Source organism: Bosea sp. 685 (genome assembly GCF_031884435.1).
Taxonomy (GTDB): Bacteria; Pseudomonadota; Alphaproteobacteria; order Rhizobiales; family Beijerinckiaceae; genus Allobosea.
Genome location: NZ_CP134779.1, coordinates 6,420,001 through 6,476,202 on the forward strand (window position 1 = coordinate 6,420,001; position 56,202 = coordinate 6,476,202).

At 65.8% G+C, this 56,202-nt stretch carries 54 protein-coding genes (2 of these 54 cut by a window edge); 28 read left to right on the forward strand and 26 right to left on the reverse strand.

The features are described from left to right. Both RMR04_RS31255 and RMR04_RS31260 read left to right on the forward strand, forming a co-directional pair. Positions 1-869 carry the 3' portion of an FCSD flavin-binding domain-containing protein gene (locus tag RMR04_RS31255; protein ID WP_311912364.1) on the forward strand. The gene continues 409 nt to the left of window position 1, outside the view, so the window shows 869 of its 1,278 coding nt (coding positions 410-1,278); its start codon lies off the left edge, out of view; it ends in the stop codon at positions 867-869. Between the two features lie 95 nt (positions 870-964). Continuing rightward, complete coding sequence (locus RMR04_RS31260) at positions 965-1,357, forward strand: c-type cytochrome (RefSeq protein WP_311916001.1); 393 nt, start codon at positions 965-967, stop codon at positions 1,355-1,357. 201 nt (positions 1,358-1,558) lie between these two features. Here the strand turns inward: RMR04_RS31260 and soxA are convergent, their stop codons facing one another. From soxA to RMR04_RS31290, 6 genes are all read right to left on the reverse strand, one after another. Then, complete coding sequence (soxA, locus tag RMR04_RS31265; protein ID WP_311912365.1) at positions 1,559-2,293, reverse strand: sulfur oxidation c-type cytochrome SoxA; 735 nt, start codon at positions 2,291-2,293, stop codon at positions 1,559-1,561. Positions 2,294-2,328: 35 nt separating this feature from the next. Further along, the gene (locus tag RMR04_RS31270; RefSeq protein WP_311912366.1) at positions 2,329-2,652 is read right to left on the reverse strand and encodes a thiosulfate oxidation carrier complex protein SoxZ; all 324 of its coding nucleotides are present in this window, start codon (positions 2,650-2,652) and stop codon (positions 2,329-2,331) included. A 10-nt stretch (positions 2,653-2,662) separates the two neighbouring features. Continuing rightward, the gene (locus RMR04_RS31275) at positions 2,663-3,178 is read right to left on the reverse strand and encodes a thiosulfate oxidation carrier protein SoxY (protein WP_311912367.1); all 516 of its coding nucleotides are present in this window, start codon (positions 3,176-3,178) and stop codon (positions 2,663-2,665) included. After that, positions 3,141-3,605: a sulfur oxidation c-type cytochrome SoxX gene (soxX, locus tag RMR04_RS31280; protein ID WP_311912368.1), complete on the reverse strand. Its 465-nt coding sequence runs from the start codon at positions 3,603-3,605 to the stop codon at positions 3,141-3,143. The genes RMR04_RS31275 and soxX overlap by 38 nt, the downstream gene beginning before the upstream one ends. Further along, entirely contained in the window at positions 3,602-5,806 is a 2,205-nt protein-coding gene (locus tag RMR04_RS31285) for a xanthine dehydrogenase family protein molybdopterin-binding subunit (protein ID WP_311912369.1), read from the reverse strand. Before RMR04_RS31285 ends, soxX begins: the two co-directional genes overlap by 4 nt. Before the next feature lie 95 nt (positions 5,807-5,901). Beyond that, positions 5,902-6,369 carry a (2Fe-2S)-binding protein gene (locus RMR04_RS31290; RefSeq protein ID WP_311912370.1) on the reverse strand — a complete coding sequence of 156 codons (468 nt, stop codon included), beginning with the start codon at positions 6,367-6,369 and terminating at the stop codon, positions 5,902-5,904. 300 nt (positions 6,370-6,669) lie between these two features. Between RMR04_RS31290 and RMR04_RS31295 the strand changes: the two genes are divergently transcribed. Continuing rightward, positions 6,670-6,921, forward strand: coding sequence for a hypothetical protein (locus tag RMR04_RS31295; protein ID WP_311912371.1), 252 nt, complete (start codon positions 6,670-6,672; stop codon positions 6,919-6,921). Positions 6,922-7,088: 167 nt separating this feature from the next. Further along, positions 7,089-7,283 (forward strand): hypothetical protein, encoded by a 195-nt coding sequence (locus tag RMR04_RS31300; protein ID WP_311912372.1) that lies wholly within the window; start codon positions 7,089-7,091, stop codon positions 7,281-7,283. Between the two features lie 65 nt (positions 7,284-7,348). Here the strand turns inward: RMR04_RS31300 and RMR04_RS31305 are convergent, their stop codons facing one another. Further along, a complete protein-coding gene (locus tag RMR04_RS31305; protein WP_311912373.1) occupies positions 7,349-8,896 on the reverse strand; it encodes a S10 family peptidase in 1,548 nt (515 codons plus the stop codon). Between the two features lie 386 nt (positions 8,897-9,282). Beyond that, a complete protein-coding gene (locus RMR04_RS31310) occupies positions 9,283-10,176 on the reverse strand; it encodes a LysR family transcriptional regulator (RefSeq protein ID WP_311912374.1) in 894 nt (297 codons plus the stop codon). Between the two features lie 547 nt (positions 10,177-10,723). Between RMR04_RS31310 and RMR04_RS31315 the strand changes: the two genes are divergently transcribed. The 6 genes from RMR04_RS31315 to RMR04_RS31340 all read left to right on the forward strand — a co-directional run bounded on the left by RMR04_RS31315 (position 10,724) and on the right by RMR04_RS31340 (position 17,578). Next, entirely contained in the window at positions 10,724-11,194 is a 471-nt protein-coding gene (locus RMR04_RS31315) for a (2Fe-2S)-binding protein (RefSeq protein WP_311912375.1), read from the forward strand. Between the two features lie 11 nt (positions 11,195-11,205). Next, positions 11,206-13,443, forward strand: coding sequence for a xanthine dehydrogenase family protein molybdopterin-binding subunit (locus tag RMR04_RS31320; RefSeq protein ID WP_311912376.1), 2,238 nt, complete (start codon positions 11,206-11,208; stop codon positions 13,441-13,443). Between the two features lie 331 nt (positions 13,444-13,774). Further along, the gene (locus RMR04_RS31325) at positions 13,775-14,359 is read left to right on the forward strand and encodes a hypothetical protein (RefSeq protein WP_311912377.1); all 585 of its coding nucleotides are present in this window, start codon (positions 13,775-13,777) and stop codon (positions 14,357-14,359) included. A gap of 504 nt (positions 14,360-14,863) precedes the next feature. Beyond that, a complete protein-coding gene (locus RMR04_RS31330; RefSeq protein ID WP_311912378.1) occupies positions 14,864-15,850 on the forward strand; it encodes an aldo/keto reductase in 987 nt (328 codons plus the stop codon). 213 nt (positions 15,851-16,063) lie between these two features. Then, positions 16,064-16,471: a (R)-mandelonitrile lyase gene (locus tag RMR04_RS31335; protein WP_311912379.1), complete on the forward strand. Its 408-nt coding sequence runs from the start codon at positions 16,064-16,066 to the stop codon at positions 16,469-16,471. A 258-nt stretch (positions 16,472-16,729) separates the two neighbouring features. After that, positions 16,730-17,578, forward strand: a complete 849-nt coding sequence (locus RMR04_RS31340; protein ID WP_410492176.1) for a DUF72 domain-containing protein — start codon at positions 16,730-16,732, stop codon at positions 17,576-17,578. Positions 17,579-17,837: 259 nt separating this feature from the next. Here the strand turns inward: RMR04_RS31340 and RMR04_RS31345 are convergent, their stop codons facing one another. From RMR04_RS31345 to htpX, 7 genes are all read right to left on the reverse strand, one after another. Next, a complete protein-coding gene (locus RMR04_RS31345) occupies positions 17,838-18,305 on the reverse strand; it encodes a YbaK/EbsC family protein (RefSeq protein ID WP_311912380.1) in 468 nt (155 codons plus the stop codon). Beyond that, positions 18,302-18,580: a hypothetical protein gene (locus tag RMR04_RS31350; protein WP_311912381.1), complete on the reverse strand. Its 279-nt coding sequence runs from the start codon at positions 18,578-18,580 to the stop codon at positions 18,302-18,304. Before RMR04_RS31350 ends, RMR04_RS31345 begins: the two co-directional genes overlap by 4 nt. Positions 18,581-18,584: 4 nt before the next feature. Next, the gene (locus tag RMR04_RS31355) at positions 18,585-19,763 is read right to left on the reverse strand and encodes a low temperature requirement protein A (protein ID WP_311912382.1); all 1,179 of its coding nucleotides are present in this window, start codon (positions 19,761-19,763) and stop codon (positions 18,585-18,587) included. A gap of 136 nt (positions 19,764-19,899) precedes the next feature. Further along, on the reverse strand, positions 19,900-21,492 hold the full coding sequence (gene purH, locus RMR04_RS31360; RefSeq protein WP_311912383.1) for a bifunctional phosphoribosylaminoimidazolecarboxamide formyltransferase/IMP cyclohydrolase: 1,593 nt from the start codon (positions 21,490-21,492) through the stop codon (positions 19,900-19,902). A gap of 88 nt (positions 21,493-21,580) precedes the next feature. After that, entirely contained in the window at positions 21,581-23,194 is a 1,614-nt protein-coding gene (locus RMR04_RS31365; RefSeq protein ID WP_311912384.1) for a heparinase II/III family protein, read from the reverse strand. A gap of 296 nt (positions 23,195-23,490) precedes the next feature. Then, positions 23,491-24,870, reverse strand: coding sequence for an RsmB/NOP family class I SAM-dependent RNA methyltransferase (locus RMR04_RS31370; RefSeq protein ID WP_311912385.1), 1,380 nt, complete (start codon positions 24,868-24,870; stop codon positions 23,491-23,493). 1 nt (position 24,871) lies between these two features. Then, positions 24,872-25,804, reverse strand: coding sequence for a zinc metalloprotease HtpX (gene htpX / locus RMR04_RS31375; protein WP_311912386.1), 933 nt, complete (start codon positions 25,802-25,804; stop codon positions 24,872-24,874). A gap of 127 nt (positions 25,805-25,931) precedes the next feature. On the opposite strand from htpX, the gene RMR04_RS31380 reads away from it, so the two are divergent. Both RMR04_RS31380 and RMR04_RS31385 read left to right on the forward strand, forming a co-directional pair. After that, positions 25,932-26,162, forward strand: coding sequence for a DUF1674 domain-containing protein (locus RMR04_RS31380; RefSeq protein WP_311912387.1), 231 nt, complete (start codon positions 25,932-25,934; stop codon positions 26,160-26,162). A gap of 90 nt (positions 26,163-26,252) precedes the next feature. Beyond that, a complete protein-coding gene (locus tag RMR04_RS31385) occupies positions 26,253-27,557 on the forward strand; it encodes a class I SAM-dependent methyltransferase (protein WP_311912388.1) in 1,305 nt (434 codons plus the stop codon). A gap of 63 nt (positions 27,558-27,620) precedes the next feature. On the opposite strand, the gene RMR04_RS31390 is transcribed toward RMR04_RS31385, so the two are convergent. After that, entirely contained in the window at positions 27,621-27,938 is a 318-nt protein-coding gene (locus RMR04_RS31390) for a DUF2853 family protein (protein ID WP_092172385.1), read from the reverse strand. A 251-nt stretch (positions 27,939-28,189) separates the two neighbouring features. Between RMR04_RS31390 and RMR04_RS31395 the strand changes: the two genes are divergently transcribed. Next, positions 28,190-29,137, forward strand: coding sequence for a 2-hydroxyacid dehydrogenase (locus tag RMR04_RS31395; protein WP_311912389.1), 948 nt, complete (start codon positions 28,190-28,192; stop codon positions 29,135-29,137). A 115-nt stretch (positions 29,138-29,252) separates the two neighbouring features. On the opposite strand, the gene RMR04_RS31400 is transcribed toward RMR04_RS31395, so the two are convergent. The 3 genes from RMR04_RS31400 to RMR04_RS31410 all read right to left on the reverse strand — a co-directional run bounded on the left by RMR04_RS31400 (position 29,253) and on the right by RMR04_RS31410 (position 32,332). After that, complete coding sequence (locus tag RMR04_RS31400) at positions 29,253-29,738, reverse strand: L,D-transpeptidase (protein ID WP_311916003.1); 486 nt, start codon at positions 29,736-29,738, stop codon at positions 29,253-29,255. Positions 29,739-30,071: 333 nt separating this feature from the next. Continuing rightward, positions 30,072-31,256, reverse strand: a complete 1,185-nt coding sequence (locus tag RMR04_RS31405) for a PLP-dependent aminotransferase family protein (protein ID WP_311912390.1) — start codon at positions 31,254-31,256, stop codon at positions 30,072-30,074. After that, positions 31,256-32,332, reverse strand: a complete 1,077-nt coding sequence (locus RMR04_RS31410; protein WP_311912391.1) for a tryptophan 2,3-dioxygenase family protein — start codon at positions 32,330-32,332, stop codon at positions 31,256-31,258. The genes RMR04_RS31405 and RMR04_RS31410 overlap by 1 nt, the downstream gene beginning before the upstream one ends. A 284-nt stretch (positions 32,333-32,616) precedes the next feature. Between RMR04_RS31410 and RMR04_RS31415 the strand changes: the two genes are divergently transcribed. Both RMR04_RS31415 and RMR04_RS31420 read left to right on the forward strand, forming a co-directional pair. Continuing rightward, complete coding sequence (locus RMR04_RS31415; RefSeq protein ID WP_311912392.1) at positions 32,617-33,282, forward strand: DUF1684 domain-containing protein; 666 nt, start codon at positions 32,617-32,619, stop codon at positions 33,280-33,282. A 419-nt stretch (positions 33,283-33,701) separates the two neighbouring features. After that, on the forward strand, positions 33,702-35,051 hold the full coding sequence (locus RMR04_RS31420; RefSeq protein ID WP_311912393.1) for a hypothetical protein: 1,350 nt from the start codon (positions 33,702-33,704) through the stop codon (positions 35,049-35,051). 77 nt (positions 35,052-35,128) lie between these two features. On the opposite strand, the gene RMR04_RS31425 is transcribed toward RMR04_RS31420, so the two are convergent. Beyond that, positions 35,129-35,851, reverse strand: coding sequence for a fused DSP-PTPase phosphatase/NAD kinase-like protein (locus RMR04_RS31425; RefSeq protein WP_311912395.1), 723 nt, complete (start codon positions 35,849-35,851; stop codon positions 35,129-35,131). Positions 35,852-36,123: 272 nt separating this feature from the next. Here RMR04_RS31425 and RMR04_RS31430 point away from each other — a divergent pair, with 272 nt between their 5' ends. Next, complete coding sequence (locus RMR04_RS31430) at positions 36,124-36,813, forward strand: pentapeptide repeat-containing protein (protein WP_311912396.1); 690 nt, start codon at positions 36,124-36,126, stop codon at positions 36,811-36,813. Positions 36,814-36,901: 88 nt separating this feature from the next. Then, positions 36,902-37,441 carry an inorganic diphosphatase gene (gene ppa / locus RMR04_RS31435; protein ID WP_311912397.1) on the forward strand — a complete coding sequence of 180 codons (540 nt, stop codon included), beginning with the start codon at positions 36,902-36,904 and terminating at the stop codon, positions 37,439-37,441. A gap of 107 nt (positions 37,442-37,548) precedes the next feature. Here ppa and RMR04_RS31440 read toward each other — a convergent pair whose 3' ends face one another. Further along, complete coding sequence (locus RMR04_RS31440; RefSeq protein ID WP_311912398.1) at positions 37,549-38,424, reverse strand: HpcH/HpaI aldolase/citrate lyase family protein; 876 nt, start codon at positions 38,422-38,424, stop codon at positions 37,549-37,551. A 163-nt stretch (positions 38,425-38,587) separates the two neighbouring features. Between RMR04_RS31440 and RMR04_RS31445 the strand changes: the two genes are divergently transcribed. From RMR04_RS31445 to RMR04_RS31480, 8 genes are all read left to right on the forward strand, one after another. Beyond that, complete coding sequence (locus RMR04_RS31445; protein WP_311912399.1) at positions 38,588-39,337, forward strand: DUF429 domain-containing protein; 750 nt, start codon at positions 38,588-38,590, stop codon at positions 39,335-39,337. 9 nt (positions 39,338-39,346) lie between these two features. Continuing rightward, positions 39,347-40,300 carry a threonine/serine dehydratase gene (locus tag RMR04_RS31450; protein WP_311912401.1) on the forward strand — a complete coding sequence of 318 codons (954 nt, stop codon included), beginning with the start codon at positions 39,347-39,349 and terminating at the stop codon, positions 40,298-40,300. Between the two features lie 381 nt (positions 40,301-40,681). After that, positions 40,682-41,743: a MaoC family dehydratase gene (locus RMR04_RS31455; protein WP_311912402.1), complete on the forward strand. Its 1,062-nt coding sequence runs from the start codon at positions 40,682-40,684 to the stop codon at positions 41,741-41,743. Positions 41,744-41,941: 198 nt separating this feature from the next. Next, entirely contained in the window at positions 41,942-42,373 is a 432-nt protein-coding gene (sdhC, locus tag RMR04_RS31460; protein WP_410492177.1) for a succinate dehydrogenase, cytochrome b556 subunit, read from the forward strand. An 11-nt stretch (positions 42,374-42,384) separates the two neighbouring features. Further along, complete coding sequence (sdhD, locus tag RMR04_RS31465; protein ID WP_311912404.1) at positions 42,385-42,777, forward strand: succinate dehydrogenase, hydrophobic membrane anchor protein; 393 nt, start codon at positions 42,385-42,387, stop codon at positions 42,775-42,777. A gap of 4 nt (positions 42,778-42,781) precedes the next feature. Next, positions 42,782-44,614, forward strand: coding sequence for a succinate dehydrogenase flavoprotein subunit (gene sdhA / locus RMR04_RS31470; RefSeq protein ID WP_069688984.1), 1,833 nt, complete (start codon positions 42,782-42,784; stop codon positions 44,612-44,614). A 535-nt stretch (positions 44,615-45,149) separates the two neighbouring features. Next, complete coding sequence (locus RMR04_RS31475; RefSeq protein WP_311912405.1) at positions 45,150-45,515, forward strand: hypothetical protein; 366 nt, start codon at positions 45,150-45,152, stop codon at positions 45,513-45,515. Beyond that, entirely contained in the window at positions 45,508-46,305 is a 798-nt protein-coding gene (locus RMR04_RS31480; RefSeq protein WP_311912406.1) for a succinate dehydrogenase iron-sulfur subunit, read from the forward strand. Before RMR04_RS31475 ends, RMR04_RS31480 begins: the two co-directional genes overlap by 8 nt. 289 nt (positions 46,306-46,594) lie before the next feature. Here the strand turns inward: RMR04_RS31480 and RMR04_RS31485 are convergent, their stop codons facing one another. Genes RMR04_RS31485 through RMR04_RS31495 form a run of 3 tightly spaced genes read right to left on the reverse strand, consistent with a single transcriptional unit; the run spans position 46,595 to position 48,936 of the window. Next, complete coding sequence (locus tag RMR04_RS31485; RefSeq protein WP_311912407.1) at positions 46,595-46,906, reverse strand: DUF6968 family protein; 312 nt, start codon at positions 46,904-46,906, stop codon at positions 46,595-46,597. Continuing rightward, positions 46,907-48,145, reverse strand: coding sequence for an NAD(P)/FAD-dependent oxidoreductase (locus tag RMR04_RS31490; protein ID WP_311912408.1), 1,239 nt, complete (start codon positions 48,143-48,145; stop codon positions 46,907-46,909). Beyond that, complete coding sequence (locus RMR04_RS31495) at positions 48,142-48,936, reverse strand: glutamine amidotransferase (RefSeq protein WP_311912409.1); 795 nt, start codon at positions 48,934-48,936, stop codon at positions 48,142-48,144. Before RMR04_RS31495 ends, RMR04_RS31490 begins: the two co-directional genes overlap by 4 nt. A 357-nt stretch (positions 48,937-49,293) precedes the next feature. On the opposite strand from RMR04_RS31495, the gene RMR04_RS31500 reads away from it, so the two are divergent. Genes RMR04_RS31500 through RMR04_RS31510 form a run of 3 tightly spaced genes read left to right on the forward strand, consistent with a single transcriptional unit; the run spans position 49,294 to position 54,394 of the window. After that, positions 49,294-49,932, forward strand: coding sequence for a TetR/AcrR family transcriptional regulator (locus RMR04_RS31500; protein WP_311912410.1), 639 nt, complete (start codon positions 49,294-49,296; stop codon positions 49,930-49,932). Positions 49,933-49,982: 50 nt separating this feature from the next. Beyond that, a complete protein-coding gene (locus RMR04_RS31505) occupies positions 49,983-51,158 on the forward strand; it encodes an efflux RND transporter periplasmic adaptor subunit (RefSeq protein ID WP_311912411.1) in 1,176 nt (391 codons plus the stop codon). Positions 51,159-51,172: 14 nt separating this feature from the next. Further along, positions 51,173-54,394, forward strand: coding sequence for an efflux RND transporter permease subunit (locus tag RMR04_RS31510; protein ID WP_311912412.1), 3,222 nt, complete (start codon positions 51,173-51,175; stop codon positions 54,392-54,394). 126 nt (positions 54,395-54,520) lie between these two features. On the opposite strand, the gene RMR04_RS31515 is transcribed toward RMR04_RS31510, so the two are convergent. Both RMR04_RS31515 and RMR04_RS31520 read right to left on the reverse strand, forming a co-directional pair. After that, a complete protein-coding gene (locus RMR04_RS31515) occupies positions 54,521-55,447 on the reverse strand; it encodes a transposase (protein WP_311909944.1) in 927 nt (308 codons plus the stop codon). A gap of 271 nt (positions 55,448-55,718) precedes the next feature. Next, positions 55,719-56,202, reverse strand: the 3' portion of a protein-coding gene (locus RMR04_RS31520; protein WP_311912413.1) for a hypothetical protein. 440 nt of this gene lie beyond the right edge of the window; the window shows 484 of its 924 coding nt (coding positions 441-924); its start codon lies off the right edge, out of view — the gene reads right to left on this strand; it ends in the stop codon at positions 55,719-55,721.

Consider the following 56,202-nt stretch of genomic DNA (forward strand, 5'->3'; position numbering starts at 1 on the left):
TCGACCTCAAATACGACAGCGTGCCCGGCTGGTCGCAGGAGGCCGAGGAGGCCATGCCGCATGGCTGGAAGCCCGGCCGGCAGACGCAGTTGATCCGCGAGAGGCTCGACGCGGTGCCAGATGGCGGCACCATCGTGATGATCGCCCCGCCCAACCCCTATCGCTGCCCACCCGGCCCCTATGAGCGCGCCTCGATGTTCGCGCATGTGCTGACGCGGACGGGCCGCAGCAAGGCCCGTATCGTCATCCTCGACCCCAAGGAGAGCTTTTCCAAGCAGGGCGTCTTCATGCCCGACTGGGAGAAGCGCTATGGCGCGATGATCGAATGGCTCGGCCCGAAGGTGCATGACGGCATCAGATCGGTCGATCCGAAGACCAGCACCGTGGTGACCGGCTTCGAGACCTACGCGAACTGCGCCTTCGTCAACGTCATCCCGGCCCAGATGGCGGGCGCGATCGCGCGCGATGCGGGGCTGGCGCCGACTGGGGGCTATTGCGCCATCGACCCGGCGACGATGAAGTCCGTCGTCGACGCAAACATCGTCGTGCTCGGCGATGCCTGCAATGCCGGCGACATGCCGAAATCGGCCTTCTCCGCCAACAACCAGGCCAAGGTCGCGGCGATGATCCTGCGCGGCGAACTGGCCGGCGGGCAAACCTTCCCGGCGCGCTACCTCAACACCTGCTGGAGCCTGGTCGATACCGACGACGCCATCAAGGTCGGCGGCCGCTATGAGCCCAAGGACGGCCGCATCGCCGCAGTGGAGAGCTTCATCTCGCAGCCGGGCGAGAGCGCCGATATCCGCCGGCAGACGCAGGCCGAGAATATCGCCTGGTACGACGCCATCTGCGCCGACATGTTCGCCTGATGGATGTCACGCGACGCCGGAACCGTTCATTCAAAAGCGGATCGACTGCCACGCGGTATTTTACGGCTCAACCCACCGACAAGGAAAAGATGATGATGAAAGCCCTCTATGCCAGCGCCTCGATCTTGACCGCAGCGATGCTGCTCGGGACGTCCGCCCATGCCCAGGACATCGCCGCCGGCGAACGCTCCTTCGCCAAGTGCCGTGCCTGTCACCAGCTTGGCGAGACGGCGAAGAACACGATCGGGCCGGTGCTCAATGGCCTGTTCGGTCGGCAGTCGGGCTCCGTCGAGGGCTACAGCTATTCAGCCGCCAACAAGGCGGCCGGCCTGACCTGGGATGACGCGGTCTTCGCCGACTACATCAAGGACCCGAAGGCCAAGATTCCCGGCACCAAGATGATCTTCGCCGGCATCAAGAACGAGGAGGAGGTCAAGAACCTAACCGCCTATCTCAAGCAGTTCGACAAGGACGGCAAGAAGCTCTGAGGCCGGCAGGTCTTACGGCCCCACAGGCACCTAGACTTGCACAGAGCCTGAATCGTGACGCGGGTCGTCCCGGACAAGCCACATAGCGGCGCCGATCCGGGATGCATGCCGGAACTTTTGCCTGATAGGCTCAGGCATCGGCCCCGGATCTCCGCTGCGCTCCGTCCCGGACGACACCGTGGCAGGCCTCAACCTGGCAACCTAACGCCGCATGCCCGGCGTCTCCACGGGCAGGCCCTTGGCCCGTCCGGCGAGGTAAAGCTCCAGCGCAAGATATTCCGGCGAACCGTAATCGAACTGCGTCGCGCGCACGCCGAGCGAGCAGGCCCGCAGGCGCCGGTGCAGCGAGCCGACATCGTTCCATTCCAGCCGATAGGCTGGATAGCCCGTGCCAGCCCCGTGGCTGATCGTATCGCCGCGCAGCTTCTGCCCGACCATGCCGTCATGGCATTGCTGGCAGGAGAGATTGAGCTGGCCCTGCCGGCGCTCGAAGAAGGCCTTGCCCGCCTCGAAATAAGGCTTGGCCGCGCCATCGGTTTTCACCTCGACCGGCACGCCGCGCGATAGTGAGGCGACATAGGCCGTCATCGCTAGCAACTCGGGGCTCTCATAGCCGAAGGCCGGCTGCCCTTGCCGCTCACCCCTGCATTGCTCGATGCGGCCTTCCAGGTTGAGCAGCTTGCCGGACGCGGCATCGACCTGCGGATAATGCGCAGCAGTGCCGCGCAGGCTCTGCTGCGGATCGGCATGGCAGCCGCTGCACGCCTGCCCGTCCGGGGCGGGCTTGCGGCTGAACAGCTCGCGGCCCTGCTCGACCCAGAAGAAGGCGGGGTTGCGGTTCTCGTCCGCCTGCTGGCGACGCATGTCGGGAGAGAGGAAATCTGTGCCGGATTTGATCTCAGACAGAGCCGGAGCGGCGGCCAACGTCGCCAGCACGAGCACAACGGTTCCTGGGCTCAGTCGCCGCCCACTCACGTCACGGTCAGCCTTGCCGTGCGGGTATAGGTCGCGCCGCCGTCCTCGCGCCATTCGAAGACGATATCTCCGGTCGCCACCGCCCTGGTTGTGAACGAGACGAAAGGGTTTGCGGCGACACCGGTGTGCATGTCGATCCGGAAGATCGGCTCGCCGGCATAGATCGCGGTCAGACGGTTCAGGATCTTGCGCGGTACGGTACCGCCCTTGCCGTCGGACTGGCCGCCCCGGTCCATCGGATGGCGCGTCAGCACGCGGATTTCGACGATGTCGCCAGTGCGCGCCTCGGCCGGCATGGTGATACGGGCATTGAAGGTCATGACGCTCTCCTCAGCCGCCGTCGATGCAGGCGCTCAGCGTCACGACGATGTCCGCATCGGTCATGACGAAGCGGCCACTACTGAGTGCGGCCACCACGGTGACCTTTTGCGACTGCGCAAATCTGAGCGTAGTCGAGACCTCGGCGCGCCCGGCCCGTGGGCCGAGATGGAAACGCGCCATGTCAGGAAACGGGTTTTTCTCGGCGATCAGGTGAATCCAGCGGACATGCTCTGCATCGGTCATCGCGCTCTCGACGCTGATACGGGTGTCGACGGAATTGCCGTTCTCGACCAGGGCCGGAATGTCGAGCGTGATGCGCGCCCGCTCGGGCACCGCGCCTTCCGTGACGCGCGCGATCAATTGGGCGAGCTCGGGCGACGGCTCCGCCGCGGCAAGCCCTGTTTGCGCTGCCGCAGCTCCTGGGAAGGCGGCGATCGCAAGACCGGCCGCTGCGCCGGTGACGACGCTGCGGCGGTCGAGACCGGCCTCAGGGCGTCCTGAGCGAGGCGAGATAGCTGACGACATCCTCGATCTCCTGGGCCGACAGGGCCGGCTTGCCCCGATAGGACGGGGCGACATCATGCAGATCTTCCGTCCGGAAATAGGGCGGCATCACCGTCTGCGGGTTGAGCGTCGAGGCATCGACCAGCCTGAGGCGGATCTGGCCTGCGTCGAGGCGGCTCCCGACACCGGCTAGCGACGGGCCGATCGTGCCCTGGAAGGGCTCCGACGGATCCGCCCCCTGGTGGCAGATGAGGCAGTTGCCACGCTCGCGATCGCGCAGGACGGCGTTGCCGCGCGCGGGGTTGCCGGCGAGCCCGCCGATCGGACGCGGGATGGCGTCGCCGACGATCGCATAGGGCTCCAGCGCCGAAGCGGTCAAAGCGCCGCCGCTCGCCAGTACGGCCCCGGCGAGCGCCAAGCGCGCCATCACTCCGACTGCCGTGCTCACGCCTTCTTGAGATCGGCGTTCTTCAGCGGCAGATTGCGGATACGCTTGCCGGTCGCGGCGAAGATTGCGTTCAGCACGGCTGGCGCCGCGACCGCGATCGTCGGCTCGCCGACACCGCCCCAGAAGCCGCCCGAAGGCACGATGACGGTTTCGACCGCCGGCATGGCCTCCAGCCGCATCACCTCGTAAGTGTCGAAGTTCTCCTGCTCGACGCGGCCGTCCTTGATGGTGATCTCGCCATAGAGCGAGGCCGAGAGGCCATAGACGAAGGAGCCCTCGACCTGGCGCTCGATCTGCGCCGGATTGACCGCGTAGCCCGGATCGGTCGCAGCCACGATGCGGTGGATCTTGAGCTTGCCCTCAGCGCTGACCGAAACCTCGGCCACGGCCGCGACATAAGAGCCAAAGCCCATGGTCTGGCAGATGCCGCGGAAGACGCCCTCAGGCAGCGGTTTGCCCCAACCGGCCTTCTCGGCGACGGCATTGAGCACCGCGAGGTGCTTGGGATGGTTCTTCATCAGGGCGCGGCGGAATTCGAGCGGATCCTTGCCCACGGAATGGGCCAGCTCGTCCATGAAGGATTCAAGATAGATCGTGTTCTGGTTCAGGTTGACGCCGCGCCAGAAGCCCGGCGGCACATGCGGGTTGCGCATGGCGTGGTCGACCAGCAGATTGGGCACGCCATAGCCGATCGAGGCCTCTGGGCCGGGTGCGTTGAGACCCTGGAAGACGGCGGGATCACGCCCGTTCTGGATCGTCTGCGGAAACAGGCCCGCAACGATCGACTGGCCGGAGATGCGGATGTGCAGCCCGGTCAGGTTGTTGTCCTTGTCGAAGGCTCCGACCATCTTGCACTGCGTGACCGGGTGGTAGCGGCCATGCGTCATGTCCTCTTCGCGCGACCAGATCAGCTTCACCGGCGTGCCGGGAATCTGCTTGGCGATGGCAACGACCTGACGGACCCAATCCTGCGAAGCTCCGCGCCGGCCAAAGCCGCCGCCCAGGTCAATCTTGTAGGCCTCGCATTTCGCCAATGGCAGGCCGGCTGCCTCGGCAGTCGCCGCCAGTGCGGCCTCGCCGTTCTGCGTCGGCGTCCAGACCTCACATTTCTCCGGCGTCCAGAGCGCCGTCGCGTTCATCGTCTCCATCGTGGCGTGGTTCTGGTAGGGGTAGCTGTAGACCGCCTCGACGGTTTTGGCGGCGGCTGCGATCGCCGCCTTCACGTCGCCGTTCTGGTTGCCGACGACAGCGCTGGGCGCATCAAGCCCCTCCTTCAGCCAGGCCGCGATGCTTTCGCTCGAGACCTTGGCATGCTCGCCCTCGTCCCAGACGATCGGCAGCGCGTCGAGCGCCGACTTGGCCTGCCACCAAGTCTCAGCGACGACGGCGACGGCACTGTCGCCGACGGCCAAGACATGCTTGACGCCCGCCATGCCCTTGATCGGGGCGGCCTCAAAACTCTTCACCTTGCCCCCAAAAACAGGGCAGTCCTTGATCGCGGCGTTGAGCATGCCCGGCATCTTCAGATCCATCCCGTAGATCTTCTTGCCGTTGGTCTTGTCGACGGTGTCGAGGCGCGGCAGCGGCTTGCCGGCGATGATCCAGTCCTTGGGATCCTTGAGCGCGACGTCCTTTGGCGCTTCGAGCTTGGCAGCCGTTGCCGCCACCTGGCCGTAGCGGATCGACTTGCCCGAGGCCTTGTGCGTGATCACGCTCTTTTCGGCGCTGCATTCGCCGGCCGGCACCTTCCACTCATTGGCGGCGGCCTGGATCAGCATCATGCGCGCCGCCGCGCCGCCCTTGCGGACATATTCGTTGGATTCGCGGATGCCGCGGCTGCCGCCGGTCGAGAAATTGCCCCAGACCCGGTTGCGGGCGACACTCTGGCCAGGCGTCGGATACTCGGTCGTGACTTTGGACCAGTCGCAGTTCAGCTCTTCTGCGACGAGCTGGGCGAGGCCGGTCAGCGTGCCCTGGCCCATCTCGGACCGGACGATGCGGATCACCACCTTGTCGTCGGGATGAACCACGACCCATGCGTTGATCTCGGGGATAGTACCTTGCGCCTGTGCCTGCGCCTCGCTCCCGAACGGGATCGCGAAGCCGAAGCTGAAAGCGCCGGCCGCGGCGGCCGAGCCGGCGAGCAGGCTCCGGCGGGAAAGGCGGGTCTTGTCGGCAATCACGGTCGAGGCGGATGTCATGTCGTCCTCCGGATATCGGGATGGACGCGAGGGAGGCGCAAGTCCTTCGACCTGCCGCGCTCGACCTCGCGCTGGGAATGGCCAGGCATGTCGGTTCAGCCGCGGCCCAGCGTGCCGCTGGCGACAACGTCGAGGATCGCCGTCTTGACGCGCGCATAGGTGCCGCAGCGGCAGATATTGGTGATCTCGCTGGCGATGTCGGCTTCCGTCGCCTTGGGATTGGCCTGGAGCAGCGCCGCGGTCGCCATGATCATGCCGCTTTGGCAGAAGCCGCATTGCGGCACGTCGTGCTTGATCCAGGCCTGCTGCACCGGATGCGTGCCGTCGGGCGAGAGGCCCTCGATCGTGACGATCTTCTGCTCCGCCGTTACGGCGCTGATCGGCATCGAGCAGCTGCGCGTCGCAACTCCGTCGATATGCACGGTGCAGGCGCCGCATTGGGCGACGCCGCAGCCATATTTCGTTCCCGTCAGTCCGATCTGCTCGCGTATGACCCAGAGCAGCGGCGTATCGTCCGCCGCCGCCACATCCAGCATCTTGCCATTCACATTAAGCTTCGCCACCGTAAACCTCCCGGTTTTCGATCGAAAAAGACGGCGAGAGAGCCAACGCGCCTCGCCGCAAGGCCGGCACGCCGCGCGGCATGCCAGTCAGAGTTGAATTGGAACCAATTGAAACTCAGTTGTGCCGATGAGCCAATGCCCGATGATCGGCTGATCACGCGGCGTGATGGGCCACAGGGGACGAGGTTTCCTGGACCGGAACGGCTGATTTGGCCGGGAAGCAGCCATGTTCGAGCCCAACTCTTCCCGATCTTGGCGAGATGAGACGTCGGAAAGGCATCACGGCAACGTGATAAGACCTTGGCCATAACGACCCCTCTCGGTTGTTTTTTCGATGGCCAGCGTTTCCGCTTTTTGGGACTAAACATCGAGATCGGCGGCAAGCGATCTCTCAGTCGGCGCGAGAAAACGCAGCCGCCGCAAAAGAACCTTGATGCGCTCCCCGTAGAGGTGACGCCGGACGACGTCGCGGAGATCGAGGGCACTTCGTCCGACTTCGAGGTCCAGGGCGCTCGCTATTCCGACTTCCAGATGAAGCTCGCAGGGCTCTGAGGGCATTTCGGAACGCGACCGAAGCGCCGCGCATCGTGCGGCGCCATGGTGTTCATGAGCCCGTCTCATAAGCTCTATCGAGCGACAGCGGCTAATGGCCCGGGCTGAACCTCCGTATCGTCGAGAGGCCATGCCTTTCATGGTTCAACAAGGTGAGGATACAGATCATGAAGATCGCTATCGTGCTTTGCGCCGCTCTCGCCCTCTCCGCCACTTCCGCAATGGCCTGCTCACTCAGCAAGACCGATACGCAGGCTTCGTTTCGCAGCGACCGCGAGCAGACGGCCGCTGCTTCCCAGGCCGATCAGGCGACCGTTGTCGCCCGGAATGCCGCCGATACCGCTGCGACCGCGACGGAGTAGACGCTATCGCTGCCTGAGAGGAGGGGCCGCCTGGTCGGCGGCCCCTTTTCAACGACCGCGTCGCCTCAAAGGCCTCGCCGCGCTTCGATCATCATGCGGACGGCTTCGCGCAGGTTCTGGCGCGAGGCTTCGCGTGAGTAGAACATGTGGCCGCCGCCGAAGAGTTCCAGCTTGACCCGCGCCTCGTTGCCGAGAGGCGGCAGCTGATCGAGCAGAAGCTTGCTTTCGAAATAGGGCGTGACGAGATCGGTCATGCCGTGCGCCACGATGACCTGCAGATGCGGATCGAGCGCCAGCGCGCTGCGCAGGTCCCGCATCGACTCCCGGTCACCCCGGCCTTGCCCGTAGCTCCAGCGCCGGGAGGTGTCTTCGTTGAGTAGGAAATAGCGGCCTTCAGGCCGCCATTTCAGATCGTCGGCGTAGAGGCGAAGCATTGCGCCGGTGAGCGGGGCGGTGATCGCCTCCAGCACGGCGTCGGGCGCCTGGGTTCGGGCCGCGTCGGGATCGGGGTCGAGAGCAAACACCGCCCCGTCATAGGGGCTGCCGACGACCTGTCGATCGCGGCCGATCTCCCGGAGAAACGTGCCCGTGTCGATTTTTCCGCCGAGCCGCTCAACAAGCATCCGATCGAGCCCAGTCAGCGCCGTAACTTTCTCGACGATCCGCTGCACGGCCGCCTTGTCGCGCGGTCCCTTCAACAGATCCGTGAGATAATCGCCGGCGGCATAGACTTCGGCCTCCTGAAGCGCCTGGCGCGACAGGCGGCCTTCGCGTTCGAGCCGGGTCGCGGCCAGCGACGGGAGCTGAACTGCCCAGCGCAGCGGCGATCCGCGGGCGTCGCGCTGATAGGTGAAGTCCAGTACGGGCGACAGCAGCAGCATGCCCGACAGCCCGACTCCGTCGGATGTCTGCAGCTCGCTGACGATCTTGGGCGTGCGGAAGCCGCCATAGCTTTCACCGACGATGAACTTGGGCGAGCCGAGGCGATCGTTCAGCCGCAGCCAGTTCGCGATGAATCGGGCGAGCGACTTGTAGTCGCCCTCGACCGACCAGAGCAGGCCGCGCGCATCATCATTGCCAGACGCGAAGCGGCTGAAGCCCGTCCCGACAGGATCGATGAAGACGAGATCGGTGAAATCCAGCCAGGTCTCGGCATTAGCGACGAGGTCGGTCGGAGAGGAGGGCGTGTCGCCCTGCCGGCCGAACGGCAGGCGCCTGGGACCCATGAGACCGAGATGGAGATATGCCGACGCCGCTCCCGGTCCACCGTTGACGGCAAAGGTGACGGGACGATCGGCCGTGACACCTGCGCCTTCACGGTCGAGCGCGTAGGCAACATAGGCGATCTCCGCCAGGAGACGGCCCGACTGGTCGCGCACCGGCAGAGCGCCGGCCGTCGCTGTATAGCGAAGGCTGCGGCCAGGCAGGTCAATTGTGTGACGGGTCACGGAGGGGGGCGGCAAGGTCGAGCCCACAACACCTGACGACGCCTGCGATTGGCCGCCGCTTCCGCGAGCAGGCGCGCCCTCTTGCGCGGAGGGGCAGCTCGGCGGCGCCCAGGCGAGAACGGCGATCAGGGCGGTCAATGCGAGACGACGGAGAAAAACTGTCATGCTGGACCTCGATGAGGAGTCACAATCGTAACGGATGAATCCGAAGGTCGGGCGAGGATGTGATTCACGAAGCCGTCAGCTGGCGATGGGCCGTCACTCGCGGAGATCTCGCAGAGATGCCCGATGGGGTGCCGCGTGCACATTTCCGTTTAGACGATTTGACGTAGGCGCTTGGGCTGACGCGCCGTGCGGTTGAGCCGACGAGTTGCCGGTTGCTGCCCGCAAATTGGCATTGCCCGGAGTCTGGCCTTGAAAGCCTACGCGATAAGGCTCAGCGCCGAGGTTTCAAGCATAGCAGCGTAAACGCAGCCGATATCATTCATGATCGCAGTCGCCAGACCTTATGTATGAGCGCCTGCTAGGGTTAGCGCTCATCGCGGACCCGTTCATGTGCGGTAGCGCAATGCGTCCACGAGCGCAGCCAGCGCTGGCGGCGTCTGCCTGCGGGTCGGATAATACAGGAAGTATCCGGGGAAGGGCTGGCACCAATCGTCGAGAACGCTGATCAGGCGCCCGGCGGCGACATGCTCCGAGACCTGGGTAGCGAAGACCGGCGCAAGGCCTCGACCGTCGATGGCAGCCTGTACGACGAGATCGGAGTCGTTGAACACCAGGGAACCTTCCACGCGAACAGTCAGTTCCTGCCCGTCCTTCTCGAACTCGCACGCATACAAGCCTCCCGAAGTTTTCTGGCGATAGTTGATGCAGTCATGCTTGCTCAATTCATGAGGGGTATTCGGTACAGGATGACGGGCGAAGTATGCCGGCGAGCCCACGACGGCTAATCGTATGTCCGGACTTATCCGAACAGCGATCATGTCGTTATCCACGCGCTCCCCAAGACGGACCCCAGCATCGAAATTTCCCGCGACGATGTCGATCAGCCCCTCATCGACGGAAAGTTCGACTTTGACGTCGACATACTCGCCCATGAATGTGCGCAATTTCGGCCATAGCACAGCGATCGCAGCATGCTTGGCGGCAGTAATGCGAAGCGTTCCTGCCGGCTTGTCCCTGAACTCGCTCAGCCTGGAGATTTCCGTGGTGATGTCGGCGAGCGCCGGCCGCAACGTCCCCAGTAAGCGTCGTCCCGCTTCCGTGGGCGAGACGCTGCGGGTGGTCCGCGCCAGAAGGCGAATGCCGAGCCTTTCCTCGAGCTGCCGGATGGCGTGGCTGAGGGCAGACTGCGACATGTGGAGCTGAGCTGCCGCCCGCGTGAAGCTTCCGGCGTCCGCGACCGCGACGAAGGCGGCCAGATCGTTAAGTTCGTTTCGTTTCATTGATGCACAGAATCGATAGAACTGCCCCGTTGGCAAGTCACGTCAATTGGGCCGGTGAAAACGATGTCGTGATTACGCTAGGCGCCAATCTCCCGTTGTGGGTGGGTCCACCGGGACGTGCATGCCGGCGGGCGCTCGGGGGCATCCAATCCATACTCGCCTCTGAATCGTGGCGTCTTTTTGCCGGCAGCGCGAAACTTGCGGCGAGGCAGGGTGTGTCCTGCTCGGCAAGATCCGGATATGGAGACAATTAAGGCGTCACCGCTTCCCCGGCCTTCGTTCGTGGGATCGCCCCGAGCCGAGTTTCTGTGCCTAGAAACTGCCAGGCCCCGGCCGGAGCGCGGATAGCGGCGCGAGCGGATTAATTAATGCAGCGCATAAGCCTCATCACGAAACCCTAGCTAGTCGCCAGATTGAGCCGGTTCTAAACAGGAGGATAGCAAATCGGGATAGATGCGGATCGTGTTCCGCCGCTCGGTGCCGGGTTCGTTTTTGGACGATCGCGGTTCATCAGCGCCGATGCGAGCAACCATTGAGGATCAAGACGATGCAGCTTGTTGTAAATGGCCGCGAACACACGATCGACGTCGATCCAGCCACCCCGATCCTCTGGGCGTTGCGCGACACGCTCGGCATGACCGGCACCAAGTTCGGCTGTGGCGCGGCGCTCTGCGGTGCTTGCACGGTGCATCTCGACGGCGAGGCGGTCCGCTCCTGCAGCACGCCTGTCTCTGAAGCCGTCGGCAAGAAGATCGCCACGATCGAGGCCATAACAGCCGGAGGCGATAGGATCGGCGCTGCCGTCCACGCGGCCTGGGTCAAGCATGACGTCGCCCAGTGCGGCTATTGCCAGAGCGGCCAGATCATGAGCGCGACAGCCTTCATCAAGTCGCTGCCGCGCGGCAAGCAGCCTACCCCCGAAGAGATCGACACCGCCATGGCGGGCAACATCTGCCGCTGCGGCACCTATGCCCGTATCCGCGCCGCGGTGGCGGACGCCTCGCGCAGCCTCGTTTGAAGGACGCCGTCATGTTGCACAACATCGACCCCGCCGATCTGCCGCGCGCGCTTCAGCGCCTTGTTGCACAAGCCAAGGGCAAGCCCGCCACGCTGCCGCGCCGCAGCTTCCTCAAGCTCGCGGGCGCGAGCGGGCTGGCGCTCGGGGCGTTCCCGCATGTCGCGCTCGGCCAAGCGGCCGGCGCAGCCGCAACGGCGCTCAAGCCGGCGCAGCAGCCCTCGGCCTTCGTGCAGATCGCCCGCAACGGCGAGGTCACGGTGACCATCAACCGGTTGGAGTTCGGCCAGGGCGTGAACACCGGCCTGCCGATGATCCTGGCCGAGGAGCTCGACGCCGACTGGAAACTGGTCCGCAGCAAACACGGCACCAACGACATGGCCTATGCCGATCCGGTGTTCGGCATCCATCTCACCGGCGGCTCAAACACGATCAAGAACAGCTACACGCAGTACCGTGAGCTCGGCGCACGCGCTCGGGCGATGCTGCTGAACGCGGCCGCAGCGAAATGGAAGGTCGATGTCGCGACCCTGCGCACGCAGGCCGGCACGGTGCTTGGACCGCGCGGCCTCAAGGCAAGCTATGGCGAGCTGGCGGATGCCGCGATGGCGCTGCCCGTGCCGGAAAAGGTCACGCTGAAGGATCCCAAGGATTTCCGCATCATCGGTCGTCCGACGCAGCGGCTCGACGCGCAGGCCAAGACGAGCGGCAAGCAGGATTTCGGCATCGACATGCGACTGGCGGGTCAGTTGACCGCCGTGGTGGCCCGTCCGCCGGTGTTCGGCGGCCGGCTGACGTCGGTTGACGACAGCGCGGCGCGCGCCGTCAAAGGCGTCAAGGCCGTGCTGCGGGTGCCGCTCGACGGTGGTGCAGAGGGCATCGCGGTGGTGGCCGACGGCTACTGGCAGGCGACGCAGGGCCGCGATGCCCTGAAGCTGGAATGGGACAGCTCCAAGGTCGAGAAGGTCGATAGCGAAAAGCAGCTCGCGCAGTATCGCGAGTTGGCCAGCCAGCCTGGGCCGCGCAAGCACGACGCCGACATGGCCCCGCTCGCGACCGCACCTCGGCAACTCGAAGCCGAATTCGTCTTTCCCTATCTCGCTCATGCTGCGATGGAGCCGCTGAACTGCACCGTCCAACTGACGGATGATCGGGCCGTGATCTGGATGGGCAGCCAAAGCGCCGGGCTCGATGCAGCCGCGGCGGCGACCGCGCTTGGCCTCAAGCCTGAGCAAGTCGTGGTCAATGTGCTGATGGCGGGTGGTGGCTTTGGCCGACGCTTCTCCAGCACCAGCGACATCGCCGTCGAGGCCTGCGTGATCGCCAAGGCGGCCCGCGCTGCGGGGCTCGACGTGCCGGTACGGACGGTGTGGAGCCGCGAGGACGATATGAAGGGCGGTTACTACCGCCCCATGCATCTGCACCGTGCCAAGATCGGCTTCGACGATCAGGGCAAGGTGCTGGCTTGGGATCATGTCATCGTTGGCCAGTCCATCCTGACCGGGACTGTGTTCGCCGCTTTCCAGATCAAGGACGGCATTGACGGCACGGCAACGGAAGGCATGCGCGACCCGTACCCGCTGCCGATGCGCCTGACCGTGCACCATCCCAAGCTCAACGTGCCCGTGCTCTGGTGGCGCAGCGTCGGCTCGACCCACACCGCCTTCGTGATGGAGACGCTGCTCGACGAGATCGCCCGTGCGACGAAGCAGGATCCGGTCGCCTACCGGATGGCGCTCTTCGGCGACAAGCACCCGCGCCATCGCGCCGCGCTGCAGCTCGCGGTCGACAAGAGCGGCTATGGCAAGACGAAACTCGCGACCGGACGGGCCTGGGGCGTCGCGGTGCATGAATCGTTCGAGACCGTCGTCGCCTATGTGGTCGAAGCCTCGGTCAAGGACGGCCAACCCGTCCTGCACAAGGTCACGTCCGGCGTTCACTGCAATCTCGCCATCAACCCGCGCAGCATCGAGGCGCAGGTCCAGGGCGCGGCCGTGATGGGCTTGTCGACGTGCCTGCCTGGCTCGGCGATCACGCTCAAGGACGGCATCGTCGAGCAGAGCAATTTCGGCGACTTCACCGTGGCGCGGATTACCGACATGCCGGAGTTCGCCGTCCACATCGTGCCCAGCGCCGATCCGCCGACCGGCATGGGCGAGCCCGGTCTGCCGCCACTCGCTCCAGCCTTCGCCAATGCGATCGCACAGCTAACCGGCAAGCCGATGCGCCAGATGCCCTTCGCCCTCGCCTGAGACACATCTGCATCGCAGACCGGGCGGCCCGGTCTGCGATGCAGCAATTGGCAATGAGTAGAGTCCAAGTCGTCACTGCTGGCCGGCATCGGTCGCCGCTCGATGACTGCCAGAACAGCGTCCAGCTCAGTGGCTGCGTCCTTGCCTAGGGTTCGATGTCGGCAAAGCGCCGCGCCGGCTATCGGCATGGGGCGGAACCGTCCGACCAAGACGACCCTTTTGCGCAATTGCCCCAGCCTCTTCGATCGGTGGGCAGCATTTAGCATTCTGTCTCTCTTGCAGTCCGGAGCGTGGCCGCGTCATGCTGTGGAGTCGACGGAGCACGGAGCAGATGACGAGCTATGTCTCGATCTTGATGCTGACTGCGGCTGCAGCGACCATTGCAGCCAGCTCCGGAACCGGTCGGCCGCAGCCTCGCGCGCAGATCGGCAGCCCGCCCGAAGCCAATCTCTTCATGGCGATAGCGCCGGTCTTCGAGCATCGCAGGTGCATGAACTGTCACGTCCTTTCCCCATTTCCGCGACAAGGCGAAAACGGACGACGGCATATCATGGGCATTGTGGCCGGTGAGGGGGGGCGCGGATCGCCCGGACTGCCCTGCGCCGCATGCCATCGCAGCAGCAATTCGGGTTCTGGCGTCCCAGGAGCGGAAGGCTGGCATCTGGCCCCGTTGAAAATGGGCTGGGAGGGGATGAGCGCCGGAGAGATCTGCCGCGCGCTGCGCGATCCCGCCAAGAGTGGCATGACGCCGGACCAACTCGTCCAGCATCTCACCAACGACAAACTGGTCTTGTGGGCCTGGCAGAGCGGCCGCGATGTTGCGGGAAATGCGCGCTCGACACCGCCCCTGTCACACGCAGCCTTTCTGGATGGCGTCAAGCGCTGGCTGGCAGCGGGCGGCGAGTGTCCGCACTAGCGATGTCCTTCTGCGCCACAATCGAAATGGCAACTGTTTGAAGGGCCAAGTCAGAGCCCAGACGTGCCTCTGGCGCCTTTCGGGCCTTTCAGAAGGTCGCCTTCAAAGTGCTCCCCGCTGAGTCATGCGGAAGTCGAAACTGAGCAAGAGACTTCGCAAGCGGGATACCGCTCTCGCCCAAGGTACGTCCGAGCCGAGCCCCCACCGGATGCAAATCCGCTCCTCGCCCTACCGGATAGCATCCCTCCATTGATGCACCAGATCGATGGAGCCAACCCAAATAACCAGCCTAATCGCAGAACGGACCAGCGACTATCTGATGGCTATCAGAAATGGCGGCCATGGCCGCCTCGTCAGCCGGAGCCGGGAGGACGTTCCATGGCCGTTCACGAAACTTCATGCCTCAGCCGCCGCACGTTCCTCTCTGCGACGGCCGCTATCGTGCCGCTCGCCTCCTCGTCGGGCGCCTATGCCCAGACCGCGCAACCTGCAAGGACCACCTCGATGAAAACCCGCAAGCTCGGCAACCTCGACGTTTCGGAACTCGGCGCCGGTTGTATGAGCCTTAGCGCCAACTATGGCCCCGCTGCCGACAAGGACCGGGCGATCAAGGTTCTCCGCACCGCCCATGAGCGCGGTGTTACCTTCTTCGATACAGCCGAGGTCTACGGGCCCTACGTCAACGAGGAGCTCGTCGGCGAGGCGCTGGCGCCCATCCGTAACCAGGTCAAGATCGCGACCAAATTCGGCTTCGCCATCGACGGCACGATCGCCCGCGACAGTCGCCCGGAACGCATCAAGCGCGTGGTCGAGGAATCTCTGAAGCGCCTGCGGACCGACCGCATCGACCTGTATTATCAGCACCGGATCGATCCCACTGTGGCGATCGAGGATGTCGCCGGCGCGGTCAAGGATCTGATCAAGGAAGGTAAGGTGCTGCATTTCGGGCTTTCCGAGGCGAGCGCGAAGACCATCCGCCGCGCCCACGCCATCCAACCGGTCGCAGCCGTTCAGACCGAATATTCCCTGATCACCCGCGACGTTGAAACCGACGGTGTGCTGAAGGCCTGCGAAGAACTCGGCATCGGGTTCGTGCCGTGGGGCCCCGTCGGCATGGGCTATCTCACAGGCAAGATCGATGCGCGGACGACGTTCGATCCGAAGTCCGACCTGCGGGCCGACTTCGATCGGTTCAAGCCGGAGGCGGTCGCGGCCAACATGCCCCTCGTCGCCTTCCTCAAGGAGTTCGCGGTAAAGAAGAATGCCACGCCTGCCCAGCTATCCCTAGCCTGGCTCCTGGCGCAGAAGCCCTTCATCGTCCCGATCCCTGGCACCCGCAACCTGGATCACCTCATCGAGAACCACGGCGCCGTCAACATGCGCCTGACCGCCGAGGACGTGAGCGAAATCGACGCGGCGGTCTCCAGGATCAAGGTGCAGGGCGGCCGCATGAACGCGATGCAGATGACCGCGGTCGACCAGTCAGTCTGATTGCCATGAGGTAGGCGGCCATGAGGTTGCCTGCCTCTTCTCTCACCGAGCAGGGAAGCAGAAAGTGCTGACATTCGAAGGGGTGGTGCGGTCTCGCCAGTCGTACCGCGATCCATCCGACCGCTGTGCCTGATGCCTTGCTGCGCGAGCACGGGCAAGGATCAGATGCTGGCAATAATGTTCAGCCAGACCGTACCCCCAAAGGACAAAACCATGGAAATTTCCCGCGCAGGATCGCAACCGTCTGCCAAGGGCCCGTCCGACTGGTTCTCGGGCATCGTCCGTATCGATCCGCTTTTTGCAGTGTTGGAGCCGTCTAAAGCTGCAGCGAACGCTGTCACCTTCGAGCCTGGTGCGCGCACCGCATGGCACACGCATCCCCTCGGGCAAATGCTGATCGTGACTGCGGGGTGCGGCCGCGTGCAGCGCGAGGGCGGGCCGGTTGAGGAAATCCGCCCGGGAGATGTCGTGCGCTTTGCTCCCGGGGAGAAGCACTGGCACGGCGCGGCGCCGACGACCGCCATGACCCACATCGCGATCCAAGAGTCGTTTGAGGGCAAGCCTGTCGACTGGTTGGAACATGTCAGCGACGCTGATTACGGCTCGCCTCTGGGCACATAGACCGCCGAGATAACGCCAAGACCGACCGGCCGCCCCGAAAGGGCGGCTTTTCGCGTTCAGGGCTCGCGTCCATGATTGCTTGCCTGCATCCATCCCGGTCGCGCTCCTGACACAACCGGGCGCTCTCCTCCGCCATTGAAAGAACGCGCCCCGTGCGGCGTGGAAACGGGTGGCTCCGACCGCCCCAAGCGGGAATAATCCACGCCGACGAGCCCGTTTGAAACCCAGGCGCGCCGCTCGTAACCGCGAGGACAAGACATGCCTACCAATCAAGACATGGCTCCCAATCAAGACATGGCTCCCAATTCTGGCAAGATCCATATCGGCACGGGCGGCTGGGTGTTCGAGCCCTGGCGCGGCGCGTTCTATCCCGATGGCTTGTCGCAGAAGCGCGAGCTCGAATATGCCGGCAGCAAGCTGACCTCGATCGAGATCAACGGCACCTATTACGGCTCGCAGAAGCCTGAAAGCTTTGCCAAATGGCGTGCGGAGACGCCCGACGGCTTCGTCTTCTCGCTCAAGGGCTCGCGCTATATTACGAACCGGCGCATCCTCGCGGAAGCGGCGCCCTCGATCGAGAAATTCATCACCGGCGGCGTGCTCGAGCTGAAGGAGAAGCTCGGGCCGATCAACTGGCAGTTCATGCCGACGAAGCGTTTCGATCCAGCCGATTTCGAGGCTTTCCTGAAGCTTTTGCCGCATCAGGTCGATGGCCAGGCGATCCGGCATGCGGTCGAGGTCCGGCATGACAGCTTCCGCTCGCCCGATTTCATCGCCCTTCTCAGGGAATACAAGGTCGCCGTCGTGGTGGCGGGCGATTCCGATTACACCCAGATCGCGGATGTGACCGCGCCCTTCGTCTATGCCCGGATCATGGGTACGAAAGAGGCGCAGCCGAAGGGCTATTCCGAAAGCGATCTCGACGCCTGGACGAAACGGGCGCGCGACTGGGCCGGAGGCGGGGCGCCGACGGATCTGCAGGCGGTCGCCTCAGTGAGGCCGACTGCTGCGCCACGCGACGTCTTTCTCTATGTCATCAGCGGCGACAAGGTCCGCAATCCCGCCGCTGCCATGGCGCTGATCGAGCGCGTCGACGCGAAGGGCTGACGCCTGGCCTCAGGACGCATAGCGTCGGAACGCTCGGCCTTCTGCGCCGACCGATGGCGTTGCCCTCCGCCGTCATTCCGGGGCAGGCCGCAGGCCTGAGCCCGGAACCCAGAACCGCTGAGTGTCCTCGCGAAGCGACCCGGCTGCCCGTGCCTTCTCAAGCAGCGGCATCGGTTCTGGGTTCCGGGCTCGATCCTGCGGATCGCCCCGGAATGACGGCGCAGCCTCAGCCATAAGTCGGCGTCAAAGGCCGTCAGTATCAGACGATGTCCTGACAGACATCGACCCATTGCGCCTGGGTCAGGGCCGCCATCCGCTCCGGATTGATCCGCAGGGCGCTCTGGGGCGAGCCTGCCGCCGGCACGACCTCGTCGAAGGCCTTGAGCGAGAGGTCGCAATAGACCGGCAGCGGCGTTGCCAGGCCGAAGGGGCAGACGCCGCCGACGGGATGGCCGGTGATCGCCGCGACCTCCTCGGCCTCGAGCATGCGCGGCTTGCCGCCGAGCGCTGCCTTGACCTTCTTGTTGTCGAGCCTGGCGTCGCCGCGCGCGACGACGAGCACGACGCGCTCGCCGATGCGCAGCGACAAGGTCTTGGCGATACGGGCAGGCTCGACGCCATGCGCCGCCGCCGCGAGCGCGACCGTTGCACTGCTCTGCGGCGTCTCGATGATGGTGATGTCGGGGGCGTGTTCGGAAAAGAAGGCGCGTACGGAAGCGAGGCTCATCCCATCATCCTACCGAACATCCAGGCGATGACCAGAGCCGCCAGCGCCGGCACGCCGAAGACGACGAGCCCGATCGGCAACTCCTCCATCACGCTGTAGCCGGCGCGACTGACGCCGATCCAGAGATTGACCAGCGCGGCGACGAGCCAGAGCGGGATGAACAGCTTGACCGCGAAGGCGATCGGATTGCCCCCGGAGATGCCGAGCCGCGGCGCCAGGACAAGCAGGAAGCCGAGCAAGGCGAAGCCGCCGGCAATGACCTTGATGGTATGCATGGGCTCAGGCCTCCTTCGGTCGCAGGGACAGTGCTTCCCAGGCCGCGACGAGCACGAGAATGGCGGTCGCCGTCAGGCTGAAGGCCAGCGGCGGCAGAAAACCCGGGAACAGCGCCAGCAAGGCGAGCAGGCCGAGCCCGACCAGATGCGAGAGCGGATACCAGCCGGCCGTGACCTTCTTGAACAGCAGATTGCCGAGCAAATAGAAGCCGGGCCCGGCAATGACGGCAATAGTGACCTTCGCCTCGGTGTGCCCGCCGGGATGGGCCAGCACGAACTCGTCGCCGACGGCGACCAGGATGATGCCGGCGACCAGCAGCAGATGGATATAGGTGTAGGCGATGCGGGCGATCGCGCCTGGGTCGTCGGAATGGGCGATCCGCTCGCTGCCGCGCTCGGCGCCGATATGGAAATAGATCCACCACATCGCGATCGAGCTCAGAAAGGCGTTGGCGAAGGCCAGCATGTTGGCCGGGGTCGCGGCGAGCTTCGCTGCGGTTGCGCCGGTCACCAGGATGGATTCCCCGAGCGCGATGATGATGAACAGGGCGCAGCGCTCGGCCAGATGGGCCCCCTCGACATCCCAGTCGCGGGTCGTCGAACGGCCGAGGCCGGGAACGCGGAAGCCGAGCGCGGGGCCGGCATATTCGATGGCCAGGGCCAGCGCCCAGAGCCCGAAGCGCATCTCGCTATGCGCCAATCCGCCTGTGACCCAGAACAGCCCGGACAGGCTAAGCCAGAGCGTGATGCGCTGAAAATTGCGGAAATTCGCCGGGCTATGGGCTCTCAGGCTCAGCATGGTGAAGATGCTGCGCCCGAGCTGCATCGCCACATAGGCGCAGGCGAAGATCAGGCCGCGTCCCTCGAAGGCTTCCGGCAGGGAGGTCGAGAGAATGAGGCCAGCGAACATCAATGCGAACAGCATCAACCGCACCGGCGTCGTCTCGGGGTCGAGCCAGTTGGTCACCCAGCTCGTATAGACCCAGACCCACCAGACCGCGCCGAGCAGCAGCATCGCCTGGGCGAGGCCGAGCGGTGAAAAATGCTCCAGCAGCGTGTGCGAGATCTGGGTGATCGCGAAGACGAAGACGAGATCGAAGAACAGCTCGACGAACGAGACCTTGTTGTGCTGCTGCGCGACGCGTTCGCGCAGCAGCGTCCGTCCCCCATGGTCCTGTGTCATGCCGCCCTCATCCCCTCGGGGTAGAGTAAGGCCCTGTTGGGGAAAACGTCGACCCCCTCGTCAAGAACGCACCGTCATTCCGAGACGACCGTAGGTCGTCCCGGGATGACGTGGAGGGAGAAGCAGGTGTGCTGCCTCAGTGCCGGAAGTGGCGGTGTCCGGTGAAGACCATGGCGAGGCCGGCCTCATCAGCGGCCTTGATGACCTCGTCATCGCGCAGCGAGCCGCCGGGCTGGATCACCGCCGTCGCGCCGGCCTCAGCTGCCGCCAGCAGGCCGTCGGCGAAGGGGAAGAAGGCGTCGGAGGCGACGACCGAGCCCTTGGCCAGGCTCTCGGTCGAACCCAGCGCCTTGGCGGCCTCGCCCGCTTTCCACGCCGCGATGCGCGAGGAATCGACCCGGCTCATCTGGCCGGCGCCGATGCCGACGGTCGCGCCATCCTTGACGTAGACGATGGCGTTCGACTTGACATGCTTGGCGACGCGGAAGGCGAAGCGCAGATCGGCGAGTTCGGCCTCGCTCGGCTGGCGCTTGGTGACGACCTTGAGTTCCATGTCGTCGACGACGGCGTTGTCGCGGGCCTGGGCGAGGAAGCCGCCCGAGACGGTGCGCAGGGACAGGCCGGTGGCCCGCGGGTTCGACAAGCCGTCCGTCAGCAGCAAGCGTAGGTTCTTCTTCCCGGCGATGACCGCGATCGCCTCCGCATCGGCGTCGGGCGCGATGATCACTTCGGTGAGGATCTTGACGATCTCGCGGGCGGTCGCCCCGTCCAGCGTGCGATTGAAGGCGATGATCCCGCCAAAGGCCGAGACGGGGTCGCAGGCCAGAGCGCGGGCATAGGCCTCACCGAGCGTGGCGCCGGTCGCGACGCCGCAAGGATTGGCGTGCTTGATGATGGCGCAGGCGGCCGAGATCGCCGGGTCGAATTCCGAGACGCATTCGAAGGCGGCGTCGGTGTCGTTGATGTTGTTGTAGGAGAGCTGCTTGCCCTGGAGCTGGCGTGCGGTCGCGACGCCGGGACGATGTTCGGGGGTGCGGTAGAACGCCGCCCATTGATGCGGGTTCTCGCCATAGCGCATGGTCTCGGCAAGCACGCCGCCGAGTGCGCGATAGGCCGGCGCCGTGTCGCCGAGCTCATTGGCGAACCAGTTCGAGATCGCCGCGTCATAGGCGCCGGTGCAGGCATAGGCCTTCTGAGCGAGCTTGCGGCGCAGCGTCAGCGTGGTCGCGCCCTTATGCGCCTCGAGGTCGCTCAGCACGGCGGCGTAATCGGCCGGCTCGACCACCACAGCGACGTCGTTGTGGTTCTTGGCGGCGGCGCGGATCATCGCCGGCCCGCCGATATCGATGTTCTCGATGCAGTCGTCATAAGGCTTGCCGGCCGCGACCGTCGCCTCGAAGGGGTAGAGATTGACGACGAGCAGGTCGATCGGCGCAATGCCGTGGCCGAGCATCGAGGCCTGGTGCTCGGGATGGGAGCGAATGGCGAGCAGGCCGCCATGTACCTTGGGGTGCAGCGTCTTGACGCGCCCGTCCATCATCTCGGGAAAGCCGGTCAGGTCCGAGACGTCGGTCACGGGCAGGCCGGCTTCGGCGATCGCCTTGGCGGTGCCGCCGGTTGAGACCAGGGCGATGCCGAGGCGGTTCAGGGCGCGGGCGAAATCGACCAGCCCGCTTTTGTCGGAGACGGAAAGGAGGGCGCGTTCGACGCGGCGAAGCTCTGTCGGCATCTGGGTTAAGTCCGGTGCTGGCTTAAAAACTGTTGCGCGCGAGCTATCATGCTGCAGCGCGCAAAGCAAAGTTCGCTGCTGTGAAGGCTCAGGCCTCGGCCGGCGGGTCGAGCGGCAATTCGACCGGAGCCGGCTCGCTGCGGGCGCGCGCGCTGCGCGGCGGGGCGGCGCTGACGCGGCTGAAGCGCCAGATGATCTGCGGCGTCGCCACGGCATCGAAATCGATGCAGAGTTGTTCGGTGCGGCGCCCGCCATCGGCCGAGGCGAGGAAGATGCTCTCCTCGATCGTCACGCGCAGGCCGCCGGCATCGAAGGCCCAGACCTCGCCGGAGGGCAGCGCCAGCAGCGCGCCCTCACCCTCGCGGATCAGGCTCGGCTTGACGCCGGGGTGGAGATGGAAGCGCACTACGGCCGGCAGCGTGTCGCGCTCGGCGGACAAAGCGATCTCGTCCTCGCCGGTGAGTGAGGCGCCGTCCTTGGCGAGCATCAACCGGCGCGTATGCACGGCGCCCAGGCTGCGGCGATAACCGTCATGGCTTGCAACCCATTCCGGGCCGGCTGCTGTGTCCTGGCGCGCGACCCGCACATCCTGCGGACCGGCGATGATCCGCCGTTCGCCGAGCACCAAGCCGAAGGTCGCGCTGGAGCGCTCATCGAGCGTGAGAGTCGAATGCGCCGCGGTGCTGCGCATGGCGAGGCGCAATTCCGGCGGGCCGAAGCGGCTCGTGCCGCAATTCACGATGATGCGCTGACCGGCGCTGGAGAACTCGAAGGCGAGACAGCCGGCATGCGCCTCGATCGACTGCGCGCCGCGTGGCGCCGCGCCGGCATCGACCACGACGATGCTGCGGTCTCCCGACAGCCGGCTGTAGCCGGAATAGGCCGCCTGCTCGATCGGCCGGGCGCGGGCGTCGTCATAGGCGGCAAGCGTCGCCATCAGATCGGGCGGCGTCGTGCCCATGCCGTTGAACAAGGCAAGTGCGCCGTCACCATGCCGGAATAGCCGCAGATGCGGCATCATCCGCTCGATCGCCATCAGCACGCCGCGCGGCGGCTCCAGCCCGCGCGCCGCGAAGGTCTCGCGCAGCGGCAGGAGATCGAGCAGAAGCTCGATCAATTGCCGGGGATTGCGGCTGAGATGGCCGCCATCGGGCAGGATCTGGTGGTCGAGTTCGTCGGAGAGCGCCAGATCATAGCGCCGGCGGCGCGCATCCTGCCCATCCAGGCAGATCGTGGCGAAGGAGACCGCGGTCAGGCATTGCAGCCTGGCCACCCCGTCGACCGCGCCGGCCAGCGCCAAAGTCAGCCGGTCGGTCAGGCGCGAGATATGGCGCAGGAAGCGCTCATAGAAGGCGTGGTCGGCGCCTTCGAGCAGCAGCGGCGAATGCGACAGGAAGGAGATCAATCGCCTCGCCGCGACATGGGGGCGGCGCGAGACCTCGTTGCGGTCGCGCTTCCTGGCAATGAAATCCTCGACCAAGGCGCGCGCATTGGCGCGTGCGATCGCGGTGTCGGCGGAGCGCATATGGCGCAGCCAGCCGAAGCCGTGCAGCGCCTCGGCCCAGGCATCGCTCGGCGGGGCGCTGTCGAAGGGCGATTCGCCATGGGTGCGCAAGGTGCGGCCGGCGAAGGCGTAATAGCCGGAATAGATGTCGCCTGCCGTCGTCGGGTCGGCGGTGCGCAGATCATGCGGCGCAAACAAAAGCCGCGTCGCGGGGGCTCTGCCGAACGGCCAAGCCTTGCGCGCCGCGCCGACGAGGTGGCCACGGGTCCGCCGCGCCGCCCGTCCGATCGCAGCCCGGGCAAGTCCTCGTCGCTCAGACCAGCCGCTCAATGCCCACGCACGCCCCGTACCCGCGCATGGCGTCCCACCATGCGAATCCCGGTTTCGTCATAGAGCATGATGCCGAAAAGGGGAAACCGGTCTTCGGCCGGCATCATGCTCTAAGCTTTTGATAAAAAGCGGATTCAGGCATCAAATAGAATTGCTTGGCGTTTCTATTTGATGTCATCCGGCTCTCGCCTGATCAGGCGGCATGCGTAAAATCCCGCCCATCCCGACAGACGTGGACCGTCATGTTTCAACTGGTGCGGCAGGGTCCGCAGATCGCCGTGGCGGTCGATCGCGCCGTCCACACCGCCGATCTCGTCGGCTGTGATGGGTGAGCGCTTGAAATCCGGATTCTCCGCCAGGAAAATCTCGATCTGCTGTTCGCCCTCCTGCGGCTCGAGCGAGCAGGTGCAGTAGATCAGGCGTCCGCCGGGCTTGGTCAGGCGCGCGGCGGCTTCCAGCAGGCGCGCCTGCAATGCGGCGAGCTTGTCGCGGTCTTCCGGCGTCTTGGTCCAGGCGACGTCGGGATGGCGGCGGATCGTGCCGGTGGCGCTGCAGGGTGCATCGAGCAGGACGGCGTCGAAAGGCTCCGCCTGCCAGAGTGCTGCGTCCTTGGTGACGATCTCGGCCGAGAGCCCGAGCCGCTCCAGATTGGCCCTGAGGCGGCGCAGGCGTGGCCCCGAACGATCGACGGCGGTGACATGGGCGCCGGCCGCGGCGAGCTGGGCGGTCTTGCCGCCAGGTGCGGCGCAGAGATCGGCGATGCGCTCGCCGGGCTTGGGCGCCAGCAGGCGAACCGGCAGGGCGGCCGCGGCGTCCTGCACCCACCAGGCGCCTTCATCGAAGCCGGGCAGGCCGGTGATGCTCTGGCGTTCGCGCAGGCGGACCGAGCCGGTCGGCAGCAGGAGTCCATCGAGCTTCCCGGCCCAGCCGGCCGCGTCGTCCTTGACGCTGATGTCGAGCGGCGGTTCGTCGCGATGGCTGGCGGCGATGGCGGCGGCGGTCTCTTCGCCATAGCTCTCGATCCAGCTCTCGGCGAGCCATTCCGGCGTGTCGAGGAAAGGGTCGAGCGCCTCGCTGAGGATGGCGTCGCGCTCGCGGGCGAGCCGGCGCAGCAGAGCATTGCCGAGCGAGACATAGCGCGAGGAGCGCGCATCCTCATGGAGATGGCGGATGGCGAGATCGACGGCGGCATGGTCGGGCACGTCGAGGAAGAGGATTTGGGCTGCCGCTGCGACGAGGATCGGCTCGAAGGGGCCGGAATTGCGCGGGCTGCCGCGTTCGAGCCTGGCATTGATCGCATGCTGGATCGTGCCGAGGCGGCGGAAGGCGGTGATCGCGATGGCGCGCGCCAGCGCGGCGTCGGCAGCATCGAGCCCGAATGTCGGCGCGAGCCGCTCATAGGTCTCGTCCAGCGCCAGCCGGGCTTTTAGCACCTCGTCGATCAGCGTCGCGGCGAGGCGGCGCGCCGGCAGGCCCGGCACGGGCTCGCCTGTCTGCGCCGTGGTCTCGTTCAGTTCCGGGCTCAGATCTGCTTGCTTGACCATGTCAGCCCCAGGGACCGGGTGTGCGGTCGCTGTTCCAGGGGCTCTGGCTGGCCTGGCTGGTGAAGCCACTGGTGGCGCCGACGCCCATTGTGCCGAGGCCTTTGGCGCGGGCCTGCTCCATCAGAGCGGCAATGCGATTGCCGGTGTCGGGGTGGGTCGAAAAGAGGGAATCCATGCCGCGTCCGCTCAGGGGATTGATGATGAACATGTGCGCCGTAGCAGGCTTCGCCTCCGCCGTCTCGTTGGGAATATGCGCGACGCCGCCCGCGATCTTGGCCAGAGCGTCCGCCAGCCAGGTCGGATTACCGGCGATTTCGCCGCCGAGCCGGTCGGCCTCGTATTCGCGCGAGCGCGAGATCGCCATCTGGATCACCATGGCGGCAAGCGGTGCGAGCACTGAAATCAGGATCTGGACGAGCAAGCCTGGGCGGTTCTCGCGCGAGCCGAAGAACATGCCGAGGGTGGTGAGCGAGGAGATCGCGCCGGCCATGGTCGCGGTGATCGTCATGGTCAGCGTGTCGTGATTCTTGATGTGGGCGAGCTCATGCGCCATCACGCCGGCCAGCTCCTCATAGCTCAGCGCGCGCAGGATCCCGGTCGTCGCGGCGACGGCGGCGTTTTGCGGATTGCGGCCGGTGGCGAAGGCGTTGGGCTGGTCTTCCTGGATCAGATAGACGCGCGGCATCGGCATGTCGGCGCGGGCGGCGAGGTCGCGGACCATGCCATAGAGCTCGGGCGCACTCGCCTCATCGACCTCCTGCGCATTATGGGCGGCGAGCGCCAGCCTGTCGGAATTCCAGTAGCTGAAGAGATTGGTCGCAGCCGCGACGGCGAGCGCCACCAGCATGCCGCCCGGGCCGCCCAGCAGATAGCCGACCACGGCGAAGAGCGCGGTGAGGCCAGCCATCAGCATGAAGGTGCGGACGTAGTTCATCATGGCTCCCTTGCGGATCATGCGGGCCAGAGGCGCGGCGCCCCTCCCGCGATGCGGATTTCCGCCTTATGTGGTGAAGTGGATGCCGATCCTGCAAGAGTTGATGCCGTAAGAGATGATGCCGCCAATGACCGAAAAGCCCGTCGACCAGCTCCCCGCCGCTGCGCAGGAAGCCGCGCCAGCCAAGCCGCTTTCGCCGGCGGCGCAGCGCGCCCTTACTGAGGCTGAGGCGCGGCGCGCCGCGATCGACGCCCATGCGGCCGAAGTCGCGGGGGACAAGGAGATCAATGGCCGCGGCGGCCTGGAGCCGGCGCGCTACAATGATTGGGAGGTGAAGGGGATCGCGAGCGATTTCTGAGGCAACGCCGGACAGCGTCCTCATGACGCATGGTTGCCAATTCGCGCCGCTGCGGCCAAAGACGAAGTCCATATGTCACGGATTTCTCGGATGAACAGCGACGACAAGCGCCTCGCCGCGTTGCGGCGGCTTTTGACCGAGGCGCATCAGAAACTCGGGCTCAAGCTCGGCTTCCGGCTCTGGGATGGCTCGCATGTGCCGGCCGACTGGCCGCAGAGCGGGCTGGGAATCGGTATCCGCGACCCTGGCGTCGTCGCCGCTCTGCTGCGCAAGCCCAAGCTCGACACGCTGCTGAACCTCCACGTCACTGACCGGATTTCGCTGCTCAACGGCTCGATCTTCGATCTCGCCGCTGCTCGCCCAGAGGGCAAGGTCGGCAGGCTGGCGCGCGGCATTTCGAAGGCGGCCGCCTTCGACGTCGTCCGCCGCTTCCTGTTTGCGCCGGGTGAAGCGCCGAGCGCCGTGGCCCATATCAAGGGCGATGAGATCGCCCGCGATGGCGCGCCCGCCACCAACAAGGCCAATATCGCCTATCACTACGACGTCTCGAATGCCTTCTACCGGCTCTTCCTCGATGAGGAGATGGTCTACACCTGCGCCTATTTCACGGAGGATCATGGCGATCTCGACCGCGCCCAGCGCGACAAGCTCGACATGATCTGCCGCAAGCTGCGGCTGAAACCCGGCGACCGCCTGCTCGATATCGGCTGCGGCTGGGGCGCGCTGATCTGCCATGCCGCGCAGCATTACGGTGTCGAGGCGCATGGCGTGACGCTGGCCGAGGAGCAATTGGCCCTGGCGCGCGAGAAGGTGGCGCGGCTCGGCCTCGAGGGGAAGGTCACGCTCCATCTCAAGGATTTCACAGAGATGGAGGGCGAGTTCGACAAGATCTCGTCGATCGGTATGTTCGAGCATGTCGGCATCGCCAACCACCCGGCCTATTTCAAGGCGGTGAACCGGCTCCTGCGCCCGCGCGGCTTGTATCTGCACCACACCATCTCGCGCCGCGCCAAGAAGACCGAGAAGGCCTTCAACAAGATGCCGGCGGAATACCGCGCTCTGGTGCGCTACATCTTCCCCGGCGGTGAGCTCGACCATCTCGGCATGTCGATCGCCAATCTCGAGCGTAACGGCTTCGAGGTGCATGATGTCGAGGGCTGGCGCGAGCACTACCAGCGCACGACGCGGCTCTGGTGGGAACGGCTGGAGGCCCGCAAGGCCGAGGCCGAGGCCGAGATCGGTCCTGAGCGCACCCGGATGTGGCTGCTTTATCTCGCCGGCTGCTCGCTGGCATTCGAGCGCGGCGGCGCGCTGGTCAACCAGACGCTGGTCTCCAAACGCCGCAAGGGCGCCTCGGGACTGCCGTTGACGCGTGAGGATCTGTATAGGCAGTAGGTCGTGGGCAATAGGCAGTCAGGTCTCACGACCGCCGACTGCCCAGTTCCGACTGCCGTCGTTTTACTTCTTCACGAAGAGATCCAGCTTTCCGTAATGCTCGGCCAGCAGATAGTAGAAGGTCAGGCGCGACTTGGTCTTGTCGGCCTTCATGTGCTCGCATGTCGCCTTGATCGAGGCATCGAGATCGGCGGTCTTCAGGCCGAGCTTCTTCTTCAGGAAATTCTCGCGAACGCGATCCAGCTCGGCTGGGTCGGAGCAGGCGACGTAGCGCGTGTCGGGCTTGCCCATGACGAGGGCGTAGGATTTCGACATTCCGGCAAAGGCCGCCTCATTGAGCGGCTTCTTGGCGAATTTCTTGACGTCAGCGAGATGATCCATCTGTAGCCCCTTGTGAGCCCGGCGCTTGCGCGCTTGGCGTGTCTGATGTCGAGCAAGCAAACGTTAACGCGCTTTTTTGTCGCAGGCGAGGGGCGAAAAAGCCGGGATTCGGCTTTTTCAATGTTGCGCCGCAACAATCGGACACATCCTGTTCTGCGCGAGCGATATGTCGGCTCCCGCTCCAGGACGGGTTGAGAAGCGGCGCAGGGAATGCTGCGATGCAATGCGAGTGAACTGGAGACGGAAGACCGATGAAACCGACGATCCTGATGGCGCCGCGCATGCCCGCGCGCCTCGTCGAGCGCTTGCAGGAGCGTTATGTGCTGCTGGGCCCGATGGAGCATTCCACGCCCGACGCCTTGCCGGAGGGCGCCGAGGCCGCGCAGGCGCTGCTCACCATGGGATCGCTGACCACCGACGCCACGCTGATCGATGCGCTGCCGAAGCTCGGACTGATCTCCTGTTACGGCACCGGCATCGAGGGCGTGGACCGGGCCTGTGCGAAGGCGCGCGGCATCAAGCTGAGCAACGCCGCCGACGCCAATGCGACGAGCGTCGCCGAATTCGCCATGGGCCTGCTGCTGGCCTCCGCTCGCCGGATCGGCGCCGCAGAGCGTTTCGTGCGGGCCGGGCGCTGGCAGGGCAATTCGGTCCAGCGCATGGCCAATGTGCCGGGTTTGGCCGGGCGCAAGCTCGGGATCTATGGGCTGGGAGCCATCGGCGCCCGCGTCGCCAGCCGCGCGGCCGCCTTCGACATGACGATCGGCTATCACAACCGCTCGCAGCGGCGCGAGCTGCCCTATCTCTATCACGACAGCCTGCTTGGGCTCGCAAGCTGGGCCGATGTCCTGATCGTTGCGGTGCGCGCCAGCATCGAGACCCGCCACGCCATCAATGCGCAGGTGCTGCGCGCGCTTGGGCCGGAGGGCCATCTCATCAACATCTCGCGCGGTATCGCGGTCGATGAGGAGGCTCTGTGCGAGGCCCTGGAGACCAATCTGATCGCGGGTGCGGCGCTGGATGTCTATGAGCACGAGCCGCAGGTGCCCGACCGGCTCAAGGTGCTCGAGAACGTCGTGCTGACGCCGCATATCGCCGCCAATGCGGAATCGGCGCAGATCGCCCAGCAGGATCTGCTGCTTGGCAATCTGGAGGCCTATTTCGCGGGCAAGCCGCTGCTCTCGCCGGTCGTGCTGTAAGGCGTTTTAGAGCATCGCGCGAAAAAGTGGGTACCGGTTTTTCGCAAGAGCGATGCTCTTGCCTTTGGAAACGATCACGTCGCATTCGGACGGAGCCGTCCGAATGCGACGTGATCTACGGCAGGACGACGACGGGCGTGCCCATGCGGACGCGCTGGTAGAGATCGACGACATCCTCGTTATGCATGCGAAAGCAGCCATAGGAGGCGAAGGTGCCGATCGTCTTGGGCATGTTGGTGCCGTGGATTGCATATTCGCCGCCCGGCCCGAGCCCGATGACGCGCGCGCCCATCGGGTTGCGTGGCGAGCCGCCGGGGATGACGTCGGGCAGGCGCGGATTGTCGTGCTTGACCGAGGCGGGCGGGCTCCAGGCCGGATCGACCTGCAATTCCTCGACATATTTGACGCCGCGCCATTGCTTGCCGGCCTTGCCGACGGCGATCTGGTAGCGGATCGCGGTGCCCGGCGCGTTGACGAAATAGAGCCGGCGCTCGGCCGTGTGGATCACGATCGTGCCGGGCAGATAGCGCGCATCGGGCGCCTCGACGAGCTCGCGCGCCAGCGCGGACCGGCTGGCGAAGGCGATGAAGAGCAGCGACATCGCCGCCGCAAAGAGCAGGCCGATCGGAGTATGGCGTCTGGTCACGATTGAACCTCCCGCAATCCAGGTTGCGGCAGATCTCGCGCGGTGCCGGTGAATCAGCGGTTGAGCGATATGGTGAAGCCTGGATTCAGGATGAATCGCGGGTGAATTGCCTGGATCCCGCGACTTGCAAGCCGACTGGAATCTCAGCCCTCATCCTGAGGAGCCGCGAAGCGGCGTCTCGAAGGATGCTCCAGATATCTCCGGAGCCTCCTGGAGCATCCTTCGAGACGCCATTCCCAGCGGAATGGCTCCTCAGGATGAGGGCTCATGGTAGTCCTGGGCAGTCTTTCAGCTCCGCAGCACCTTCATCCGCTCCAGCGCGGCGTCGATGTCGCTTTCCGACAGCGCCAGGCCGAAGCCGAAACGCAGCACGTCGCCTCGGTGGTCGGTGGCGATGCCGAGCTTCGCCAATGCGGCCTCAAATGCGCCGGCGGCTGGCGTCCTGAAGGCCAGGAAATTGCCGTGACCGGCGGGGTCATGCAGCGGCGTGATGATCGCGTCGCGGGCGAGCCCGGGGAGGTCCAGCGCATCGAGCCCGGCGAGGAAGCGCTGCATCAGGGCAATCGCATGCTCGTGGATGCGCTGGGCGTCGAGAGCCTCTCCTTCCATCCAGTCGAGCACGGCGCGCATGCGGTAGAGGCCAGACGGGTCGAAGGTCGCGCCGAGGAAGCGCCCGCCGTCAGTGGGGTAGCCGACGGTGCTGCCGGCCGGCGCTGCGAGCGCTCCGAAAGCTGCGAACCAGCCGGTGTCGCGTGGGCGCGGACCGAAGCCCGGCGGGCAGTGCATGAAGCAGCTGCCCTCGCCGGCCATGGCGTATTTGTAGCCGCCGGCGATGTAGAAGGCGCGCTCAGTGATGGCGGAGAGCTCTGTCGGCAGCGCGAGATAGCCATGATAGCCGTCGATGGCGATGAATGTCTCGGGTGAAGGCACGGCACCGACGAGGGCTGCGAGATCGCCGCTGGTCGCGCCGGAATTGAACAGCACCTGGCTGAGATAGATCAGGTCGTGCCCGCCGGCTGCGATCGCCGTCTTGAGCCGCTCATGCAGGCTCGCCAGGGGCTCGGCCGGGATGTCGTCCAGCACGATCAGCCCCTCTTCGGCCAGCCGCGATAGCTGCCGCCGCGCGGTGTGGAACTCCGCTCCGGTGGTCAATATGCGGGGCAGCCCGTCCTCCGGCAGGCAGGAGAGCAGGCGGCACAGGAATTCATGCGTGTTGGGCGCAAAGGCGATCGTCGCCGGATCGGGCAAAGCAAGATGCCGGGCGATGCCGGCCTGGACTGCCGGAATGACCTCGCCGAAGACGACATCCCATTTATCGCCGGCACGCTGTGCCGCATCCAGCCACGCCATCCCCTGCGCCGCGAAGGTGACGTCAGGCCAGTCATGATGGCTGTGCGCGGCGAGGTTGATGCGTTCAGGAGCGGCGCCGCGAAAGCGCGAGAAGTGGCGCGTCCAGTTCCCGGTTCCTGCCATCAGGCCGCCCCGTAGCTGAAGCCCATGCGCTGCCGCAAGGCGTCGGGCAGGGCCGGCAGGTCGCGCGGGCCGAGCAGATAGGTCGAGAGGTGGAAGAGATCGATGAAGATGCGGTGCTTCTCCGCCGTCGCCTTGAGATAGCCGGAGCCCGACGAGCCGCCGGTGCCGGGCCTGACGCCGATCATGCGCTCGACCATCAAAGCATGGCGCAGGCGCCAGAGCGTCAGGCTCTCGTCGATGTCCATCAGCGCCTGCAGCAGCCGGAAGGGCAGTTGCAGCACCGGCATGTCGCGATAGAGCGAGATGAACAGGGCCGCTTCGATGGCGCGGGCCGACATCCGCCAGGTCGACGTCGTGGCGTCGGGCTCGAACAGGGCCCGGAAGCGCGCGAGAGCCTGCTCGATCGCGGCCGCGTCGGCCTGCCGCTGCGGCTCGGGCAAAGCAGGGTCTGCGCTGATGCTGCTGGCGTCGCGCTGCAACGCGGCGATCACCGCGGCCCGGTAGCTCTCGCGAAAGCTGTAGTCGCCCAGCGCCACGAAGGGCGTGCGCGCCAGCCAGGCGTCGAGCTGGGAGAGCAGCGAGGGATTTGTGTCCGCGCTCAGCTTGTCGCGGTCTTCCGGCGCGAGCCGCTCGCGCATGCTCTGCTCGTCGATGCGGATGCGGGCGTCGTCATGCAAGCCGAGCCGCGCCTCGATTAATCGAAACTGCACCGACTGGAAGCCCGAGGCCGGCGTCAGCAGGTCGCGGAATTCGAGGAAGCCCGCCGGCGTCATCGTCTCCAGCACGTCGAGCTGCCCGACCAGCAGCTTCAGGATCTCGTGGATACGGCTGAGCCCGGCATTGATGCGGCCGAGATGCTCGTCGGCGACCGTGCGCGCCGCGAAATCGGCCTGGATCCGGTCGAGCTCGTGCAGGATCTGCCGAAACCAGAGCTCATAGGCCTGGTGGACGATGATGAAGAGCATCTCGTCATGAGCCGGCACGCCGGTCTTCAGGCTTTCCGGCTCCTGGCAGGAGAGCAGCCGGTCGACCTGGAGATAGCTGCCATAGGACAGTCTGCGGGGCGTTTCCGACATGATCTCAGTCCCGATTCCAGAGCTCCATTATTTTAAGCTTAAAATAATGGAGCTGCGCGATCAAGGCGGACTCGACGGCGCAATCGCGTCCGCCTCGCGGATTCGTGACAGCCGTCATCGGGCTGCGTCATGGGGCCGAGCGCGACCCCATCCTGCCCGCTGACAGGTTCTGGCAGCGCCGGGGATTAAACCTCGCGCAAGGCTGTCTCATGGAACGGGCGCGCCGTGTCGGCGTTGCCTGCTGGAGACGCGAAGCCCGCGAGGATTTGCCGGGAGGATTTGTGATGACTGCACGCGCCATGGCTTTGTCCGCTCCCGCTCCTTCCGTGGCTGATTTCACGCGCTTCAGCACGCTGCAGGATTGGCGGCGGCAGATCGCCGATCTCTATGCGGCGATACGGACGCTGCCGCCGCAGACCGGCTGGCGGCAGTGGCGGGCGGTGCGCGACAGGCTGTTTCGCGAGCATCCGCAATCGCCCCTGACGGCGAAGGGCCGTGCCGAATTCACCGGCATCGCCTGCTTTCCCTACGATCCGGCCCTGCGTTTCGAGGTTGGCCTCGTGCCTGCCGTCGATGGCGAGACGATTCCGGTCGAGGCCGGCAAGGATGGGGCGATGGGGCTCGTTCCCTATGCGCTGACCGACGGTTTGGCGGGGCCGCTCGGCCGGGAGCTGACGCTGTATTGGATTGCGGGCTATGGCGGCGGCACCTTCCTGCCCTTTGGCGATGCGAGCAATGGCTGCGACACATTTACTGGCGGTCGCTATCTGCTCGACACGATCAAGAGCGCCGATCTTGGCGCGATGCCGGACGGCCGGCTGATCCTCGATTTCAATTTCGCCTACTACCCGTCCTGCGCCTATTCGGAAGCCTGGGTCTGTCCGCTCTCTCCGCGCGAGAACCGCCTTGCCGTGCCGATTCGCGGGGGCGAGCGCGATCGTATCGATTGAATCGGTCTTGAAAGCCGGGTGCGGATCAGGCCTCCGACGTCGGCACAGGAGGGGCGGCAAGTTGGGCCGCCGCGTTTCCGGAGCGTTGTGACGCTAGGGAAGAGTTTGCCAAATTTCGCTCTGGAATCTGCGTTTTCTGGAGCTTTTCCAAATAGAATTGGGCAATTTTCCCTTACCAAGCGTCAAATTTCGCCATTTTTTGGCCACGGACTTGACGGAGAGCGCTGTTCTCTCCGAGGCGTGCTCCGTGGTCATTCGCCCGCATAAGAATTCGTTAACCATGAAGGCGCACCGTGTCTCGGGCAGAGCTGTGTTCCGTGATCAGAACTCCTGATCCGTTGGCAGCTGCGTCCTCTCGTCGTGACCTCCGGGAAGCCAGCGGCGATGACCTGTCCGATATCCCGAGCATGGACGTGGATATGGCCGCGCATCTGATCCTCGAGCGGACGGCGTTCCCGGTCGGCGTCGCGCCGTCGGCGCCGGTTACGCCTGCCGAGGAGATCGCGGCCGAAGGCTCGGCGGCCTCCCGGGCCGGATTGGCCTCGGGGCTGATGCTGGCCCTGCGCTTTGTCCAGGCGCGCTTTCTCTCCGTCTGGGGCCTGCTTGCGGCTGCGGCCTTGTGCCCGGCGCAGGTTTTCGCCGATTTCGCAATGTTTTCGGCGCTCGCCAATTTCATCTCGATCGCGACGCTGCTGCGTTTCGAGGCGGTGTTCTTCCAGAGCAGCGACCAGGACAGGCTGGCGCGGGCGTTCCGGCTGGCGCTTGCGGCAGGGGTAGCCTTCCTCACTGTGGCCGCGCTGGCCATCACTGTTGCGGGCGCGGCCGGCTGGGTGGTCGCGACTTACGGGGCCTTGTTCCTGGTGTCGCTTGCCGGGCGGGCGGTGATCCGGCTGGTCTCTTCGGAGGCGACGGCGGAAGGGGATTTCGCCGCGATCGGCAACAGCAATGTCGTTCAGGCGCTGGTCCAGCCCGGCATGATGGTTCTGCTGATCTGGCCGCTGGGCGCGACCTCGGTCGCGCTGTTTGCTGCAGACGCGATCGGCCATGTCGTCTCGGCCTGCTATCTGGTCTGGCGCCGGCGCGCGGCGCTGGCGGGTCTGGTGCGGCGCGAAGCCTGGTCGCGGCTTGAACTGAGGGCATCGGCGAGCCGCTGGCGCACCGCGCCGCGTTTCCTCTTGCCCTCGGCGCTGCTGTCCTTCGGCTTCATGGTAGCGCCGCTGCTCGCCTTGCCCTATGCGAGCAACCCGCTGCTGGCGGCCCATGTCGCGCTGGCGATGCGCCTGCTCGAGGTGCCGACCCAGATGTTCTCCGCGGTCTCGGTGCCGCTCGTGCTGTCGAGCCTGCGCGCGCGCACTGCCGAGAGCCGGCAATCCTGGGTCCGTTTCGTGACGCTTGGCCTGATGGTCGCGGCGGCGGCGCTGTTTGCCGCCATCGCTCTCGTCGCCATCGGCGCCGATGCGGTGTTGCTGGACGGCACGCAATGGGAAGGCGTCGGCGAGACCGTCGCGATCATGGCGCTGTTCTATGGCGGCATCGCGCTGGTCACGCCCTTGCACGAGATCGCTTCGCTCTCGCGCTATCCGCGCCGCCAAGTCCTCACCAACGCGGTCGCGCTCCTGACCGCGGGGCTCGTCATGGCCTGGTTCGGTACTTTGTCGCTGGCGCTGCTCGGCGCGATCGGCCTGGTCTCGCTGGCGCGGATGCTGGCGCATGTCCAGTTTGCCTGGACGCGCTTCGGCGTGGACGGGTTTGCCGTCGCGCGGGGATGAGCGATTCCAAGAGTCGAGAGCGTTGCTCCTAGCGAAAAAGCGGGTACCCGCTTTTTCGCGCAGTACTCTAGCCCCGGCTATTCCCGCCGGATCAGCCTGTCGGCGATCAGCGAGGACAGGAAGCCCGGCTTGAAGTCGCGCTCCAGCCGCTCGGGGTCATAGTCTTTCGCGACCCAGTCGAGGAAGGGCATAGCCTTGGCGTGGCCCTCGCGGCGATAGGCCTCGAAGAAGGCGTCGAGAATCCCGGTCTTGGCGAAGCGGAAATGGCCGTAGCGCAGCGAGAGCTGCTTCATGGCCTCGTCGAGCGGCCGTTCCTCATGGATCAGCAGGTAGAGTGCCGCGAAGAAGCCGGCACGGTCGGCGCCGGACTTGCAGTGCACCAGCGCCGGTTCCTGCAGCGAGGCGAAGAAGGCCTTGGCGCCCAGGATGGTTTCGCGTTCGGGCGCGCCGCGCGAGCGCAGGACGAAGTCGACGAGGGCGATGCCGTGGCGCTCGCAGGCCTCGCGCTGCAACGGCCAGGAGCCGTGCTCGCGCCCGCCGCGCAGATTGACGATGGTCTTGACGCCTTCGCGGGCGAATTTCGCGATCTGGCCCGGCGCGGGCTGGGCCGCGCGCCAGAGCTGTGGCGTGACGCGATGGGCATTGAGATAGGCGAGCCGGAAGATGCCGTGATCGACCAGCAGCATATTGGCCCAGGCGCGCAGGCGGTCGGCCTTGCCGCCGATCGGCCGGTCCCAGCGCGCGATGCGAGCCATGCGGCGCGCATAACGGTCCTCGTCGGGGCGCAGGCGGTTCAGCAAGGACGGGTCTCGCGGGAGCTGGTTTGATCCAAGGTCATAACGCGCCCGATACCAGTGCCGGGCGCGCGGTGCAAATTTGCGGATCCGCAGCGACATGCGGCTCGGCTGCGGATCGCGGATCGCGGTGCGCGGGCCTTGGGCATATGGGGCGATTCGGCGACTGTATCAGCCCGAATAGGATATTCAGGCTGATACAGTCGCGCTTTGATCTTGCATCGGCCTGTTCCGAAAACCGGTTCCCACTTTTCGAACCGATGCTCTAGGGATGGGGCATGGACACACCCTCGCCCACACGATCGATCGCCGAGGTGGCGCTGACCCGCCCGGCCGTCCAGGCGCTGGCGACGGAAGGGCCGGCGCTGCTCGTCGGCTGCGATATCGAGGGCGTCGATCTCGCTGGTCTCGGGCTGGCTGGCTGGGTTTTTGAGCGCTGCCTGCTGCGCCGGACCAGCTTCAAGGGTGCGCGCCTCGACGGCTCGCGCTGGTCGGGCTGTCGGGGGGCTTTCGCCGATTTCAGCGGGAGCACCCTGACCGAAGCGGTCTTGCAGGCGAGCGACTTCAACAATGCGAGCTTTCGGCGCTCGCTGCTGGCCTCCGCGGCTTTCCGAGGTTGCAAGCTGACGGGCGCAGATGTGTCCGAGGCCAAGACATTGGGGGCCAGCTTCGAGGAGACGCTGCTGGTTGCCGCGAAGCTGCCGGGTTTTTCCTTCCGGAAGATGCGGCTGCAGCGGCTCGATCTCGGCCAGGCCGATCTCAGGAAAGCCGATTTTCGCGAAGCGGTGCTGGAGGATTGCAGCCTGCGCGACGCCAACCTGACCGGCGCCCGTTTTGAGGGGGCCGATTTGCGCGGCGCGGATCTCGGCGGCTTGCGGCTCGGCGATGCCGCGTTGTTCCGGGGCGCGACGATTTCACGGCAGCAGGCCGGGCAGATGTTGGCCGAACTCGGCCTCAAGGTGAGCTGAGCCGGACCCGGCTTTTAATCTCAGCTTGGACTTTTGCGGCCAAACACGCATAAGACCCGCCAGTTTCCATCTCCACAGGTCAAGACTTATGCGCCTCGACGCGATCTCCATCGGCAAGAACCCTCCCGACGAAGTCAATGTCGTCATCGAAGTGGCCATCGGCGGGGAGCCGATCAAATACGAGATGGACAAGGAGGCCGGCACGCTCTTCGTCGACCGTTTCCTCTATACGCCGATGCGCTATCCCGGGAATTACGGCTTCATTCCGCATACGCTGTCCGAGGATGGCGACCCTTGCGACGTGCTGGTCGCCAACACCCGCCCGCTGATCCCCGGCTCCTATATCGCCGTGCGGCCGATCGGCGTGATGATGATGGAGGACGAGGGCGGCGGCGACGAGAAGATCATCGCCGTGCCGGTGCCCAAGCTGACCAAGCGCTACGAGAACGTGCACAACTATACCGATCTGCCGAAGATCACGCTCGACCAGATCCAGCACTTTTTCGAGCACTACAAGGATCTCGAGCCCGGCAAATGGGTGAAGCTCTCCGGCTGGGGCGACGCCGCCAAGGCCAAGCAGCTCATCCTCGAGGCGATGGATCGCGCCAAAGCGGCGAAGACGGGCTGACACGTCATTCTCGGGCTTGACCCGAGAATCTCGCGCAAGCTGAGGCTCCTGCTGGCCTCATCGTCCGGAGATGGTCGGGTCAAGCCCGACCATGACGAGTGTTTCCGTCAGACTCCGATCGACTCACCCAGCGCCACCACGCGCTTGGCCATCTCGGCATGCAGTCGCTCGACCATGCGGCCGTCGAGTTGGATCGCGCCCTTGTCGGCGTTCTCCGGCTGGTCGAAGGCGGCGATGATCGCCCTCGCCCGCGAGAGTTCGAGGTCGTCGGGCGCGAAGACCGCGTTGGCGGTCGCGACCTGGCCGGGATGGATCAGCGTCTTGCCGTCGAAGCCGAGATCGCGGCCCTGCTCGCATTCCGCTGTGAAGCCGGCCTCGTCCTTGAGGTCGTTATAGACGCCGTCGACGATGTCGATGCCATAGGCGCGGGCAGCCAGGATCGCCGTCGTCAGCCAGGGCAGCATCGGCGCGCGGCCGGGCACGAAGCGGGCGCGCGTTTCCTTGGCGAGGTCGTTGGTGCCCATCACGAAACAGGCCAGCCGCGTCCGGCGGTCCTGCACCGCGCGCGCAATGCGCTCGGCGTCGAGGACGGCGAGCGGCGTCTCGATCATCGCCCAGATTCGGATCTCGGGGGCGGCCCAAAGGCCGTCGAGCAAGGTGCCTATCTGCTGCAGGGTTTCGGGCGAGGAGACCTTCGGGATCAGGATGGCGTCGGGCTTGGCCTCTGCGGCGGCGGCAAGATCGGCGGCAAACCAGGGCGTGTCGAGGCCGTTGGTGCGGATCACGAGCTCGCGCCGGCCAAAGCCGCCGGCCTTCACGGCGGCGCAGACCTGGGCGCGAGCCATCTCCTTGGCGTCGGGCGCGACGGCGTCTTCGAGGTCGAGGATCAAGGCGTCGGCGGCGATCTCGCGGGCCTTTTCGAGCGCGCGGGCGTTTGAGCCGGGCATGTAGAGGACGCTGCGGCGTGGGCGGATTGTGGTCATGGCAATCTCTCAAATCTAACGCGGGACTCACGCGAAAGGCCGGTTATCGCTGTTTCGCATCCAGCTCGGGCGGCATCGCTGCCACTCTTCGCTGCACTGCACACTAGACGCGACGCACTTGCAACGTCAGTTCTGCAAAAGGCGGATGCGGGAGGGCGCAGGGATGGCGTGGATCGCGGGGGTGGATGGCTGCAAGGCGGGCTGGATCGCGGCGCTCATCGACACTGCCGCCCAAGAGCCCCCCTCGCTGCGCGTGATTCCGAAACTGGCCGATCTGCTTGCCAGCGAACACCCGCCAGCGATCCTGGCCGTGGACATGCCGATCGGGCTGCCGGACCGGGTTTCCGGCGTGGGGCGTGGGCCTGAGCGCCTCGTCAGGCCGCTGCTGGGCGAGCGGCAATCCTCGGTGTTCTCGATTCCGGCGCGGTCTGCCGTCTATTGCGTGGATTATCGCGAGGCCTGCCGGTTGGCGCTCGAAACCTCCGAGCCGCCGCGAAAGGTCTCCAAGCAGGGCTTCCATCTGTTTCCGCGGATCCGCGAGATCGACACCCTGCTCAGGACGGAGCCCGCGCTGCGGGAGCGCCTGTTCGAGGTCCATCCCGAACTCGCCTTCCGCACCATGCGCGGCGCGCCGCTGACGCAGCCCAAGAAGATCAAGGGCGTGATCAATCCCCTCGGCATGGCCGAGCGCCGGGCGCTTTTGATCGCGGCGGGGCTGCCGGCTGAGATCGTCGAGGCCCGCCCGCCGAAAGGCGCTGGCGCCGATGACGCCCTCGATGCGCTTGCCGCCCTGGTCGTCGCCCAGCACATCCTGGCCGGGCGTGGAGCGCCCTTTCCCGATCCGCCGGGACGCGATAGCCATGGGCTTCCCATCGCGATCTGGACCTTTGCGCCCGAGCGCCTGCCTTCATAGGATTCCGTCATGACCGATCGACCCGTGCCGCGCCCGATGATCGAGGCGGCTGCAGAACGCATTGCCGGCCATGCCCGCGTCACGCCGGTGATGCGGCTCGGGGCCGGCGCTTTCGGCTCGCCGGCGGCGATCTCGCTGAAGCTCGAATGCCTGCAGCATGCCGGCTCGTTCAAGACGCGCGGCGCCTTCAACAACCTGCTCTCGCTACCGGTGCCGGTTGCGGGTGTCGCTGCCGCCTCGGGCGGCAATCACGGGGCGGCGGTCGCCTATGCGGCGCGCGCGCGCGGCGTCAAGGCGACGATCTTCGTGCCCGAGATCTCGCCTGCGGCCAAGATCGAGGCGATCCGTCGCTTCGGTGCCGAAGTCGTCATCGGTGGGGCGCAATATGACGACGCGCAGGCAGCCTGCGATCGCTTCGTCGCGGAAACCGGCGCGCTCAAGATCCATCCCTTCGCGGCGAAGGAAACCATCGCCGGCCAGGGCACGCTCGGGCGCGAATGGCAGCTCCAGGAGCCCGATCTCGACACCGTGCTGGTCGCGGTCGGCGGCGGTGGTTTGATTTCGGGCATCGCCGCCTGGTTCGCTGGGAGCAAGGTCAAGGTCGTTGGTGTCGAGCCTGCCGGCTCGCGCGCCTTGCAGGCGGCGCTGGAGGCGAAGGGGCCGGTCGAGGTCAAAGTCGCCTCGGTTGCAGCCGATTCGCTCGGCGCGCGCAATGTCGGCCCTCTGGTCTATGAGGTCTGCAAGGATACGGTCGACCATGTCGCGCTGGTGCCCGACGAGGCGATCACCCAGGCGCAGGGCACGCTCTGGCGCGATTTCCGGCTGGCAGTGGAGCCCGGCGGCGCGGCCGCGCTGGGTGCGCTGCTCTGCGGGGCCTACAAGCCGGCGCCCGGCGAGCGGCTCGGCGTGCTGGTCTGCGGGGCGAATGTCGATCTGGGCAAGCTTGGTGCGTTGGTGGGGTGAGATGTCGGCCCCTGGACCAGTGGTGCGGAAACCTTTGCCTTTGCGAGCGTTGCGGTAGCGGCGAAGGGCGCGGAAAACCCTTCTCCCCTCGCGGGAGAAGGTGGCTCGGCGAAGCCGAGACGGATGAGGGGGCGCTCGACGATTGCCGTTTTGCCTTGCGACGCCAGCCGGAAAGGGCACGGCGCCCCCTCATCCGGCGCTGCGCGCCACCTTCTCCCGCGAGGGGAGAAGGGAAGAAGGTCGCGCAGATCGCGAATGGCGAAACGGCCGCCTCCTCACCCTAAACTCTCCTGCCCGGACGGCTTGGGGCTGGACGCCTCGCCATATGGCGGCGCACATTCTTTCCGACTGAACGCGTGTGAGCCCAACGAGTGTGAGCTGATGTCAGAGCCCGTCGCGAAAACCAATCCTGGCCGCTTCTTCGAGGATTTCAACCTCGGCGAGACCATCGTGCATGCGACGCCGCGCACGGTCACAACAGGCGACGTCTCGCTCTACACCGCGCTTTATGGCCCGCGTTTCGCGGTGCAATCCTCCGACGCCTTCGCCAAGGCGCTGGGCTATCCCGCCGCTCCCATCGACGACCTGCTCGTCTTTCACATCGTCTTCGGCAAGACGGTGCCCGACATCTCGCTGAACGCGATCGCCAATCTCGGCTATGCCGATGGACGCTTCCTGAGGCCGGTCTTTCCCGGCGACACGCTCTCGACCACCTCGGAGGTGATCGGGCTGAAGCAGACCTCGGCCGGCGACAGCGGTATCGTCTATGTCCGCTCCATCGGACGCAATCAGCGGGCTGAAATCGTGCTGAGCTATGCGCGCTGGGTCCTGGTGCGCAAGCGCCAGCCGGGCACGCCGGCCCATGCCGAGCAGGTGCCGGACCTGCCCAAGGCCGTGCTGCCGGAGGAGCTCGGCCAGGGCTGCCCGGCGATCGAGCTCTCGGCCTATGACGACGCGCTGGCGGGCTCGTCCTTTCGCTGGGGGGCTTATGGCGCCGGTGAGCAGATCGACCATGTCGACGGCGTGACGGTGGAGGAGGCCGAGCACCAGATCGCGACCCGGCTCTACCAGAACACCGCGAAGGTGCATTTCGACGCCTATGGCGCGCGCGAGACCCGCTTCGGCAAGCGCCTGATCTATGGCGGCCATGTCATCAGCCTGGCGCGGGCCCTGTCCTTCAACGGCCTGGGCAACGCCTTCCACATCGCCGCGATCAATGGCGGGCGCCATGTCTCGCCGCTCTTCGCCGGCGACACCGTCTTCGCCTGGAGCCAGGTGCTGGAAGCCGCCGAATTGCCCGGTCGTAGCGATGTCGGCGCGCTGCGGCTGCGCCTGATCGCGACGAAAAACCGGCCCTGCGGCGAATTTCCGCTCAGGCATGGCGACCAATATGATGACGGCGTCATCCTCGACTTCGATTATTGGGCTCTGCTGCCGCGCTGAGGCTTGGGTCCATTGGGCTTGGGTCCGTGCAGGCTTTACGGCTCCACAGAATGAGAGCTAGGAGAGTTGCAGCGCGTCGCGCCGAACAAAAAGTTACAGATTTCGATTTCTGTAACTTCGTATCCCGCATGCCGCATTGCAGCGCGGGACCGGTTTCGTTACAGAGCCAATCACTCTAGAACGATCCCAAATGGATAAATGCCCGCTGATGGGCGGCAGAGTCGGAGAGTGATTTTGGCCGAGGTCAAACAGGCGGCGCGCCCGCTTTCGCCGCATCTGCAGATTTACCGCTGGTCCTGGACCATGGCGATGTCGGTCGTCCATCGCGGCACCGGCTGCGCGCTTTATGCCGGCACCGTGCTGATCGCCGCCTGGCTCGTGGCCGCCGCCTCTGGTCCTGCCGCCTTCGAGACCGCCCAGGCGATCGCCGGTTCGATCCTCGGGCGGCTGGTGCTGTTCGGCTATTCCTTCGCGCTGCTGCACCACATGGTCGGGGGCCTCAGGCATTTCGTCTGGGACATGGGCTATGGCTATGAGCCGGAAACCCGGATGAACCTGGCGAAGTACAGCGTCGTCGTCTCAGGCGGGCTCACTCTGCTCGTCTGGATCCTCGCCTACGCTTTGCGCTGAGGAGCATCATCATGCAGTCCAACTCCTCCATGCGTACCCCGCTCGGCCGCGTTCGTGGTCTGGGTTCCGCCAAATCCGGCACCGGGCATTTCTGGCTCCAGCGCGTCACGGCGGTGGCCAATGTCGTGCTGACGGTGATCTTCCTCGGCATCGTGATCTCGCTCTTCGGCAAGCCCTATCCGGCGGCGATGGCGACGCTGTCGCATCCGCTGGTCGCGATCCTGATGCTGCTCTTCATCATCTCGGGCGCGGTGCATATGCGGCTCGGCATGCAGGTCGTCATCGAGGATTACATCCATGGCGAGGGCCTCAAGATCGCTGCCGTGATGGCCAACACCTTCTTCGCGATCGCGATCGGCGCTGCTTGCGTCTTCGCGGTGCTGAAGCTCTCGTTTGGAGGCTGATCCGATGGCGATCACCAAAGCCCGTTCGACCGCGACCTATGCCGGTCAGGCCTATCCGATCACCGACCACACCTTCGACGTCGTCGTGGTGGGCGCCGGCGGCGCCGGCCTTCGCGCCACCGTCGGCTGCTCGCAGGCCGGCCTGCGCACGGCCTGCATCTCAAAAGTGTTCCCGACGCGCTCGCACACCGTCGCGGCCCAGGGCGGCGTCGCCGCCTCGCTCGGCAATATGGGCAAGGACACCTGGCAGTGGCACATGTACGACACCGTCAAGGGGTCGGACTGGCTCGGCGACCAGGACGCCATCGAATATCTCGTCCGCAACGCGCCGGCCGCCGTCTATGAGCTCGAGCATTGGGGCGTGCCGTTCTCGCGCACCGAGAGCGGCAAGATCTATCAGCGGCCTTTCGGCGGCATGACCACCGAATTCGGCGAGGGCCCGCCGGCCCAGCGCACCTGCGCCGCCGCCGACCGCACCGGCCACGCCATGCTGCACACGCTCTATGGTCAGGCGCTGCGCTACAACACCGAGTTCTTCATCGAATACTTCGCCATCGACCTGATCATGGACGAGGACGGCCATTGCCGTGGCGTGATCGCGCTGAAGCTCGATGACGGCACGATCCATCGCTTCCGCTCGCAGCAGACGATCCTGGCGACGGGCGGCTATGGCCGCGCCTATTTCTCGGCGACCTCAGCCCATACCTGCACCGGCGACGGCGGCGGCATGGTGCTGCGCGCCGGCCTGCCCCTGCAGGACATGGAGTTCGTGCAGTTCCACCCGACCGGCATCTATGGCGCCGGCTGCCTGATCACCGAAGGCGCGCGCGGCGAGGGCGGCTACCTGACCAATTCCGAGGGCGAGCGCTTCATGGAGCGCTACGCTCCTTCAGCCAAGGATCTTGCCTCGCGCGACGTCGTCTCACGCTCGATGACCATGGAGATCCGTGGCGGGCGCGGCGTCGGCAAGAACAAGGACCACATCTACCTGCATCTCGACCATCTCGACCCGAAGATCCTGCATGAGCGCCTGCCGGGCATCTCCGAGAGCGCCAAGATCTTCGCCGGCGTCGATGTGACGCGCGAGCCGATCCCGGTCCTGCCGACGGTGCATTACAACATGGGCGGCATCCCGACGAACTTCCACGGCGAGGTTCTGACCAAGGTCGACGGCAATCCCGACACTGTGGTGCCGGGCCTGATGGCGATCGGCGAGGCGGCCTGCGTCTCCGTGCACGGCGCCAACCGCCTGGGCTCGAACTCGCTGATCGACCTCGTCGTCTTCGGCCGCGCCGCGGGCCTGCGCTGTGCAGAGACTGTGACGGCAGGCGAGAAGCAGCCGGAATTGCCGAAGAACTCGGCCGATCTCGCGCTGATCCGCCTGGACAAGTACCGCAACGCCTCGGGCGGCACCTCGACCGCCGAACTGCGCGGGCGCATGCAGAAGACCATGCAGGACAACTGCGCGGTGTACCGCACCGGCGAGACACTGGAAGAGGGCCACAAGCTGATCCACGAGGTCTGGGGCGGCATCACCGACATCGCCACCACCGACCGTTCGCTGATCTGGAATTCCGATCTCGTCGAGACGCTGGAGTTCGACAACCTGATCACCCAGGCGGTCGTCACCATGGATTCGGCGCTGAACCGTCCGGAAAGCCGCGGCGCGCATGCCCGCGAGGATTATCCCAACCGCGACGACAAGGACTGGATGAAGCACACCCTGTCCTGGATCGACGACGAGAAGCGCAGCGTCACGCTCGATGACCGGCCGGTGCACACCTACACGCTCTCGAACGACATCGAGTACATCAAGCCCAAGGCGCGGGTGTATTGAGGATGGTCCCCGGCTACCCATGCATGACATCGCAGGCGACAGTGGCTGCGGTTGGAGTCTTGGCGCTGGGGCTAAGCTCCTGCTCTTTCCTGCATCGCTCAGGTTTGAAGGGGCAAATAGCGGCTACAGGGCAACCCGTTTTGGGGTCTGTCTCCTATTCCGATGGCACTTACCGGTCTTCACACGTTGAGATAACTGATACGCGAAGGGATCTTTATTGTTCTGGCTCGATGCGGTTGGAGCGGCAACCCATTCGCATTGGAATGCTGGCTTTCACCAATGCTGAGTATGGTGGCGAGCTCTTATGCTCCACGGGCGAGGTGGCAAAGCTTCGCTTCGTGTCGAGCGATTCCGGCGCGAACGGAGTCGATGGCCGCGGCTCAGGCACTATAGGCGCGCGCGAGTTCTCGTTCGAGTTAGCCGATGATGCCGGCTGTCAAAGCGAGGGCTGCCGGGCAATAGACGGAGCGACGGCAAGTGCTGGCATGGTCCGGCTCAGGAAAGCTCATGGATTACCGCCCGTGGGGAAGCAGTGATGGTGCGGCTCGGCGGCTTCGATACGCTTGGGTGGGTTCTGCTAGGTCAACTGACCGTTAGTCCTGCTTATGCGGCTGGCGGCGAAATGCCAGCGCTTGTCAGTGTCATTCCGCTTGCCGTTCTATTTCTAACTGGCTGGGCGCTTAGCACTGTTGCGCCCAAGCGCTTGGTGCTGTTCGTGGCTGCGTTTTGGATCGCCGCGCTGGCTTTTATGATCGTCGAGTATGGTGTTGCAGGCGCATGGGACAGGTCTGTGAAGTTTGCGGTGCTGATGCTGGTTCTCACCTTGCCGTTCGCGGCTGGGTGTGTGTTGGGACCGGTCGCACGTAAGCGTTTTTCTGGAATCGGAACGCGTCATGGCTGAATTCAATCTTCCCCAAAACTCCCGTCTGACCGAGGGCAAGGCCTGGCCGAAGCCGGCCGGGGCCGCGAAGCTGACCGAGTTCAAGGTCTATCGCTGGAACCCCGACACCGGCGAGAACCCGCGCACCGACACCTATTTCGTCGACCGCGAGGATTGCGGGCCGATGGTTCTGGACGCGCTGATCTGGATCAAGTCCAAGATCGACCCGACGCTGACCTTCCGCCGCTCCTGCCGCGAGGGCATCTGCGGTTCCTGCGCCATGAACATGGACGGCAAGAACGGCCTCGCCTGCACCACCGGCATCGACGAATGCACCGGCCATGGCAAGAGCGCCGGCCGGGTCGCGATCTACCCGCTGCCGCATATGCCGGTGATCAAGGACCTCGTCCCTGATCTGACCCGCTTCTACGCCCAGCACGCCTCGATCGAGCCCTGGCTCAAGACGACGACGCCGGCGCCGGAAAAGGAATGGGCGCAAGGCAAGGATGACCGCGAGAAGCTCGACGGGCTCTATGAGTGCATCCTCTGCGCCTGCTGCTCGACCTCCTGCCCGAGCTATTGGTGGAATGGCGACCGCTATCTCGGCCCCGCCGCCCTGCTGCAGGCCTATCGCTGGCTGATCGATTCGCGCGACGAATCGACCGGCGAGCGCCTCGACAATCTGGAAGACCCCTTCCGGCTCTATCGCTGCCACACCATCATGAACTGCGCCAATGCCTGCCCGAAGGGCCTGAACCCGGCCAAGGCGATTGCGGAAGTGAAGAAGATGATGGTGGCGCGCCAGGTCTGAGGTGCGCAAATCCGCGAGCGCGGCCGTCTGACGCGATCGGCTGCGCTTCCGGTGCTCACGGACAAAAGTCCGCTGCGCTCCGGTTCTCGCCAATCACGCCAGCCGACTCACGCTGGCGAATTTTCGCAGCAGCCAATGCTGCGACGATCTACGAGCTTCCCGTCATGGTCGGCCTTGTGCCGACCATCCACGTCTTCCTTCGTCGAGGGCGGTGTTCAAGGCGTGGATGCTCGCCACAAGGCGAGCTGACGGCAGTACGCGTCAGTGCTGGGCGGGAGCGCCGTAACGCTCAGCTTTGGGAGTCCTCGGCAGGGCGCACGCTGGGCAGATCCAGATCGACGTTGCCAAGCCAGGTCAATCCCTCAGCTAGTGTCTCGGGTGCGTTGGTGAGTTCCGCCTGCACGTTCTTCATCGCAAGCAACAACGCTTGCACGCTATCGACGCCAAAAGCTCTGTGGCTTCTCGTGCGATCCGGCCATTCGATCCGATACTCGCAGCGCCAATCATTGCCATCTGCCATCGGCGCAAAGAAACTGACTTCGACGCGTCCGCTCTGACTGAGTTCAAATGTTCGCTTCGCGATTGCCGCGGGTGCATCCATTCAAAGATACCGCCCCGGCGCGAACGGTTTCGGATCAGCCGGCGGCGTCTCGCCGCAGATCATGCTGGCGATGATCTCGCCCGTGATCGGACCGGTGGAGAAGCCGATATGCTGGTTGCCGAAGGCGAGCCAGAGGCCGGGGTTGCGCGGCGCTTCGCCGATCATCGGCAATGAATCCGGCAGCGTCGGCCGGCAGCCGCGCCAGGTCTCGCCGACGACCTCCTCGAGCGGAAAAGCCTCGCGGGCGCTCGCCGTCGCCTGGTCGATCTGGCGGTGGTTGTCGGGCGCGTCGCGCAGGCTGAGATCGACGCCGCTGGTGACGCGGTAGCCCTGCTCCATCGGCGCCATGAAATAGGCTCCGTCGACATCAAAGACCGGCCGCGACAGGGCGGCGCCCGCCTCGGGCCGCAGATGGCGGTGATAGCCGCGCTCGACATCGAGCCTGGAGTTCAAGCCAAGCGGCGCGAGCAGGTCGCTGCTCCAGGGCCCGAGCGCAAGGATGGCGAGATCGGCCTCGTAGAGCCCCTTGTCGGTCTCAACCCGCCAGCCATCGCCGTTGCGCTTGAGCGTGCGGATTTCGGCCTGCTCGATCCTGCCGCCGCGCTGGGCGAAGAGTGCGGCATAGGCGGCGGTGACGGCGCCGGGCGAATCGACCGAGGCGTTGGAGGGTGTCAGCAAACCGGCCGGGAAGATCGGCTTTAGCGCGGGCTCGAGCGCCGAGATGCCCTGGCGGTCGAGCACCTCCGAGGCGATGCCGTGTTGCTTGAGGAAATCCTGCTCGGCCTGGGCTGCGGCGTGGCCGTCCTCGCCGCGCCAGAGTTTCAGCGTGCCGGTCTCGCGCAGGCGGTGCGAGACGCCCGCCGCCGCCATCAATTCGCGATGGCGGGTGACCGTGCTCGCCGTCAGCGAATCCAGCGCGGCGATGCGGGCGGCGGCCTGCGAGGGCCTGGATTCCCAGAGGAAGCGCAGCAGCCAGCCGGGCCGCGTCAATGCACGGCGCCAGTCGAGGTTGAGCGCCGGATGGGTATTGCCGAGATAGCTCGTCAGCTTCGACCAGAGGCCGGGATTGTTCAGCGGCACGATCGAGGAGCGCGCCAGCACGCCGGCATTGCCGTAGGAGGTCTCCTGGCCAGGCGCACGCCGGTCGAGCAGCGTCACGGTGAAGCCGCGCTTCTGCAAAGCGAGCGCGCAGGAGACGCCGACCATGCCGGCGCCGAGGACGACGATACTGCGATTCATGACAGGGTTGGCGCCGTCTCTGCAGGCTGTTTCAGCCAATGGTCGAGGAAGCCGTCGAGCCAGGCCCGGATGGCGGGATCGTATTGATACCAGCCTTCGAGATGCAAATGGCGCAACTGCGCGCCGGGCATCAGCGTGCGCTCATGGCCGCGGATCGACCAGCGGCACATCATCGCAGGCGTAACCTCGGGGTGGAACTGGATGCCGTAGACCTTGCTCCCGGCCCGGATCGCCTGAACCGGGAAATCGCCGCCGGTGGCAAGGCATTGTGCCCCGCTGGGACAATCGAAGCCGTCGCGGTGCCATTGATAGACGGTGGAAGGCCAGGCGAAGCCGGCCTCATTCGCATGGCAGCGCCCGGCCTCGGTCTGGTCGAGCCGGTAATAGCCCACCTCGGCGCGGCCCTCGCCATGGGTATAGACCCTGGCCCCGAGATGGCGCGCCATCATCTGGGCGCCCAAGCAGATGCCGAGGAAGGGTGCATCCTCCTTCAGGCAGGTGCCGATCCAGTCGATCTCGGTCTTGATGAAGTCGTCGGAATCATTGGCCCCCATCGGCCCGCCGAAAATCACTGCGCCGGCATGGCCGCGCATGGTTTGCGGCAGCGGGTCGCTATAGCGCGGCTTGCGGATGTCGAGCGCATGGCCGCGCGCCTGCAGCAGGCGGCCGACGCGACCGGGCGTCGAATGCTCCTGATGCAGCACGATGAGCACAGGCTTGCGTGCCGGCTGAGCCGCGAGCGGCGAACGTGTGGGGCGGGCGGCACGGAAACGAAGGGAGTGATCGTTCATCGCGAGGTTTTCGGTCGCTGGCGCGCGGTCAGGGGAGGGAAATGCGCGCGCCGCCATGCCATATCCGGAGAATGCGGTTCCAATCGGGACGAGGCAAGCAAATTGTAAGCCATGATCGGCATGGGACGGTGGCGACAAGGGCATGACGCCGGCTGGTTGCGGCTAGATCACGTCGCATTCGGACGGAATCGTCCGAATGCGAAAAACGTGACCGATTCTAAAAGTTTAGAGCATTGCTCACGCGAAAACCGGTACCCACTTTTTCGCGCAAGGCTCTGTCGATGTAAATGGGCTTGACATTGCGGGTGCCGTTGGGCAAATGAGAATGAACGTTCATTCTCATTTGATCGACATAACGTGACATCAATCGCTGCGCCATCTCCCGATAGCTCCCTTTCGGAGCGCCATATCCGTATTCTCGACGCTGCCGAGAGCGTTTTTGCGCGCGCGGGCTTCCATGCCGCGACGATGCATGACGTCGCGGTCGAAGCCGGGATGAGCCAGGGCAACCTCTATCGCTATTTCGCCTCCAAGGACGCGATCATCGCCGGCATGGCCGAGCGCGACCGGGCCCAGATCGCGGCCGACTTCACCCAGCTCGACCCCGCCAAGGGCGCGGTACTCGACCAGCTCGAGGAACTCGGCCGGCGCCATATGACCCAGAAGCCGCGCGAGAAGGCAGTCATCGCCCTGCAGATCTGGGCCGAGGCCGCACGCAATCCCGCAATGGCCAATATGTGCGCCGATATCGACGAGGCGGTGATCGGCGGGCTCGTCGCCGCCATCACTGGGGCCAAGGCGAGCGGCGAATTGCCTGCCAATCTCGACGATGCCCGCTTCCTGCAGGCGATCTTCATGATGGCCGACGGCTTCTTCTGTCGGCGCGCCGTGGATCCGCAATTCGACGCGGCTGCGGGGGCGGACACGCTGTTTGCCGCCATGCGCGGGCTGGCGCAGGTGCTGCTGCTGCCCGAGCCGGACGAGGCCCGGCCATGATCGCCGCTTCCGCCATGATCAAACCCGTTTCCGCTGCGAAAGTCCGCCCGATGTCACGTCTTCTCTCCGTTTCGCTGCTGGCGCTCGCTCTCGGCTGGGCTGCGCCGCTGCAGGCGCAGGCACAGGCCCAGACTTCGGCCCAGCCGGCGCCTGGCGCCGGACCGTCCGTCACGATCACCAAGGCGAAGATCAGCGAGATCGTGCAGAGCGTCGTCGTCTCCGGCTCGATGATCGCGCGCGACGAGGTTCTGGTCTCGCCCGAGGTCGACGGGATCGCCATCGTCGAATTGCTGGCCGAGGAGGGTGACAAGGTCGCTGCCGGGCAGGTTCTGGCGCGCCTGTCACGGACGACGCTTGAGGTACAGAAGGCCCAGAACGATGCGCAGGTCGCGCGCGCCGAGGCGGCGATCGCCCAGTCCAACGCGCAGATTGTCGAGGCCGAGGCCAATCTCGTCCAGGCCCGCAACGCCTTCGACCGCACCAAGGCCCTGCGCGAGAGCGGCAATGCCAGCAACGAGACCTACGATCAGCGCGACGCGGCCGCCCGCTCGGCCAGCGCGCGGCTGAACTCGTCGCGGCAGGCGCTGGCGATCTCGACCGCCGATCTGGCCTTGGCCAAGGCCCAGGGGCGCGATATCGAGGTCAAGCTCGCACGCACCGAGATCAAGGCCCCGGCCGCAGGCCTGATCAGCCGCCGCAACGCCAGGCTCGGCGCGATCGTGGCCCTGGCCGCGGCCGACCCGCTGTTCCGCATCATCGCCGATGGCGCAATCGAGCTTCAGGCGGATGTCGCCGAGGTCGAATTGCCGGGCCTCAAGCTCGGCCAGTCGGTCGCGGTGACGCCGGCGGGCGCGAGCGTGGCCTTGGCGGGCGAAATCCGGCTGATCGCGCCCGAGGTCGACAAGCAGTCGCGGCTCGGCCGCGTGCGCGTCGCGCTCAAGGGCAATCCGCCAGTCGCGATCGGCTCCTTCGCGCGCGGTTTGATCGAGACCGGCCGCAAGAACGCGGTGACGCTGCCCTTGTCGGCGATCACCTATGCCCGCTCGGGCGCGACGGTGCAGAGCGTCAGCGACGGCAAGGTGACGACGAAGAAGGTCCAGCTCGGCCTGGCCGGCGATGGCCGCGCCGAGATCGTCTCCGGCGTTGCCGAGGGTGAGAGCGTCGTGGCGCGGGCGGGCACCTTCGTGCGTGACGGCGACGTCATCACGCCGGTCGCGACGAACTGACGGAGCCAGCTCTCGTGGACATCAATTTCTCCGCCTGGTCGATCCGGAAGCCGGTTCCCGCGATCCTGCTCTTCGTCGTGCTCTGCGTGCTCGGGCTGCTCTCCTTCTCGAAGCTGCCGGTGACGCGTTTTCCCAATATCGACGTGCCGCTGGTCTCGGTCACGGTGACCCAGTCGGGCGCCGCGCCCGCCGAGCTGGAAAGCCAGATCAGCAAGCGCGTCGAGGACGCGGTCGCCAACATCACCGGCGTCAAGCATGTGATGTCGACGCTGACCGACGGCTCCTCGGTGACGTCGATCGAGTTCCGGCTAGAGACCAACACCGACCGCGCCGTCAACGACGTCAAGGACGCCATCGCCAAGATCAGGGCCGATCTGCCGCGCACGATCGACGAGCCGATCATTCAGCGCATCGATGTCGAGGGCCAGTCGATCATGACCTTCGGCGCCTCTTCGCCGGGCATGACGCTGGAGCAGATCTCCTGGCATGTCGACGATGTCGTCGCGCGCGAATTGCAGGGCCTCAAGGGCGTCGGCCGGATCGACCGCTTCGGCGGCGTCGATCGCGAGATCCGCATCTCGCTAGATCCCGACCGTTTGCTCGCGCTGGGCACCACGGCGGGCGAGGTCAATCGCCAGATCCGCGCCACCAATGTCGATCTCGCCGGCGGGCGCGGCGAGGTCGGCGGGCAGGAACAAGCGATCCGCACGCTCGCCAGCGCGCGCACCGTAGCCGAGCTGGCGGATTCCAAGATCACGCTGACCGGCGGCCGCGAGGTGCGGTTGAAGGAACTCGGCCGGGTCGAGGATTCGAATTCCGAGCCGCGCTCCTTCGGCCGGCTCGACAAGGTGCCGGTCGTCTCCTTCGCGGTGTTCCGCTCGAAGGGTTCGAGCGAGTTGTCGGTCAAGGATGTCGTTGCGGCGCGCATCGCCGAGCTCAACAAGCGCTACCCCGACATCGTGATCAAGCCGATCGACGACGCCGTCGCCTATACCTACGGCAACTACAAGGCGGCGATGGAAACGCTGATCGAGGGCGCGGCGCTGGCCGTGCTCGTCGTCTTCCTGTTCCTGCGCAACTGGCGCGCCACGCTGATCACGGCGATCGCGTTGCCGCTCTCGGCCATCCCGACCTTCTGGGCGATGGAGCTGATGGGCTTTTCGCTCAACCTCGTCAGCCTGCTCGGCATCACGCTGGTCACCGGCATCCTGGTCGATGACGCCATCGTCGAGATCGAGAACATTGTCCGGCATATGAAGATGGGCAAATCGCCCTATCGCGCCGCAATGGAGGCCGCCGACGAGATCGGGCTCGCCGTCATCGCGATCACGCTGACGATCGTGGCGATCTTTGCGCCGGTCTCCTTCATGGGGGGCGTGGCGGGCCAGTATTTCCGCCAGTTCGGCCTGACTGTCGCGGTCGCGGTGCTGTTTTCGCTGCTTGTCGCGCGTCTGATCACGCCGATGATGGCGGCCTATCTGATGAAGCCGGTGAAGCACGCCGACGCCAAGGACGGCGTCGTGATGGGCGCCTATGTCGGCCTGCTGCGCGGCACGCTGGCGCGACGCGAAATCCCGCTATTGCCGCGCTTCGACGGTTCGGGCCGCTGGCGCAAACTGCCGCTCAACATGGCCTATGTCACGCTGCTGATCGGCTTCGGTTTCCTCTTCGCCTCGATTCAGGCGACGGCGCTGCTGCCGACCGGCTTCATTCCCGACGAGGACACCTCGCGTGTCGTGGCCTCGGTCGAATTGCCGCCGGGCTCGACATTGGAGGACACCCGCGTCGCGACCGACCTGATCGTCGATCGCCTGCGCACGATCCCCGAGGTGACGCAGGTCTTCGTGCTCGGCGGCTCCTCGCCGACCGGCCAGCGCGAGGTGCGCCGCGCCGCGGTGACGATCAAGCTCCTGCCCAAGGCCGAGCGCAAGGCGCGCCAAAAAGACCTCAAGGTCGTCATTGCCCAGAAACTCGCCGGCGTGCCCGATACCCGCGCCTGGTACGTCAATGAGCGTGGCGAGCGCGAAATGGCCTTCTCGATCCTGTCCAAGGACGGCGCGGCGCTCGACGAGGCCGTGGCGCGGATCGAAAGCCGCATGCGCAAGATCGACGGCTATCTCAATGTCGCGACCTCGGGCTCGCTCAGCCGGCCGGAACTGCGCGTCACGCCCAAGCTCGAACAGGCCGCCAATCTCGGCGTCACGCCGGAATCGATCTCGGAGGCTGTGCGCGTCGCCACCATCGGCGATGTCGGGGCCAATCTCGCCAAGTTCAACGCCGGCGACCGTCTGGTGCCGATCCGCGTCCAGCTCGACGAGGCCGCCCGCGCCGATATCCGCAACATCGCGGCCTTGCGCGTCACCAATGCCAATGGCGTCTCGATCCCGCTGACGGCGGTGGCCGAGATCGGCTTCGGCGAGGGGCCGAGCTCGATCGACCGCTATGACCGCGTCCGCCGGGCCGCGATCGGCGCCGATCTCAAGCGCGGCTTCGAACTGGGCACCGCGCAGGACACCTTCAAGGAGATCGTCAGGCAAGTCGGCCTGCCCGCGGGCGTGCGCATCGCCGCGACCGGCGACGCCGAGATCCAGGGCGAGGTGGTGCAGGGCTTCATCACCGCGATGGCGACCGGCCTGATGCTGGTGCTGGCGGTGCTGATCCTGCTCTTCGGCTCGGTCTTCCAGCCGATCACGATCCTGCTCTCGCTGCCGCTCTCCTTCGGCGGCGTGGTCATCGCCCTGCTCGCCACCGACAAGCCGGTCTCGATGCCGGTCTATATCGGCCTGCTCATGCTGATGGGCATCGTCACCAAGAACGCGATCATGCTGGTCGATTTCGCGGTCGAGGAGATGGCGCGCGGCAAGGACCGCCGCACCGCGCTGCTCGAAGCCGGCCGCAAGCGCGCTCGGCCGATCGTGATGACGACGATTGCGATGGCGGCGGGCATGATGCCCTCGGCCTATGGTGTCGGCGACGGCGGCGAATTCCGCGCGCCGATGGCGATCGCGGTGATCGGCGGCCTGATCGTCTCGACCGTGCTCTCGCTCGTCTTCGTGCCGTCCTTCTACGCGGTGATGGATGATCTCTCGCGCCTGACGAGCTGGATCTTCGGCCGCTTCTTCAGCAAGCCCGAGGATGAGAGCGCCTGGGAGACCATCGACGAACACGCGACGCCGGGCGAAGCGAGCGCCAAGGCAATGGCCAAGCTGCCGCCGCCGCGGTTGGCGGCGGAGTGAAGGGGCGGGCTTTCGCCCGCCTCGCGACTAGCGCCTGCTGTCTTGGCCCTGTTGTCCTGGCTCGGAACCAGGCCGTCATCCTGGGCTTCGCGTAGCGAAGTCCCGGCAACTGTGTTGTTTGGAGTGTCATGGTTGGAAGGCGGTGTCAGTTTTGAGCATGGCGTTGAGGGTTACGAGGAGCTTTCTTGCGACGGCGATGATGGCGACTTTTGCGGCTGCGCTTCTTGCGCGGACGGCGTCGTAGAAGGTCTTGAAGCGCGCAGATGTCCGGATGGCAGCCAGCGCGGCCATGTAGAGGGCTTTGCGGACGCGTCGCCTTCCGCCCCTGATCATGCGCTGTCCGCGCCTGCGCCCGCTGTCATTGTTGAAGGGCGCGAGACCGGCGAGCGCGGCGATGGCCTTTGGCGAGACGTGGCCGAGTTCGGGCATCAGGGCGATGAGAGTGACGGCTGTGACGGGCCCGATGCCGGGCGCCGAGCGCAGCAGAGCTTGCGTCCTGGCCAAGGTCTCATCTGCCCGCAAGGCCTCGCTGACGAGGTGCTCGAGCGTGGCGATCTCCGCATCGAGCCAGGCGAGATGGCGGGCGAGGCTGCCGGTGGGATCTTGCCCCTCGCTGTCGCGGACGCGCTCGGCGGCGCGCATCTCGACGAGCTGATCGCGGCGTTTGTGCAGCTGTGCCAAGGCGTTGCGAGCGGGATCGGAGGCTGCGTCGGGCATGAGCGCCAGCATGCGCGCCATCGCAGCCAGCATCTCGGCGTCGATCGCATCGGTCTTGGCCAGGCGGCCGGTGGCGCGGGCGAAGTCGCGGGCGCGCGCCGGATTGATCCGGGCGAAGCGGCAGCCGGCCTGCTCCAGGGTCTGGCGCAGCGTGTGGTCATAGGGGCCGGTTGCCTCGAAGGCGACGAAGCTGGCCTGGCAGTCGAGCGACGACAGCCAGGTCGCGATCGCCTCGCTCGTATTGGCGATCCGAAGGCTCGTCCCGCTCGTCTCCTCGAACAGGTCGAGATGGCTCTTGGCGATATCGCAACCGATGAAGCAGGGGTGTATGGTCATGGTGCCTGTCCCTGTGCTGCGAGGTCCGGTGCAAGCGGCCTCGGTCAACTGTTCAGGATGGGGTCTTCGAACGCGGGCGGGAACCGAGCCGGAACGCGGTGTTTGCCACCCGGGATCCAACGGCTTCCCGCCCGCACCAATCATGACACCAATCAAACACACAGGGATCCATCGTAGAGCGTCGGAGCCCTCCGATGGATCCCGGAGCTGCGCCGCTTACGCGGCTTGTCCAGGATGACGGTGTGGTTCCGGCCACAAATGTGGGCGAGGTCTAAAGCGTCGGCGAAATGGAGGGCGATGACCCGCTCGACGGCGCCGCCGGTGGCTGGTTCCGGCGGTTGAGCATCTCGCCGCGCGAGCGGATGATCTGCGCCATGACGACATCCTGGACGCGTTGCTCGGCGGCGCGGCGGATGGCCTCCCTGTCCGCCGGGCGCGCGCCGTCGAGTTCGATGATCTCGACGGTCGCCTGCACCAGTGCATCGACATCCGCCTTGCAGAAGATCATCGCGGCCTTGGCGACGACCTCGGCCTTCTCGTCGGTCAGCAGCATCGGCCCGCCTTCCCGCCCGATGCAGGCAAGCGCCCTGGCGCGGATCAGGTCGCGGGTCTTTTCGAGGACCGCCTTCTTCTCCGCCTTAGCCTGCGCGTCGGCCTCCGCTGGCCGGGGCGCGTTCTGGCCGGGCGACGAGGTCACCGGCCCGCGAATGCTGGCGCTCTGGCGGGCGCATTCGACCAGTGCGGGCAGCATCTCC

Coding starts and splice junctions, on each gene's coding strand:
- RMR04_RS31350 (WP_311912381.1), bottom strand. CDS start 18,580: ATGCATACCATCAAGGTCATTGCCGGCGGCTTCGCCTTGCTCGGCTTC.
- RMR04_RS31320 (WP_311912376.1), top strand. CDS start 11,206: ATGTTGCACAACATCGACCCCGCCGATCTGCCGCGCGCGCTTCAGCGC.
- RMR04_RS31495 (WP_311912409.1), bottom strand. CDS start 48,936: ATGAACGATCACTCCCTTCGTTTCCGTGCCGCCCGCCCCACACGTTCG.
- RMR04_RS31455 (WP_311912402.1), top strand. CDS start 40,682: ATGTCAGAGCCCGTCGCGAAAACCAATCCTGGCCGCTTCTTCGAGGAT.
- RMR04_RS31335 (WP_311912379.1), top strand. CDS start 16,064: ATGGAAATTTCCCGCGCAGGATCGCAACCGTCTGCCAAGGGCCCGTCC.
- sdhD (WP_311912404.1), top strand. CDS start 42,385: ATGCAGTCCAACTCCTCCATGCGTACCCCGCTCGGCCGCGTTCGTGGT.
- RMR04_RS31305 (WP_311912373.1), bottom strand. CDS start 8,896: ATGACAGTTTTTCTCCGTCGTCTCGCATTGACCGCCCTGATCGCCGTT.
- RMR04_RS31310 (WP_311912374.1), bottom strand. CDS start 10,176: ATGAAACGAAACGAACTTAACGATCTGGCCGCCTTCGTCGCGGTCGCG.
- RMR04_RS31405 (WP_311912390.1), bottom strand. CDS start 31,256: ATGGCAGGAACCGGGAACTGGACGCGCCACTTCTCGCGCTTTCGCGGC.
- RMR04_RS31380 (WP_311912387.1), top strand. CDS start 25,932: ATGACCGAAAAGCCCGTCGACCAGCTCCCCGCCGCTGCGCAGGAAGCC.
- RMR04_RS31475 (WP_311912405.1), top strand. CDS start 45,150: ATGGTGCGGCTCGGCGGCTTCGATACGCTTGGGTGGGTTCTGCTAGGT.
- RMR04_RS31440 (WP_311912398.1), bottom strand. CDS start 38,424: ATGACCACAATCCGCCCACGCCGCAGCGTCCTCTACATGCCCGGCTCA.
- RMR04_RS31325 (WP_311912377.1), top strand. CDS start 13,775: ATGACGAGCTATGTCTCGATCTTGATGCTGACTGCGGCTGCAGCGACC.
- RMR04_RS31505 (WP_311912411.1), top strand. CDS start 49,983: ATGTCACGTCTTCTCTCCGTTTCGCTGCTGGCGCTCGCTCTCGGCTGG.
- RMR04_RS31485 (WP_311912407.1), bottom strand. CDS start 46,906: ATGGATGCACCCGCGGCAATCGCGAAGCGAACATTTGAACTCAGTCAG.
- RMR04_RS31385 (WP_311912388.1), top strand. CDS start 26,253: ATGAACAGCGACGACAAGCGCCTCGCCGCGTTGCGGCGGCTTTTGACC.
- RMR04_RS31340 (WP_410492176.1), top strand. CDS start 16,730: ATGCCTACCAATCAAGACATGGCTCCCAATCAAGACATGGCTCCCAAT.
- purH (WP_311912383.1), bottom strand. CDS start 21,492: ATGCCGACAGAGCTTCGCCGCGTCGAACGCGCCCTCCTTTCCGTCTCC.
- RMR04_RS31355 (WP_311912382.1), bottom strand. CDS start 19,763: ATGACACAGGACCATGGGGGACGGACGCTGCTGCGCGAACGCGTCGCG.
- RMR04_RS31420 (WP_311912393.1), top strand. CDS start 33,702: ATGGCCGCGCATCTGATCCTCGAGCGGACGGCGTTCCCGGTCGGCGTC.
- RMR04_RS31450 (WP_311912401.1), top strand. CDS start 39,347: ATGACCGATCGACCCGTGCCGCGCCCGATGATCGAGGCGGCTGCAGAA.
- RMR04_RS31285 (WP_311912369.1), bottom strand. CDS start 5,806: ATGACATCCGCCTCGACCGTGATTGCCGACAAGACCCGCCTTTCCCGC.
- RMR04_RS31415 (WP_311912392.1), top strand. CDS start 32,617: ATGACTGCACGCGCCATGGCTTTGTCCGCTCCCGCTCCTTCCGTGGCT.
- RMR04_RS31275 (WP_311912367.1), bottom strand. CDS start 3,178: ATGTCGTCAGCTATCTCGCCTCGCTCAGGACGCCCTGAGGCCGGTCTC.
- sdhA (WP_069688984.1), top strand. CDS start 42,782: ATGGCGATCACCAAAGCCCGTTCGACCGCGACCTATGCCGGTCAGGCC.
- RMR04_RS31390 (WP_092172385.1), bottom strand. CDS start 27,938: ATGGATCATCTCGCTGACGTCAAGAAATTCGCCAAGAAGCCGCTCAAT.
- RMR04_RS31410 (WP_311912391.1), bottom strand. CDS start 32,332: ATGTCGGAAACGCCCCGCAGACTGTCCTATGGCAGCTATCTCCAGGTC.
- RMR04_RS31370 (WP_311912385.1), bottom strand. CDS start 24,870: ATGGTCAAGCAAGCAGATCTGAGCCCGGAACTGAACGAGACCACGGCG.
- sdhC (WP_410492177.1), top strand. CDS start 41,942: ATGCCCGCTGATGGGCGGCAGAGTCGGAGAGTGATTTTGGCCGAGGTC.
- RMR04_RS31430 (WP_311912396.1), top strand. CDS start 36,124: ATGGACACACCCTCGCCCACACGATCGATCGCCGAGGTGGCGCTGACC.
- RMR04_RS31395 (WP_311912389.1), top strand. CDS start 28,190: ATGAAACCGACGATCCTGATGGCGCCGCGCATGCCCGCGCGCCTCGTC.
- RMR04_RS31345 (WP_311912380.1), bottom strand. CDS start 18,305: ATGAGCCTCGCTTCCGTACGCGCCTTCTTTTCCGAACACGCCCCCGAC.
- htpX (WP_311912386.1), bottom strand. CDS start 25,804: ATGAACTACGTCCGCACCTTCATGCTGATGGCTGGCCTCACCGCGCTC.
- RMR04_RS31260 (WP_311916001.1), top strand. CDS start 965: ATGAAAGCCCTCTATGCCAGCGCCTCGATCTTGACCGCAGCGATGCTG.
- RMR04_RS31330 (WP_311912378.1), top strand. CDS start 14,864: ATGAAAACCCGCAAGCTCGGCAACCTCGACGTTTCGGAACTCGGCGCC.
- RMR04_RS31515 (WP_311909944.1), bottom strand. CDS start 55,447: ATGACCATACACCCCTGCTTCATCGGTTGCGATATCGCCAAGAGCCAT.
- RMR04_RS31270 (WP_311912366.1), bottom strand. CDS start 2,652: ATGACCTTCAATGCCCGTATCACCATGCCGGCCGAGGCGCGCACTGGC.
- RMR04_RS31490 (WP_311912408.1), bottom strand. CDS start 48,145: ATGAATCGCAGTATCGTCGTCCTCGGCGCCGGCATGGTCGGCGTCTCC.
- RMR04_RS31400 (WP_311916003.1), bottom strand. CDS start 29,738: ATGTCGCTGCTCTTCATCGCCTTCGCCAGCCGGTCCGCGCTGGCGCGC.
- RMR04_RS31445 (WP_311912399.1), top strand. CDS start 38,588: ATGGCGTGGATCGCGGGGGTGGATGGCTGCAAGGCGGGCTGGATCGCG.
- RMR04_RS31300 (WP_311912372.1), top strand. CDS start 7,089: ATGAAGATCGCTATCGTGCTTTGCGCCGCTCTCGCCCTCTCCGCCACT.
- RMR04_RS31480 (WP_311912406.1), top strand. CDS start 45,508: ATGGCTGAATTCAATCTTCCCCAAAACTCCCGTCTGACCGAGGGCAAG.
- RMR04_RS31315 (WP_311912375.1), top strand. CDS start 10,724: ATGCAGCTTGTTGTAAATGGCCGCGAACACACGATCGACGTCGATCCA.
- ppa (WP_311912397.1), top strand. CDS start 36,902: ATGCGCCTCGACGCGATCTCCATCGGCAAGAACCCTCCCGACGAAGTC.